The sequence below is a fragment of the Zobellia sp. 1_MG-2023 genome, assembly GCF_030549125.1.
Taxonomy (GTDB): Bacteria; Bacteroidota; Bacteroidia; order Flavobacteriales; family Flavobacteriaceae; genus Zobellia; species Zobellia russellii.
In genome coordinates, this window is record NZ_JAUOSY010000001.1 from 749728 (window position 1) to 807398 (window position 57671).

Annotated in this window: 36 protein-coding genes and 1 tRNA gene (2 of these 37 only partly in view); 24 read left to right on the forward strand and 13 right to left on the reverse strand. The window is 38.7% G+C overall.

Annotated features, from left to right (window positions below):
• The 3 genes from rnr to Q4597_RS03075 all read left to right on the forward strand — a co-directional run.
• On the forward strand, nt 1–2150 hold the 3' portion of the coding sequence (gene rnr / locus Q4597_RS03065) for a ribonuclease R (protein ID WP_303404691.1). The gene continues 43 nt to the left of window position 1, outside the view; 2150 of the gene's 2193 nt are visible here — the last part of the coding sequence; its start codon lies off the left edge, out of view; its stop codon occupies nt 2148–2150.
• Nucleotides 2151–2210: 60 nt separating this feature from the next.
• The gene (locus tag Q4597_RS03070; protein ID WP_303404692.1) at nt 2211–2891 is read left to right on the forward strand and encodes a head GIN domain-containing protein; all 681 of its coding nucleotides are present in this window, start codon (nt 2211–2213) and stop codon (nt 2889–2891) included.
• A 123-nt stretch (nt 2892–3014) separates the two neighbouring features.
• A complete protein-coding gene (locus tag Q4597_RS03075; protein ID WP_215436787.1) occupies nt 3015–3683 on the forward strand; it encodes a LysE family translocator in 669 nt (222 codons plus the stop codon).
• Nucleotides 3684–3777: 94 nt separating this feature from the next.
• On the opposite strand, the gene Q4597_RS03080 is transcribed toward Q4597_RS03075, so the two are convergent.
• The 6 genes from Q4597_RS03080 to Q4597_RS03105 all read right to left on the reverse strand — a co-directional run bounded on the left by Q4597_RS03080 (nt 3778) and on the right by Q4597_RS03105 (nt 24430).
• A tRNA-Cys gene (locus Q4597_RS03080) sits at nt 3778–3848 on the reverse strand.
• 147 nt (nt 3849–3995) lie between these two features.
• Entirely contained in the window at nt 3996–4358 is a 363-nt protein-coding gene (folB, locus tag Q4597_RS03085) for a dihydroneopterin aldolase (protein WP_289037784.1), read from the reverse strand.
• A gap of 104 nt (nt 4359–4462) precedes the next feature.
• The gene (locus Q4597_RS03090) at nt 4463–5416 is read right to left on the reverse strand and encodes a type IX secretion system membrane protein PorP/SprF (RefSeq protein WP_215913434.1); all 954 of its coding nucleotides are present in this window, start codon (nt 5414–5416) and stop codon (nt 4463–4465) included.
• A gap of 32 nt (nt 5417–5448) precedes the next feature.
• Nucleotides 5449–20025, reverse strand: a complete 14577-nt coding sequence (locus tag Q4597_RS03095) for a T9SS type B sorting domain-containing protein (RefSeq protein WP_303404693.1) — start codon at nt 20023–20025, stop codon at nt 5449–5451.
• On the reverse strand, nt 20026–22164 hold the full coding sequence (locus Q4597_RS03100; RefSeq protein WP_303404694.1) for a PorP/SprF family type IX secretion system membrane protein: 2139 nt from the start codon (nt 22162–22164) through the stop codon (nt 20026–20028).
• 10 nt (nt 22165–22174) lie between these two features.
• The gene (locus Q4597_RS03105) at nt 22175–24430 is read right to left on the reverse strand and encodes a gliding motility-associated C-terminal domain-containing protein (RefSeq protein ID WP_303404695.1); all 2256 of its coding nucleotides are present in this window, start codon (nt 24428–24430) and stop codon (nt 22175–22177) included.
• A gap of 221 nt (nt 24431–24651) precedes the next feature.
• Here Q4597_RS03105 and Q4597_RS03110 point away from each other — a divergent pair, with 221 nt between their 5' ends.
• From Q4597_RS03110 to Q4597_RS03125, 4 genes are all read left to right on the forward strand, one after another.
• Nucleotides 24652–26334: a glutamine--tRNA ligase/YqeY domain fusion protein gene (locus Q4597_RS03110; protein ID WP_303404696.1), complete on the forward strand. Its 1683-nt coding sequence runs from the start codon at nt 24652–24654 to the stop codon at nt 26332–26334.
• Between the two features lie 406 nt (nt 26335–26740).
• A complete protein-coding gene (locus Q4597_RS03115; protein WP_215913429.1) occupies nt 26741–27070 on the forward strand; it encodes a YtxH domain-containing protein in 330 nt (109 codons plus the stop codon).
• A 3-nt stretch (nt 27071–27073) separates the two neighbouring features.
• Nucleotides 27074–27424: a hypothetical protein gene (locus tag Q4597_RS03120; RefSeq protein WP_215436764.1), complete on the forward strand. Its 351-nt coding sequence runs from the start codon at nt 27074–27076 to the stop codon at nt 27422–27424.
• Nucleotides 27421–27636, forward strand: coding sequence for a DUF6327 family protein (locus Q4597_RS03125; protein ID WP_215436761.1), 216 nt, complete (start codon nt 27421–27423; stop codon nt 27634–27636). Before Q4597_RS03120 ends, Q4597_RS03125 begins: the two co-directional genes overlap by 4 nt.
• A 74-nt stretch (nt 27637–27710) precedes the next feature.
• On the opposite strand, the gene Q4597_RS03130 is transcribed toward Q4597_RS03125, so the two are convergent.
• Nucleotides 27711–28640, reverse strand: a complete 930-nt coding sequence (locus Q4597_RS03130; RefSeq protein WP_215436759.1) for an SPFH domain-containing protein — start codon at nt 28638–28640, stop codon at nt 27711–27713.
• A gap of 147 nt (nt 28641–28787) precedes the next feature.
• Nucleotides 28788–30296, reverse strand: coding sequence for a glutamate--tRNA ligase (gene gltX / locus Q4597_RS03135; protein WP_303404697.1), 1509 nt, complete (start codon nt 30294–30296; stop codon nt 28788–28790).
• 132 nt (nt 30297–30428) lie between these two features.
• Between gltX and Q4597_RS03140 the strand changes: the two genes are divergently transcribed.
• The 6 genes from Q4597_RS03140 (at nt 30429) to Q4597_RS03165 (ending at nt 38747) form a co-directional block, all read left to right on the forward strand.
• Nucleotides 30429–33875 (forward strand): DUF4175 family protein, encoded by a 3447-nt coding sequence (locus Q4597_RS03140; protein ID WP_303404698.1) that lies wholly within the window; start codon nt 30429–30431, stop codon nt 33873–33875.
• Nucleotides 33868–34287 carry an rRNA maturation RNase YbeY gene (gene ybeY / locus Q4597_RS03145; RefSeq protein ID WP_289037799.1) on the forward strand — a complete coding sequence of 140 codons (420 nt, stop codon included), beginning with the start codon at nt 33868–33870 and terminating at the stop codon, nt 34285–34287. The genes Q4597_RS03140 and ybeY overlap by 8 nt, the downstream gene beginning before the upstream one ends.
• 72 nt (nt 34288–34359) lie before the next feature.
• Entirely contained in the window at nt 34360–36228 is a 1869-nt protein-coding gene (gene mnmG / locus Q4597_RS03150) for a tRNA uridine-5-carboxymethylaminomethyl(34) synthesis enzyme MnmG (protein ID WP_303404699.1), read from the forward strand.
• Between the two features lie 271 nt (nt 36229–36499).
• Nucleotides 36500–37054, forward strand: coding sequence for a hypothetical protein (locus Q4597_RS03155; protein WP_303404700.1), 555 nt, complete (start codon nt 36500–36502; stop codon nt 37052–37054).
• Nucleotides 37032–37862 carry a class I SAM-dependent methyltransferase gene (locus tag Q4597_RS03160; protein WP_303404701.1) on the forward strand — a complete coding sequence of 277 codons (831 nt, stop codon included), beginning with the start codon at nt 37032–37034 and terminating at the stop codon, nt 37860–37862. The genes Q4597_RS03155 and Q4597_RS03160 overlap by 23 nt, the downstream gene beginning before the upstream one ends.
• 378 nt (nt 37863–38240) lie before the next feature.
• Nucleotides 38241–38747, forward strand: a complete 507-nt coding sequence (locus Q4597_RS03165; protein WP_215436739.1) for an OmpH family outer membrane protein — start codon at nt 38241–38243, stop codon at nt 38745–38747.
• Between the two features lie 57 nt (nt 38748–38804).
• Here the strand turns inward: Q4597_RS03165 and Q4597_RS03170 are convergent, their stop codons facing one another.
• Together Q4597_RS03170 and Q4597_RS03175 are read right to left on the reverse strand one after the other, a co-directional pair.
• Entirely contained in the window at nt 38805–39203 is a 399-nt protein-coding gene (locus tag Q4597_RS03170) for a DoxX family protein (RefSeq protein WP_289037806.1), read from the reverse strand.
• A gap of 61 nt (nt 39204–39264) precedes the next feature.
• Nucleotides 39265–40416 (reverse strand): DNA polymerase III subunit delta', encoded by a 1152-nt coding sequence (locus Q4597_RS03175; protein ID WP_303404702.1) that lies wholly within the window; start codon nt 40414–40416, stop codon nt 39265–39267.
• A 142-nt stretch (nt 40417–40558) separates the two neighbouring features.
• Here Q4597_RS03175 and Q4597_RS03180 point away from each other — a divergent pair, with 142 nt between their 5' ends.
• From Q4597_RS03180 to Q4597_RS03190, 3 genes are all read left to right on the forward strand, one after another.
• Nucleotides 40559–41749: a phosphoglycerate kinase gene (locus Q4597_RS03180; RefSeq protein WP_303404703.1), complete on the forward strand. Its 1191-nt coding sequence runs from the start codon at nt 40559–40561 to the stop codon at nt 41747–41749.
• 147 nt (nt 41750–41896) lie between these two features.
• The gene (locus Q4597_RS03185) at nt 41897–43540 is read left to right on the forward strand and encodes a LysM peptidoglycan-binding domain-containing protein (protein WP_246560208.1); all 1644 of its coding nucleotides are present in this window, start codon (nt 41897–41899) and stop codon (nt 43538–43540) included.
• Between the two features lie 12 nt (nt 43541–43552).
• Nucleotides 43553–44554, forward strand: a complete 1002-nt coding sequence (locus tag Q4597_RS03190; RefSeq protein WP_303404704.1) for a DUF4837 family protein — start codon at nt 43553–43555, stop codon at nt 44552–44554.
• A gap of 37 nt (nt 44555–44591) precedes the next feature.
• On the opposite strand, the gene Q4597_RS19730 is transcribed toward Q4597_RS03190, so the two are convergent.
• From Q4597_RS19730 to tatA, 3 genes are all read right to left on the reverse strand, one after another.
• Entirely contained in the window at nt 44592–44858 is a 267-nt protein-coding gene (locus tag Q4597_RS19730; protein ID WP_368506671.1) for a DUF6747 family protein, read from the reverse strand.
• 269 nt (nt 44859–45127) lie between these two features.
• Entirely contained in the window at nt 45128–47725 is a 2598-nt protein-coding gene (locus tag Q4597_RS03195; protein WP_303404705.1) for an OmpA family protein, read from the reverse strand.
• Nucleotides 47726–48088: 363 nt separating this feature from the next.
• A complete protein-coding gene (gene tatA / locus Q4597_RS03200; RefSeq protein WP_303404706.1) occupies nt 48089–48271 on the reverse strand; it encodes a twin-arginine translocase TatA/TatE family subunit in 183 nt (60 codons plus the stop codon).
• 196 nt (nt 48272–48467) lie between these two features.
• Here tatA and Q4597_RS03205 point away from each other — a divergent pair, with 196 nt between their 5' ends.
• From Q4597_RS03205 to rfbB, 8 genes are all read left to right on the forward strand, one after another.
• Entirely contained in the window at nt 48468–49334 is an 867-nt protein-coding gene (locus tag Q4597_RS03205) for a M23 family metallopeptidase (RefSeq protein WP_303404707.1), read from the forward strand.
• A 43-nt stretch (nt 49335–49377) separates the two neighbouring features.
• Nucleotides 49378–50874 carry a GH3 auxin-responsive promoter family protein gene (locus Q4597_RS03210; protein ID WP_303404708.1) on the forward strand — a complete coding sequence of 499 codons (1497 nt, stop codon included), beginning with the start codon at nt 49378–49380 and terminating at the stop codon, nt 50872–50874.
• 95 nt (nt 50875–50969) lie between these two features.
• Complete coding sequence (locus Q4597_RS03215) at nt 50970–51551, forward strand: acyltransferase (RefSeq protein ID WP_303404709.1); 582 nt, start codon at nt 50970–50972, stop codon at nt 51549–51551.
• Between the two features lie 206 nt (nt 51552–51757).
• A complete protein-coding gene (locus Q4597_RS03220; protein ID WP_303404710.1) occupies nt 51758–52696 on the forward strand; it encodes a Gfo/Idh/MocA family protein in 939 nt (312 codons plus the stop codon).
• 14 nt (nt 52697–52710) lie between these two features.
• A complete protein-coding gene (gene wecB, locus Q4597_RS03225) occupies nt 52711–53760 on the forward strand; it encodes a non-hydrolyzing UDP-N-acetylglucosamine 2-epimerase (RefSeq protein WP_303404711.1) in 1050 nt (349 codons plus the stop codon).
• Between the two features lie 244 nt (nt 53761–54004).
• Nucleotides 54005–55690 carry a DUF6909 family protein gene (locus Q4597_RS03230; protein ID WP_303404712.1) on the forward strand — a complete coding sequence of 562 codons (1686 nt, stop codon included), beginning with the start codon at nt 54005–54007 and terminating at the stop codon, nt 55688–55690.
• Nucleotides 55691–55694: 4 nt separating this feature from the next.
• A complete protein-coding gene (locus tag Q4597_RS03235) occupies nt 55695–56699 on the forward strand; it encodes a hypothetical protein (protein WP_303404713.1) in 1005 nt (334 codons plus the stop codon).
• Between the two features lie 11 nt (nt 56700–56710).
• Nucleotides 56711–57671: the 5' portion of a dTDP-glucose 4,6-dehydratase gene (gene rfbB / locus Q4597_RS03240; protein ID WP_303404714.1), read on the forward strand. It continues 62 nt past the right edge of the window; 961 of the gene's 1023 nt are visible here — the first part of the coding sequence; its start codon is at nt 56711–56713; its stop codon lies beyond the right edge, outside the window.

Genomic DNA, 57671 nt, shown 5'->3' on the forward strand with positions numbered 1-57671 from the left:
AGATAACAAAAGGAATCTTTACCGTATTGGAGAAAGAACCTAAAAAGAGTTTCAATTATAAACAAATAGCGGCCAAACTAGGCCTTAACAATACTCAGGACCGTAACAAATTAGTAAAAAGGTTAGGCCAACTCAAAGAAAAGAAAAGAATACAAGAAGAAGGCAGAGGTAATTATATGGCCTTGGCTTCTTCCAAAAAATACCACACAGGTACCGTTGATCTTACCGGCAGGGGCAATGCTTATATTGTCATAGAAGATATGGAGGATGATGTTTTCATTCCTGCCAATAAAGTTAAAAAGGCCTTTCATGGAGATACTGTAGAGGTGTATATCTTTCCAAGGAGAAATGGCAAGAAATTAGAAGGTGAGATTACCAATATCCTGGAACGTAAGAAAACGGAGTTTGTAGGTATTGTAGATTTACAAAAGACGTTTGCTTTTGTACGTCCCACGGATTTTAGAATGTACACGGATTTCTTTGTTCCAAAAGATAGTATAAAAGGAGCTAATGATGGCGATAAGGTTATTGTTAGATTGGATGGTTGGGAAGACAAAGACGATTCACCCACCGGGACAATTATTGAGGTCTTGGGAAAACCAGGAGAGCATAACACAGAAATACATGCCATTTTAGCAGAATACGGACTCCCGTATGAATTTCCTACTGAGGTTGAGCGTTTTGCAGATACACTTGATACTTCTATAAAAGAAGAGGAAATTGCCAAAAGAAGGGATATGAGAGAGGTTTTAACCTTCACCATAGATCCTAAGGATGCCAAAGATTTTGATGATGCACTTTCTTTTGAAGTACTGGAAAATGGTAATTATGAAATAGGTATTCACATTGCAGATGTTTCTCATTACTTGGTACCGGATACCATTTTGGATGATGAGGCTTATGAAAGAGCTACTTCCGTTTATCTTGTGGATCGTGTGGTTCCCATGCTTCCAGAAGTATTGTCCAATAACGCTTGTTCGTTACGGCCCAATGAAGAAAAATATACCTTCTCCGCAATTTTTGAAATGGATAAGGATGCCAATATCAAGAACCAGTGGTTTGGTAGAACGGCTATAAATTCCAATGAGCGTTTTGCTTATGAAGAGGCCCAACATATTATAGAAACCAAGGAAGGTAGTATTCCAAAAGAAATTTCTATTCGTGAAGATACCTATACCGTTCCTGAAGATGTAGTAAACGCTACTTTGGAAATGGATAGGATGGCCAAAATTATGAGGGGCAGACGTATGCAAGAAGGTGCTCTTTCTTTTGATAAGGTAGAAGTACGTTTTAACCTGAACGAAGAAAGTGAGCCCGTTGGAGTATTCTTTAAGGAATCTAAGGATGCCAATAAGTTAGTTGAGGAATTTATGCTGCTGGCCAATAGAAAAGTGGCCGAGTTCATAGGTAAACAAAAACCTAAAAAGACGTTTGTATATCGTATTCACGATGATCCCAATGAAGATAAATTAATAGCGCTTAACGGTATTGTTTCCAGGTTTGGGCACAAGTTAGACTTTAAGGATAAAAAATCCATTAGCGCGTCTCTAAATCAGCTTTTGAGCGATGTTAAAGGCAAGAAAGAACAAAATTTGGTAGATACACTTGCTATACGTAGTATGAGCAAGGCTATTTATACAACGGATAATATTGGGCATTACGGTTTAGCGTTCGATTACTATACGCATTTTACCTCGCCAATTAGAAGATACCCGGATGTAATGGTACATCGTTTATTGCAACATTATTTAGATGGTGGTGCATCTGTAAAAGAGGAGGTTTATGAACAGAAATGTAAACATTCTTCAGATATGGAGTACTTAGCTTCCAGTGCAGAAAGAGATTCCATTAAATACATGCAGATCAAGTTTATGCAAGACCACCAAGACCAAGAGTTTGTTGGTGTTATTAGTGGAGTTACCGAATGGGGTATTTATGTTGAAATTATAGAGAACAAGTGCGAAGGCATGGTGAGAATCAGCGATATAAAAGATGATTATTATACCTTTGACGAAAAGGAGTACGCAATTGTAGGAGAAAGGACAAAGAAAACTTACCAATTGGGTGATGAAGTAGTAGTCATGGTCAAAAACTCAGATTTGGTAAAACGTCATTTAGATTTCTCTCTTTTGGGAAAGCATGAGTCGTAATCGGTTCTTTTGGAACGGATTTTGTCTTTGAACTATCAAAATAACCTAAAAAGGTACATTATGAAAAAGTTCGTTTTGCTTGTCATTTGTATTCTTGGGCTTCAAGTTACTTTTGCCCAAGATGCTACTATGACTCAAGACTTAACTAAATTCTCAGAGGTTAAGGCTTTTGATGGTCTTTCCATTAAGCTTATCAAGGCAAATGAGAATAAGGCCGTTATATCCGGTGAGAATATGGATAAGGTAGCTATTGTTAATAATGATGGTGTTCTTAAAATAAGAATGCAAATAGGTAAAATTTTTAGTGGGTACAGAACTTTTGTTGATCTGTACTATACCGAAAAACTTATTGTTATAGACGTTAACGAAGATGCTAGAATAGTTTCGGATGAATCTATAAAACAAGAAGTTATTGAGCTTAAGGCCCAAGAAGGTGGCGAACTGGAAATTAATGCCGAAGTTGAACAGATGTTGGTAAAGACAGTTACCGGTGGAATGATATCAACCAGTGGCTCCTCTAATTTACAGGATATTGTCATAAATACCGGTGGTGTTTATGAGGGTAAAGAATTCATAACTAAGTTTTCTACTATAAATGTGAATGCCGGATCTCGTGCAGAGATTTACGCATCGGATTATGTAAAGGCCACTGTAAAGGCCGGCGGAGAGGTTTTGGTGTACGGCAATCCTAAAAAAATGGATGAAAAAACTGTGTTTGGTGGTACGGTAACACGAATGTAATCGGTTTTTATTCCAGTTTTTAATCCCTTAGCTTTGTGGTGTAGCCTTTCCAATTTCTTATCAGGAAAGGATAAAACTACATTTTGCTTTAAAATTAATAGTAAAGAATACCAAGAATAACGCATGTGGGAAGACATTCAGGCAGCAGTTCCATTAGGCTTTTTTTTAAGCTTTATGATTGGGCCTGTTTTCTTTGTTCTTTTGGAAACAAGTGCCATTAAAGGATTTAGGGCGGCCCTTATTTTTGATTTTGGGGTTATTCTTGCAGATGGTGTTTTTCTTGTTCTTGCTTATTTTAGTAGTTTTCAACTTCTTGAAAATTTAAGCAACCAGCCCGGTCTGTATGTTTTTGGAGGTGCAATACTTCTGGTGTATGGTATTGTTACCATATTTAAAAAACCTCCCAAACAGGTAGAAACTAATATAAAAGTTAAGAAAAGCGATTATTTAGGTCTGTTCGTAAAAGGTTTTCTGCTGAATTTTATAAATATTGGGGTTTTGGTATTTTGGTTGGGTATTATCATTGTGGTAGGACCTAGTTTGGATAATGACCCTAACCGTATTGTAGTGTTCTTTTCTGCAATGGTGGGGGCTTATTTTGTAACGGATATATTTAAGATTCTTCTGGCGAAACAGTTAAAGAAGAAACTAACGGTAAACAGAATATTTTTCATTAAAAAAGGACTTGGTATTATTTTGATTATATGTGGTATAGTGCTAATAATCAAAGGTTTTTTACCAAAAGACCAGTTTAATATAGAAAACGGTATTGAACGTATAGAAAAGCTTTAGCTAAATAATAGGGAGTATTGTAATGATATACTTGCTCTGGATGTTTCGTATTTAAAACAAAAAAACCTTCGTTGTACACGAAGGTTTTTTATTGAGGCATCGAGCAGATTCGAACTGCTGTACAAGCTTTTGCAGAGCTCTGCCTAGCCACTCGGCCACGATGCCATTTGCAGGTGCAAAGATAGTTTTTTTGATGGAAATGTTATTTTTACTTTACTTTTTTTTCACAATGGCTATTTACATCGTACATGAAAAGAGCTAAGTATAAAGATTTGCAGTTATTTAGAATGATGATTTAGTGTATTGGGTACGTTATTTTTTTCGCTTTTCCTTTAAAACTATGGTCACTTTTTCAACATCACCGCCTATAGGAGGGTTTATTTTTGAAACCTCAACTTCTGCTTTTTGAACAATTTGAATTTCGTCAAAAATACGATCTATGATTCGTTTACCAATATGTTCCAAAAGTTTAGAAGGCACTTTCATTTCCTCTTTCACGATATGGTTAATATGAACATAATCAACCGTATCGGATAATCTATCGGAAATTGATGCTTTGGTTAAATTGGCATCTACAGACACATTCACCAAATATTCGCTACCTATGGCAGTTTCTTCCTCTAAACAACCGTGGTGGGCATAGACCCTTATATTATTAACTTTAACCTTGTCCAAAATCAAATTTATTTTTGCAAACTTAATTGAAACGGCCGAGATTAGAATAGAAAGCTAGGCTGTAATTTTCATAATCGGACAGGTATTTTGAACAACTTTGCCGCTTAATACGTACAACGACAATTACTAAGTCCTTGAAACAAGTCTACACCAATAGTTACTACATGGGTACCTGTACTATAAGTAAGTAATTCATTTAGAATTATTTGATAGGAATACCCAAAGTAGAAATTGTTCTTTTTTAGACCTGCAAAAGGTGCTATAAAAAGTGGACTACCTATTTGATCGTTCAAAAAACGGTAGTTAACACCGGCATAGAAATAGTCTTCAAAATTGTACCATCTAAATTTTAGGTTTAAATCGGTTTCTGAACGTCCATCACTTTCAAACATTTTAAAGAGTAAAGATGGCTCTATTTCTAAATCACTGTTTTTATTTTTTCTGTATCGGTATCCGGTATATACGTAATAGTTTCTTAGTTCATTAGGTTCATCTGCATCAAAGGTAAAACTGCTAGGATCCTTGCCTAAAAGGTTGGATGCATTACCACTTATGTAGAATTTACCATATCTGTACAGTACCCCAACATCAAAGTTATGATTGCTAGTTTGGCGGTTGTTAATAACTCCCGGATCAAGATTGGCATCCACAAATTTATCAATGTCTATTCTAAACTGGTTAAAGTTGTAAGAAAGACCAAAGGATAAGAATTCATCATCATATCTGTCTAGAGTTAAGTGATGAGCAAATGATACCCTGGCACCCTGTTGTTTGGTATATCCGTTTTTATCATTATATAAAAATAGACCTATACCGGATTTTTCACCTAAACGCATATCTGCTGCCAGAGACTGTGTTTGTGGCGCGTCTTTGATTCCTACCCATTGTGTAAGACCGTTAAGCCTAATTTTTACATGGTCTCCTATACCCGCATAAACCGGTGATAGAACAAACGGGTTATCTGCCAAGTATTGAGTAAGCTGGGGCGAATTAAGCTCCTGCCCTCTTGCGGTTATGATGCCCGATAAGAGCAGCATGGTCCATATGAATTTGCGCATGGTACTGTAGGTTGTAGGTTAAGTATTTTTATTTAGCGATATAGGGTAAAGTGTCCAACGAATTCCCTGTCATCATTCTCTCCGTTGAGTTTAATAACGTACCAGTAATCTCCGGTAGGAAGCTCTTTGCTTAAGTAAAGACCGTCCCATCCTGGATCACCAACACCCATTCGGTACACCTCTCTACCATAACGATCAAATATGATGGTTAGTATCTCTGGGAAGCCTTCATCATTTTTAGGTTTCCATGTCTGATTTTCCGCATCTCCATTTGGGGTAAAGAAGTTTGGAATATCAAGATCTATAAACTCCATATATATGCTTGCTACAGCTTCACAACCGTTTTCATCGGTTACGGTAACTACATAAGTATCAGTACGGTTAATGTAGAACGTATTGTCCGTACCATTATCCTTATCACCAAAAGTAATATTGTATTCACCTCTTCCACCAGTAACGTTTGCTGTTATCTGGTTGATGTTGGTTTGCTCTAGAACAAGAGTTAAAGGTTGGAAATCTTCAATCTCTATATCGTATGTTACGATACAACCGTTGGCATGGGATATAGCTATGTAATGCGTACCCGGTGTAAGGTCTCTAAAGAATGGGTTCAACTGCATTTCTGTTGGATTCATGGTATCTACACCATAAAGAACCTGATCTGCAATAGTTTCGTCTTCTAGGGTAATATTTATATAGTTGTTAGGAATATTTCCATTACAACCATATACGGGTTCTACAGTAGCATTTAAATTTACGCCTGGTTCTACGGCAACGGTTATATTTTCTTCACAACCTTGGGCATCACGTACAAATATGATGTAGTTTCCTTCTGCCAGACCGGTAAAAGTTGTTCTGTCCTGAACAAAATCGGTTTCTGTATGCATTCGGGTGCTATAACCTGCAGTTCCTCCGGTAATGGTCAATTCAATTGTACCATTTTCTTCACCTATACATATTTCTGGTGTTGAGATGGCCGATATTTCAACAATGGCAGGCTCGTTAATGGTATATTCCAACTCTATAAAGCAGCCATTTTGATCCTGTGCAATTACCCTGTAATCTCCAGGGGCAAGGTCTTCAAATGTATTTTCATCATCAAACTGATTAAGGTTTGGAGATATAGCATATTGATAGCCTCCTGAACCACCGGACAAGGTAACGGTTATACTTCCATCTTCTTCACCGTTACAAGAAACATCTATAATTTCATCTGTGTATTCCAAAGCTGAAGGCTCAGAGATAACTACTTGTTCAGGAGTAGTTAATCTACAATCCTGACTGATTACATCTACGTAATAGGTTCCGGCTGGCAAAGTACTGAAGGTACCATTGCTTTGTGGACCCGCTATACGAGAAGCCGCACTTAATGAAGCATCTGTGTAAAGCGAATATTGATAGTTTCCTAAACCACCATCTGCCGTAGCATAGATAGTAGCGGTATTATCTCCATTACAGTTAATTACTGCAGCAGTATCATCTACTGTTAATATTAATGGATCAATAGGGTCTTCTTCAATAGAATTAGATTGAACAGCTGTACATAAATTTGCAGCATCCCTAACATAGTAGCGGTAAACACCTGCACTCAACATGCCGCTTAAAGGCAAATTAACGCTGTTTCCTGGCATTGCTGTCCATGTTATATTGTCTGCACTAAATTCGTACGTTCCGCTTCCTCCAGTGGCACTTAATTCAAATTCTACACCGGTGGTACAAGTCAACGGACTTGTCCTGATCAATGAAGCTTCTACTTCCGTAGGATTTACTATTTCAAGAATAGCGGTCTCTTCTGAACATCCAACCTCATCACTTACCGTTACACTATAGAATCCAGCAGCCAAATTATTGAAGTCGCCTGTACTCTGACCAACAGAAGTAGTTAATAAGTTACTTCCGGAAATATCATCATAAACATTCAACTGATATTGGTACGTTGGTGTAATATTTCTTGCACCTACGGTTGTTGATATGCTTGCCGTATTTGCATTAAAACACGATAAGGTAGTTGCCGTAATATTAGCTACAATATCATCCGGTCTGATCAATGTGATGTTATCCGATAATACACAAGAGAATGCATCTGTAACAGTCACATGGAAATCACCGGCCGCTAAGTTTCTGAAAATAAACGCCTCTACATTTGTTTCGGTATATACCGTAGATGTAGTAGTGTTTTCCAAACGGATGGTATATGGTCCTTCACCACCAATTGGATCTACAAATATTTCACCTTGATCATTGCTACATGATACATTGGCTTCTTCTCTAACAATAGCGGTAATTGGAGCACTTGGAGCCAATACGGTTATCACATTAGAATCATCATCACACAAAGGTGCTGTAGTTTCTGTAATGCGTATGTAATAACTTCCTCCAACAAGATTTGAAATCGTCAAAGGTGTACTGGTATCTCCAGTTCCACTGAATCCGGCTACAGGATTATCGTTTATATCATATACTTGATAGCTGTAAGGCCCTGTGTAGTTATCAATAGTTACACTAAAACTACCATCATCTACACCATCGTTCAAACATTGTTCGTCGGAAAGTTTCGTGGCTGTAACCTCTATAACATCCGGGTCTTCAATTCTATGAACAGTTTCTATTACACAACCTGTATCTAGATTGGTAATTCTTACACTGTAATTTCCAACTTCCAAACCTGTAAATGTTTCAGGATTATTGGTAGAAGTAATGGTCTGTGCGTAGGTAACGTTTATTCCCGTTACAACATATTCCAAGTTAGGAGTTGCGGTAGTTGGGCTAACCGTTACCCCAACTTCTATTTGGCCATTGTTTAATGGAGAACAAGCAGCTTCTTGGGTAGTTGTAACCGTTGCATCACTAATTTCTACAAAAGGTAAAACAGTGTCTGTGACTGATAGAGCAGAACATCCTGCATTATCATATACTCTAATTTCATAGATACCACCCAGACCATCAGTTTCAAAATATGTGGTGTTCGAACCATCTTGAACTACACTTCCATCTCGGATAAATACATATCTATTGAAAGTACCCGTTCCACCTGATGCATTTGTAAATGACACACTAGCGTTATTTCCATTGTTTCCAACAGTACAACCATACTGAACAATGTTAATAGGATCTACGGTAATAACATCTAATTCCGTAATAGTAACATCTGTTGTTATAGCACAGTTGTTAGCCCCTCTTGCTTCAATAGTATAAGTTATTCCGGCAATAGAACCTTCAAGTCCATCAAAGAAAGCAGATGTTGTAGTAGATGATGTTGCCGCTATTGGGAAAGTAGCCGAACTACCTGGACCCGTGATAATACGGAAGGTATATGGTCCTACTCCATTATCGGTAACACTTACGGAAATTGTTCCATCATCTAAGCCATTACAAGTTACGTTGGTAGAAGAATCTACGTTCAGCACAGGAATTACCGCTGTTTCCAAACGTTGTGTTATAGTTGTACTACAACCGTGGTTCGGGTCTAAATCGGTAATGGTAAATACATAATCTCCTACTTGTGTAAGATTTGTAAAAATACCCGTATTGTTAGTATCATCTACCGTAGCTGGAGCAGACAGTGGATATTGTACATCATATCTGAAGCTTCCAGAACCACCTGTTTGTGAAATGGTAATCTGTCCACCAGGATCTGTAGTAGAACAATCAATCGTTTTAACTACGGATGCCAATGGTGAAATAGGTTCGTGTAAGTCAATGCTTGTACTTGTGGTACCTACACAGCCCCATTGGTCACTAACGACTACTTGATATTCGCCTGCACCTAAGCCACTAAATATAGCTGAGGTTTGTATAGGTCTCATATCTTCAAAAGCAGAAGTACCAGTGTTGAATAGCTGTAATTGGTAACTGTAGTTGCTACCCTGACCGTTCATTACGTTAATAACTTCAATTTCACCTTCTAAGTTGGTACAGTTAGGCTGATTGATCCTCAAATCTGCAGTAATCGGTGTTGGATCAACAAGAATAACATCTGCCAATTGCTCAGCACATCCTCTAGAATCCATAACCCAAACTTCATAGGTAGCCGCAGTAAGGTTTTCTTCTTTCTGGTTTGAAGTATAGTTCGCAGAATCGTTAGTGTCAATAACAGGACCTGCCGCATCAAAAATCAGATACGAATAACCGCCCCATCCACCGGTAACATCGGTAATGGTAATGGTACCGTTGTTACCTGGTACGCAAGTGATATCGGTAAATATCCTGTTTGCGCTAATTGGGTCACTAGGACCAGCAATGGTAAATAACTCAGAAGCAACACAAGAAGGATTACTATCTTGGGTAACCTCAACGCGGTACTCGCCCGCGCCAATGTTAAATGGTGTTGTGGGACCTACATTGGCCGAAGCTCCGGTAGCACCTGCAATGATAGTATCATCACCTGTGGTAGTCGTACCTTGCGAATTATATATTTGCCATGTGAAACCTCCAGTATATGGATTGGTACTATCGCTTATGGTAAAGCTAACAGAACCATCGTCTCCATTACATACTACATCAACAGTGGTAGCATCGATTTCAAATGTATTTGGGTCTTCAATTTCAAAAGTAGTTTGTACAAAACATCCGGTATCTGTATTGGTAACGGTCACTTCATAGTTTCCTACCCCTATTCCGGTAAATGAATCATTAGTTTGATTTAATACACTATACGCATTGTCCGTTCCAACAACTGAATATTCGAGAGTTGGAGTTCCCGATGGAGGCGTTAGGGTTACACCTATAGTAACTTCGGCATCATTACCAGGGTTACAGCTTACATCCGTATCAGTGGTAACCGTAGGATTACTGATTTCAACAAAAGGAGCAATTGTGGCGTTGGTCGTGCCCACACAACCCTTATCGTCATAGACATTAATCGTATAAGCTCCACCTAATAGATCGGTTTCAATATAGGTATCGTTAGAACCATTTTGAACCACAATATCAGCTTCTACAGGAACTGTATTAGGATTATCATTTTTAATGAATTCATAACGTACGAATGCGTTAGAACCTCCTGTTACACTTGCCACGGAGATACTTGCGTCATTCTGATTATTGGCCGTAGTACAGCCAAACTCAACTACTGCATCCATAGTTACAGCAATAGTAGCTGGTTCTGCAATAAGTATAGAAGCACTATCCGTTGTACAATTGTTGGTAGTAGGATTACTTCTAACCGTTACGATATAACCTGCGGCCGTAGTTGTAGGTGCAAGACCTGTGAACGTAGCAGAAGTATTGGTAAAGCTTGTTGGAGCAATGCTTACGGCACCACTATCCAAAGAAGTAATCTCAAAGGTAAACGGACCGATACCGTTATCTACAGCTGATATTGTAATTGTTCCATCGCTATCTCCATTACATGTTACATCCGTAGAAGTAACTGTATCGATTATCGGCTCTGGCCGGTCTGGAACACGAATTGTGAATTCTCTGTTACAACCTGCATTGTTAGGCGTGTTAGTATCATAAATGGTAATGGTATAGTTACCCGCTAAAGGCGCTCTATAATCAAAAGGATTTCCTGGGAGCGCTGTTTGAGCTACCGCAGGGGCACCAGCATCGTTGGTAATGGAATATTCATAACTTCCCGACCCTGATGTAGCTTCAATATTAATTGTTGCCTCAGGTGATGCCGTACAATCTATAAGCTTAGTAAGCCTAGCTTGAACGGAAAGTACTGGATGAACCACAAACGCTGTCTGTGAGGCCATACAACCATTTCCATCAATAATATAAACATCATAGGAACCTGCAGCAATATCGTTGAATACGCCACCATTATCTAGGTAAGTGCTTGGTGCTGGGTCACCGGCCGGTGCAATAGCATAACGGATATTTCCTGCCGCTGAGTTTCCAACAACGGTAAGGTCTATTGGAGCGCTACAATTATCCTGTGTGATAGAATCAATAGTAGGGTTTGGCGATAAAGTCAATGCAACAGGGGCCATGGTAAATGAACAACCATATTGATCATTTATAGTTACTGTATAATTACCCGCTGGGGAATTCACAGGAATCTGTACAGGGTTGTCCGTTGTACCGGTCAATGCTGTAAAACCAGCAGGTCCTGTTACATCAAAAGTGTATGGTGCTCCGCCGCCACCGATAATTCCATCAATTGAAATTAGTCCCGGTAGGTTACACGAAATATCCCTGGTAACGTTTGGTGTTGCACTTAAAGCACGTAACTCTTGTAAATAGGTATTTTCGCTACCACCTCTACAGGCATCTGTAGTTCCATCAGATTGAACAATATCAATATAATATTCGCCTTCAGGCAAACCGCTAACGGTTATAGTATTGTTATAAAGAATGTCTCCACCACTAGTCTGAAGAGCAATAGGATTTCCTACTTCAAAAAATTCCCAACGCATGTGTGAACTTGGTGTACTAGGATTCAAAGTATATTCTATTTCACCCGTTGATGAACCAAAACACGTAGGAGTAATATCCGTAGTTATTTCAATAGGTTCGTTAATTAGATCATTAACATTGATTAAACTCTGGCGTACACAACCCGTATTATCCCTAACATAGAAAATGTAGGTTCTACCCGGTGTAAGTCCGGTCCAAGTATAGGAACCTTCACCCGCTGGAACCGTAGCACCGCTGGAATTTACTGTTCCACCTGGTTGCCAGGTTGTGGTAGCTGGGTCAAAATTAGCAGGGTCTTCCGAAAATGCATATTCATAAGGAGCTACACCTGCGGTTCCTTGAACACGTACTTGCAAATCAAAACAGTCTACAACTATCGCGCTTATACTAATGTCCAAATTATCCAAAGGATAAGGAATAATGTATCTATCAAAGTCTCTCTGACAAATAGTGCCGCTAGGTAATGTTACTCTAATAGAAGGGAATACCTCCGTACCTGAAACAGTACCTCTTAGTTCATTTGAAAGTTGCCATGTAGTACCACCGTCATTACTATATTCTATGGTACCACCGGAAGGAGCGGTTACATTATCAAAACGGAAGCCGTATTCATTGGGATCAGGGTCATTACATGCCGCTGGTAAAATAGGATCAATATCCGCAGTTATTTCTGTAGCATTGTTGATGGTAATGGTTGATGAAGTAACGGTACAACTGTTCGTATCGGTAACCGTAATTTCATAATCACCTACTCCAATACCATTGAAAGTCAATGTTGTGGTAGAAATATTAGTATTTGTTATTCCGTAATCTATACCGTCGGCAGGAGTCAAATCTACTAATTGATACGTAAACGGACCTGTTCCTCCACCTAGCGTAGCATCAATTGAACCTAGTCCATCAAAACACTCAGGGTCGGTTGCTGTTCCGCTTGCGGTTAACGTGGCAACAGGAGTCAGGATAATATCTTCTTGAACGAATGAACATGATGGTGAAGCACCATTATTATCTAAAACATACACATCATAACCAGCCGGGTTGGCAGTAGCCATAGCGCTAGTAACGTTTAAGAAGTTAGTTGTTGAATAAAGACCAGAAGGGTCGGTATTTGCCGGTACAATGGCGTAAACCAGGGTTCCGTTTCCACCTGTGGCATTAACGGTAATGGAACCGTCATTACACGCACTGATATCAACAACCTCTACGGATACTACTAACTGTGGGTCTATTGTAATGGTTTGTTGAACAGCCGTACATCCATAAGCATCTCTAACATCTATGGTATACGTACCATTGGCTAAATTATCAAAAGTGTGTGTCGTTCCCGTAACTGGAGTTGCCGCTACGAACGGACCTCCATCAATACTAAAGCTGTAACCTCCATTACCAGCAGTAACATTTACAGCTATGGAACCATCATTGGTACCGGAATAACAAGCTGTAGGTATGGCGTCAAAAGTTGGTACAACAGGAGCAATTACGGTAATTGCCGTATTTATAGGGTCTGTACATAAGTTTGTATCCCTTACCCTTACGATATAATCACCTGCAGGCACACCGGTAAATTCCGTGTTGGTTTGATAACCTGTCAGTATTCCACCTACATTGTCTTCTAATTGATACTCGTAAGTTGGAGTTCCACCTGTAGCACTGGCTGTAATGGTAGCACCTGTATTATTACACGTAAATTCTGAAGTAATACTTGCTGAAGCGACAAGAGCATTAGGTTCGGTCAATGTTTGAGTCAATGTTACAGTACAATCAGGCAAACTTGCAGCAGCATTATCAACATCACGCACTTCTATAGAATGTGCTTGTGCGGCAAGGCCTGTAATTTGTTCTGCAGCTGTAAACGGACCAACAAATGCAGCTCCGTTCAAGCTATATTCATATCCGCCTGTACCATAGTTATCGGCATCAATGGTAATAGTTCCTGAATTATCGCCATTACAATCAAGGTTTTCAAAGACAGTAATCGAAGCTTCAAAGGCATGTCCGTCCTCAACGATTACTGTTCTATCAACTGTACAATCGCTACCATAGTTTACGGTAATGGTATGGCTTCCTAAAGCTATATCGTTAAAAACATTTGTTGGTTGAGCCGTTCCTCCATCTATGCTATACGTATACGAAGCATCGTTAGGTAGAACGGTTATGTTTCCTGTTCCATCACAGTTGTAGGTTACTGAGGTAGAAAGTGTTGGTTCTGTTGGTAATGGAGCAATTATAACATCGGCCAAAGTAAGCTCACATGAAGTAGCATTGGTATCCCTAACCCTAATGCTGTAGGTACCATCGGTTAAACCAGAGAAAGCATGCACTCCTGTTGAAGAAGCAGCTGTCCAAGCTCCACCATTTATGCTATACTGATAATCTCCAGACCCACCTGTTGTTGGCGTAACGTCTCCAACAGTAATTTCACCATCAACAAGGCAGGTATAATTTTGTGTAATACTCGCTTCTGCTACCAATTGAGATGGTTCCGTAACAACTACATCCTGAGGCGTAGTTTCACAATTATTGGAATCTCTAACGCGCACAGGATAGGTTCCCGCGCTAAGGTTAGGGAAACTATTTTCGGTTACATAGGTAACCCCGTTATCAATACTGTACATGAACGGTGCGTTTCCACCAGAATCTACAACTATTGAGATTGCACCGTTTGATTCGCCAAAACAAGTTACAGCGGTTGGTGTTGGGGTAATTCCTATAGGAGCGTCTTGGTTTACGGTAATCGTATACATGGCCGAACAGTAATCTGCTCCCCCACTATTATCACGTACATACACATCATAATCTCCTGCAGCCGAAACTGTAACTGGATTATCAGTGCTGAAATCACTATTCGTTACTGCAGTTCCATTAGTTACAACAGCGAATACATAGTTATTGTCCCCACCAGAAGCAGAAATAGTTATATCTGTATCGGTCGCGCAGGCCGTAATAGTAGGTGCTGATGCGCTAACCGTTAATTGAGGGTCAATGGTAATATTCTGTAATACACCGGTACACCCTAGTCCGTCTTGAACATTAATGGTATACGTACCGTTTGAAAGACCGCTAAAAGTGTGTGTTGTACTGTTTGCTGGAGTTGGGCTTACCCAAGGGTTTCCGTTTATGCTGAAGGTATAATCTCCATTCCCATCAGTAACATCAACCTGAATGGTAGCTGTATTTCCTCCAGGATAACAAGCCGTTGGCGTAACGTTAAAAGTAATAGGATTTGCCGCGGTCACCGTCAAAGCAGCATCAATGGCATCTTCACATGAATTGGCATCCCGTACGCGAACAATATAATCACCTGCAGCTAAACCGGAAAAGACGGTGTTAGAACCATTAGTAGCAAAGTCATTAGTCCCAACTATCGCACCCAGATTATCTTCCAATTGGTATTCGTAAGCAGCAGTACCTCCGGTAACACCAGCTGTTATGGTAGCTCCACCATTGGTACAGCTTAATTCGGTTGTAATTGAAGCAAATGCTTCCAGTGCATCTGGTGCGTTAATAGTCTGTGTAAGCGTTCTTGAACATGTTGTTTCATCTGCTTTTCTAACCACCAAGGTATGAGAACCAGCACCAAGGGTTGAGGCAGAAGTAACCGGTGAAGTTGTTGAGGCTATAAAAGCACCACCGTCTATAGAATATTCAAATCCGGCTACGTTAAAGTTTTCAACTTCAAATGTTATTGATCCATCGCTTAGTCCGTTACAACTTGCGTCTGTAGAGCCAGTAATATTTGCGGTAAATACATTGCCAGCAACAACGGTAACCGCAGTTTCAACAGTTTGTTCACAAACCTCGGGTACTTGAAAAACGGTAATATCATCTATGGCAACATCGTTACCACTTGTTCTAATTTCGTTTGTTATTATAACAAAATCAAGACTAGAGTGTGTGCCGGGGTTAAGGGAAATAGAATATTCGTTCCAATTACCATCCTCCGGCATTGGGCCTGTGTCGGCCTGGGCGATTATGGTTTCAGTACCAGGTAGTCGTAATTGAATGGTTAAGTCTGGTGGTATTCTTCCCCCAGAAGTAATTAAATTTATTCCATATAGAGAAACCGTAAGAGGTTGATTTGGATAAATGTCATTTATTGCTTTCTTATATATAGCAGACCCTAAAGGTGGATCACCAATATTGACGACTAAATACCTGCCTTCAGGATTTGTGCCGTTGGTTGTATGGTCGTCAGGGCTGATCCATGAACTGAATTTTGGTGAAATACGGTTTGTAACAGCATATTCAAGATCGTTTATTTGTGGTCCATTATCATGTACAGAGCCACTTGCTATACCATCATCTATTTGAGGCTCAAATGCGTATCCATTGGTATTGGGGCTTCTTATGGCACCGTTGCCAATTCCAAAATCTTCTTGTAATAACAAACTTGGCGTTGGCGGCGTCTGTGAGCTATAGTTTGTACTTACTGTATAGGTTCCTGGTCCTACATTAAGGAACACATTGCTCGTAGGGTCCGGTGAATTTGGAACACCATCTAAGGCATAGGTATAGTTGTACGTTGTAATGTTTGGTGTTGCCGTTACAGTTGCCAAACCGTCACAATCATAACTTACTTCTGGAGTAAGGGTTACTTCTGGCTCATCAGGAACGTCCTCAACGGTAACGTTCATAGGAAATTCACATGAAGCATCTCTAACAATAACCGTATAATCTCCCGGAGGAAGTGTGGCCGTACTTGATGCACCGTAGCTTGCACCACCATCAAAACTGTATTCATATGGAGCTGTACCTCCCGTAACATTAGTTACTCTTACTTCTGCGCCGTTGGGATCACAGGTTGCATCTCTGGAAACACCCGCAGAAGCACTAAGAGGAAAAGGTTCGGTTAGGTTTACAGTTTGAGAAAAACTACAACCTGATGAATCCGTTACAAATACTTCATAAGTACCTGCAATAAGGTTAACAAAGTTTGGTGTTCCTTGAGTAGTAGTTCCGCCATCTATACTGAACTCGTATGGGGCTACACCACCTGTTGTATTTATAGTTATCGCTCCGTCCGAATCTCCACTACATGAAGGCGAAGTTTCGGTAATGGAATCTAGGGTCATTGCCCCATTATCGTTTATAGTTACTTCATTGGAAAAGGCGAAACAGTTGTTAGAATCTACGATTACAAAAACATAATCACCGTCTTCTCCGGGGAAATATTCATCAATATCATCGGCATCGGTATCTCTCCATCCGAAAGAAAATATAGGATTGGTATCATACGCATCACCCGGAATTGAAGCTACATCGGCATATAAATTCGTTCCGTTTTTGCTCCAAATAGCATAGGAATAATCAGGATTGGGAAGTCCTCCGCTTCCTGTAAGTTGAATGGTACCGGCTGTACAACCAATATCTCTTGTGGTAACCGCTGTAACTGTTGGGTCTGGTGTACGGGTTACCGTTACATCTTCGGAATACGTACACCCGTCTTGAGTAGAAACTTCAATGGTATAATCCCCTGGGTTTACATTAAAAGAATGCGTATTGTCCGGCTGAGCGGTTTCATCGTCAATTAGGGTTCCATCGCTTCTTCTTAGAACGTAGTTATAATTGGGCTCAACATTAAGTACATCAATTTTGATAATACCCTGAGCATTACAATTAGATGGGGTTGTAGTTACGTCTACTTGAAAATCCCTATCAAGGATTCCAATGTCCGGAGTGCTAAAAATACAAGCATCTGGAATAGGATTTCCTGAAGTGTCCAATTGGGTAACGTCTACTCTATAGGCTCCATTAGTAGAAATATCAAAGCTAGGACCGTTGTTGGCACTAAAAGGAACTACAATAGCATTATTGGCTACGTCTACTAACTGGTAACCATAATTGCTTCCTAAATTGGTTATAGTGATGTTACCATCCGTAGAACAAATAATGTCTCTATCATTGTAAAGAATGTTCAGATTATTCTGGAAAACATCAAAATAAAATCTGCTAAAACACCCATTGGTATAATTTATAACCAAACGGTATTTTCCTGCTGTGTCCGCATTGTAATCGCTTCCTGTTTCTACTTGATTCCATGTACAGGTAAGGTTTTTGTTGGCACAATCGTCAGGAGCTGCAAGACAACTACCTTCATCCAATCTTTCCCAAGAAATACTTTGAGCATCTAGTATATTCAATTGAATAGGCTGAACATCCGCGGAGCCACAAAGGAAGAATTTGGGCAATAAATCACCATCAATACTACATTCAACAATTTCGCCTTGAATATCGTTAGTAGGGTCTGCATCACTGTTTATATCATTGAAATATTCAACTAACGGATTGGTTTGCGTTGTACCATATCGTTCAACAACAATAATTTCTTTAAAACCTTTACAAGGGTCGGCAACAATTTTGTCTACAATGTAAGTGCCTACCTGGGTTACTTCTAATGTACTTTGGTCGCTATCTGGATCTCCATCGTTTAAAACAGGATCGGATGCATCAATTTCTCCATTTCCGTTTTCATCGCGAACCCAGATATAACTATCAAAATTATCACCAGCATCTAACAGGGCGTTTAAACCACAAAGTTGCACCGTTCTTGTAAAATTACAGTCCGAAAGGTCATCTAACAAGAAGTTGGTAGCACCTGGAGTTACAAATCCACAGTTATCAAAATCAGATACACTAGGGTCATCAGTAATTTGGTTATCATTTATTCTCCCCTGATAGGTAGAATAGGCTAAATTTTGAATTAAATCTGTACAGGCATCTATAAAATCGAAACAATTTTCTGCAACCTGAACACGCATACGTATTTGTCCGGGAGTATCTCCTACTTCAACAAATCTGTTGGGGATAAAGAAATCCACTTCCCGTGTTACTGGGTCATAGGTATACGTTGTTCCCGTTGGCATGTCTAGGTTTGCCTCGTCCAACGTAACATTTATGGGTAAAATATCACGAATGGTATAATTTATAGCATCATCATTTCCGGTATTTTGAAAGGTTAGAACGTAATCTAAGATTTGACCTAAGTTTACACCTTGCCCGGTAATATCATTACCTGCAATATCCTCTACTTTTTTCTCGAGAATAATATCCGGTTCAATGATTTCAATGTTGAAAGAGTTGAAAAATGGATAGTATTGGTCACCATTGGTTTGAAATCTGAATGTGGCGGCCGTTTCGTTATTGGGGATAACCGAATTTGTAGGATTGTTTAGGTTGAATAGATCACTGTCATAGCCTAGTGTATTGCGACTAAAAGGATTTCTATTGGCCGCATGAACACCGTTAAGGGTAATATTACTATTAAAAAAGTTATTTGATGGATTGGTTCCATTGCTTAGTGTGGTAAACCCACCGTTGCTAGCCGCTCTTATTCTTAGATAATCTCTTACTATTCCATAATCACCTTCAAGTGCTCCAGCTCCAATGTTCGCTGTTACTGGGCCAACAGGAATGGTATTAAATCCAGAATAGTTAATATTTACACTTGAACTTCCCGTTACACGTGCGAAACCATCAAAAGTGGTAATGAGTTTACCAGTAAGGTTGGGGTTTTCATAAACAATAACTAAAGTCCAACCACCAGCTGCTCCACCGGTCATTCTGCCTCTCCCACTTGGTGTAATCCCATAGCCCTGTGCACTTGGTATGTTGGCAATGGTATAATCTCCCTCAGGATTTGTCAAGGGAGTTATTAAGCCGGTTACATCTGCGTAACAGGCGTATGGTGCGTTTGCGCTTAACTGTGTGTTGGTTAAACCGTCATACAGTATTTCGTCTGCGGTAATATCTACATAGGTACCTCCTGGTACTTTAAATTTGATTTCATCAATTTCATGATCTCTTGGTGTGCCAACCGGGTCTGCAGTATCATCCCTAGGATAGGTAGCCGACCAGTAAAGACCAGCATATCTAATAAGATTACAGTCGGCATTCGGAAAAGTAAATGTTGCCGTACTAGAACTAAATGTAGTAGCATCAGAATCTACATCTATATACTGCATATTTTTGTAATCGTTCGAATTGTAGTATCCTCCTGTTTCAGGGTCTCGATTACTGGATGGCCAATAGTTACCATTGTTGTTAAGGTTGTTATAGGGGTCTTCAGGTTCTGTGGCAGATGTGCCCCCATCTCTATTAACAATACTGTTTGAAATAAAGGTCAAGTCTCCTTTAATGTTGTTCTGATAACGAACTTCAAAGGAGTTGTATTCTTGGGAAAATCCTGCTAATGCATATAAAAACAGAGCGCCCGCAAGTATTTTTTTTAAGGATTTTGGTATCATTTATGCCAGTAGATTTGGTCTGACGCGCATAATCCACATTTTGTCGTTGTACGCATCATTTAGGTTGGTATAGTAGGATAGGAGGGCATTGTTCCAAGATTGGTGTCTTTTTAGGTATACATACCTCCAGTTGTTTTCGGGGTTTATAAAATAACTGGCACTAAGCCCGTAAGAATTTAATAGCTTCACAAAACGATTTGCATTCTTAGGGTTTGCAAATACATTGGCTATGATATAATAACCGGAACCAATACCGTCTATTTTGTGAGTTTTAGAAGTTAATTCGTTAGATACCACTTGGTCTTTTACTACGGTATTTGTTTGTAGAACGTCAGTATCGTACTTGGCAGATTTTTCTTTTAATTTGTTTACGTTAGAAGCATAGGCTTCGTTCGTGTAACGGTTATCAACATCCATAATCCAAAGGGCACCGTCATAAGTACCGTTCATACTACTATTATGGGCGGCTACAGCTTCGTCCCATGTATCGTAACGTTGTAAATACACGTATTTTAGACCGTTATCCGGATTTGCTATATAATCCGAAGAAAACCCTTCACCATTAAGTTTGTTCATGAATTTATCCATGTACTGGCCACCTTTGTAAACGTTGGCTACTACATAATATCCGTCCTTAACGCCCTCGAGGTTTTTGAATTTTCTACTCTTTACGTTGCTTCTGTCCGCAACTGTTGAAGTTGTTTCAGATGTAGATGTATTAGATGTGGTTTGTTGTACCTTATCTCTGGCAACGGTTGGTCTTGATTGCTTAGAAGTATTGTTTGCCAAGGCCGTAGTTTTACTAGTTTTAGATGATGTACTGTTTGGTATAATACCGTTATTAGAATCTTGGTTGCTAACAGTATTTGTTACTGACGGACGATCATTGGTTCCCATGAATAGTCTCTCGGCACGGTCTTCTAAATCTGGTCTTTTGCCGTTGGTTTCATTACGTACCATGCTCATTACCATGTTAAACCGACGCTCCAAATCTTTTTGGCGATCGTTTTCCAATGAATCTTGACGGAACATTAATTCTTGAATAATGGCATCGTTCTCCGCAAGCTTACGTTTTAGTTCCTCTATTTCCTCATTATCTACAAGGTCATTTTTGTCAACTTCTTCGTTTTCAACTAAAGAATCTTCATAATCATCCTCTAGCATAACACGGTCTTCCGTTAAGTTTGGTGTAAAGGAATAGGCGAACGAGATTTCATGGGTAACCCCAAAATTGTTGAAATCGGTACCAAAACCTTTTTCCATGGTATACCCTAGGGATAGTCTTTTGTTAATGTTGAAACCGGCACCTGCAGAGGCACCATAAAAACTATCATAACCAGCTTGTAACCATCCTAATTTTGGCAGATCAAGAATTGCACCACCACCATAGGATAAGTCTTGGGTCTCATTTTCTGAAGCAGACAAACGGTTTTGACCGTTGATGCGTACTCTTGCTATCGGCATTAAACGGCTGCCTTCCATTATGCCATCATCTTTTTTAAACCGATGAGTATATTGAAGGTGGCTAGAGTAGGTCTTATCACTAAAGGCTGTTAAAGACTCGCTGGTTTTTAGATTATAATCAAATAGGTTTTCGGCAAAAACACCAAAATCTATATTCCCATAGGATAAGTTAAAACCAGGCTGAAAGGAAAGCACATTACTGTCTTCCGTTCCATTAAGTCGGTAATCGTTCGTATCTATAACGTCAATATTGTTCTGATCAAGACCTGTACTATAATAGGCCAAGTTTCCACCAAAGGTAAAATTGCTCTTGTCGCTTAACTTTATACCGTAGGCATAGTTGGCCAGTACTCCAATATTGGAAACAGGCCCTACACTCTGGGTATAAAGACTTAGACCCAAACCACTTCTATCACCTATTCTACCACTGTAACTCAAAAAGTAAGTCTGGTCATTATCCTTAAACTGTACCGATTGGTTTCTGTGTAAAAGGTTAATATAAGACTTGTCTTCCTGTACGGTAGAGAAGGTAGGATTGATTAAAAATCTATTGAATTTCAATAAATTCTGTGGCGCCGGACTATACAAAAGTACGGGGTCATCCTCCTGTGCCTGAACGTTTGCAAACGTCAGTGCAGCCATTAGAGTAAGCGCTAAGTATTTTACAAATTTCATGGTAGGTTGGTTATCTGATAACAGTTACGGTACCTTGTTTCAATGTCTCACTAGCATTTTTAATTACATAGTAGAATACCATGTTTTGCTTGGCGAAACTCATTGAAGACTCGGGCCAGTTGTTTTGGTAATTAGTTGAATTGAGGACTTCTACACCTTTTGCGTTATATATAATGACACGTACATCAGACTTGTTTGAGTACGAGTTAGGGATGATCCACTGATCATTGGCCCCATCACCATTAGGCGTTATAACGTTAGGTATATTAAATAGATCTAAATAGGTTACTGTTATAGGTTTACTAATTTCACAATTGTCAATATTTGCTATTAACAAGTAGTTACCCTCTGTGGTAAAAGTGGCGGATGAAGAGCCGCTTATTTCAATATTGTTGGCATCTAACCATCTGTAGGCGGTACCTCCACTTGCGTTTACCGTTTTAGAGCTTCCTTCTGGAAATATCACATCGCCATCTATATCCAAAGTGATTAGGTCCGGATCTAATGGTGTAATGTTAATCTCATTAGATATTTGTGAACAGCTGCCTTTTCTAACTACCAATCGGTAAGTTCCTTCTTGAGTAATGGACAATGACGCATCTGATGAGTTTATGGCTTCACCGTTGCGTTCCCAATCAAAAGTTTCAGAAGATAAATCTGTTGTAGTAGATAGGGTAATAACATCTGAAGAACTACAATATACGGTGCTCGTACTACTAATAGTTAAGGCTTCACTGGCAAGTTGAACCCCTAAGGTATTTGATGTCGCGTTCATACCTCCCAAGTCAGTTTCTACAGTGTAGTTTCCGTTTTCGTTACTGTCCGTTAAGCTTATGGATTGTGATGTTTCAGATGCTATATCAATACCATCTTTTTGCCATTGATAGGTAAATGATGAAGCTACGTCTGCGGTTACATCTACTTCTGAACCATCAGCTAGGACGGCATAAATTTTATCCGTTGTCAAAGCTATGCTAGTACTGCTACATGACTCATAGGATGTGGCATAGGCTATTTCGGTTCTAAAAGCCGTAGGAGCAACAACTTCTGTGTTTTCTGAATTTATGGTTGTTGACGAGCATGTGCCTCCCGTTTGGGTAATGGCTGCATGGTAAGTTCCTGCTTGGCTAACGGTTAAGGAAGCGTTATTGGAACTTGGTATTGGCGTACCATTTCTGAACCATTCATAAGTTGGAGCATTGGCATCTGTTGTAACATTCAAGGTTTGGGTTTGCGATGGAAGCACTACAAGATTGGCATTGTTATTTCTTGTAACCGTAAATGCACCGGCGTTATTCATAGCAACAGCTGCAGAAGTTTCTGTACAAATACCTGTTCCTCTAACTTCAACAGTATAGTCTCCCGTAAACGAAGGGTCATTGGTATCTATAGTATAGGTAAAACCACCTGCTTGAGATGCCTGTACTTCGGTACCATCTTTATACCATGTATATATGTAACTACCATCTTGAACATTTGCTTCTAATGGAGCAACGGTATCTCCGGCACATACAGATGTAGTTGCCGGTGGGTTAATAGCAATACCGGTACTGGTACCGGAGTTAACAATAATATGGTTAGATTCTGTATTGGCAGAACCTGTACAATCTCCGTAATCTATAAATACAAAATATTCTCCGGCTCCATCTGTTAGGATAGTGGGTCCGGTTTCGGAAAGTAATGTCCCACTTCTATACCAAGAATACTGATAGGTATTTAATTCTCCAGCCGGCACGTTGTCTACGCTAAGCGTAATTTGCGTGCCACCACAAGCCTGTACACTTCCTGGGGTTGTTCCATCTCCATTGGGACTCATGTGCAAGTTGGTATCAAACCCTAAATAGTACATGGAATACCCAGCTGATTCTGGACTTGTTGATGCTGGGCTTGTACTCCGTATACGCATCTTGTAGTTAGCTCCCCTAGTATCTGTAGGAAGGCTAAAGCTGGTTGTAAATTCTGTATTGCTATTTTGATCGGTTACAGTAGATAGTTCTAACGGAGTAGCGAAAGAACCGCTTGCATTAGATAATTCAAGAATGAACTGATTATCAGAATTTGCTGCACCGGCCCATTCTATGGTAACAAAAAACTCGTTAAAACCACTATCGGCACAAGCTCTTGGCCATGTGTTGGTCCCTGATAAATTTGGGTTATCTGCGGGAACCGGGGCTTCCAATGCAATTTGTGCAGAAATCTGTGTGGTGAGCAGCATTAGAAATGCGGCCAAAATTGTTTGCGGAATGTTAATTCTTTTCTGTCTCATAAGTAGGCGTAGTTTTGGGTTTACTACAGGTTTCAATGTCAGATTTGGGTTTTGACATAGAGAATACAATAACAAATATGGCATATAATACACGCGTGGGGAATTTAATGTTGTAGCAAGGGATATAATTGTTGTGAAACGCAGGTATTTGTATGAATGGAAATAGAAAGATGCCTGATTACGGCATTTTATGTACCTTTGTGGCTCTAAAAAAGAACTCTATGAGCGAGGCAGTAGAAGCGTTGAATTTCATTGAACATATTGTTGAAGAAGACCTGAAAAACGGCTATTCAACGCAAGATTTGCGTTTTCGTTTTCCACCGGAGCCAAACGGCTATTTGCATATTGGCCATGCAAGTTCTATTTGCTTGAATTTTGGGTTGGGATTACGGTACAATGCGCCTGTAAATTTGAGGTTTGATGATACCAATCCGGCCAAGGAAGAACAGGAGTATGTAGATGCTATTAAACGAGATGTGGAATGGTTAGGATTTAAATGGGATACCGAAAGGTATGCTTCTGATTATTTCCAGCAATTGTATGATTGGGCCGTTAAATTGATAAAACAGGGGAAAGCGTATGTAGACGAGCAGTCTTCTGAGGCTATGGCGGAACAAAAAGGTACGCCAACACAGCCAGGAACCAATAGTCCGTTTAGAGATCGGAGCATAGAAGAGAATCTAGCTATTTTTCAGAAAATGAAAGATGGTGAATTTGAAGAGGGTACACATGTACTTAGGGCTAAGATTGATATGTCTTCTTCTAATATGTTAATGAGGGACCCAATAATGTACCGAGTGTTACATAAAGCGCATCATAGAACAAATACCGATTGGTGTATTTATCCGATGTACGACTGGACCCATGGTGAAAGTGATTATATAGAACAAGTATCGCATTCTTTCTGTACATTGGAATTTGCTATGCACAGGGAATTGTATGACTGGTTTCTGGACCAAGTGATAGACCCTAAAAAATTACGGCCTAAGCAACGTGAGTTCGCCCGTCGTAATTTGAGCCATACGGTTGTTAGTAAGCGTAAGCTGTTGCAGTTGGTTGAGCAGAATGTAGTAACTGGGTGGGATGACCCTAGGATGAGTACCTTATCAGGGTTGCGAAGACGCGGTTATACCCCAGAATCTATTCGAAACTTTGCCGATACAATTGGTATTGCAAAAAGGGATAACCTTATTGATGTTTCTCTTCTTGAGTTTCATGTTCGGGAACATCTTAATAAGATCGCCCCACGTGTTATGGGAGTGCTTGACCCGGTTAAAGTAGTGATAACAAATTATCCTGAAGGAGAAGTAGAGTGGTTGGAGACAGAGAATAATCCCGAGGATGCATCGGCGGGTACACGTCAGATTCCATTTTCTAGGGAAATATATATAGAAAGAGATGACTTTAAGGAGGAAGCCAATCGTAAATTTTTCCGTTTAAAATTAGGAGGAGAGGTCAGGCTGAAATCCGGTTATATCATTAAAGCAGAGAGCTGCACAAAAGATACTGATGGGAATATTACTGAGATTCAGTGCACCTATGATCCTAAGAGTAAGAGTGGTAGTGGCACCGAGGAAAGCTTGCGTAAGGTAAAGGGAACCTTGCACTGGGTATCTGTAAACCATGCGCTAAAGGCAGAAGTGCGGTTGTATGACCGTTTGTTTACGGACGAAAGTCCGGATACACATAAGGATAAGGATTTTATGGAATTCATTAATCCAGATTCGTTAAAAGTGATCACAGGATTTTTGGAGCCTAGTTTAGTGGACGCTAAATCTGGAGACCGTGTTCAGTTTCAACGTTTGGGTTATTTCTGTGTGGACCCAGATTCAACTTCCGATAAATTAGTTTTTAATAAAACGGTTGGCTTAAGAGATACTTGGGCAAAACTTCAGAGTAAATAGATTTTACTTTTCTTATAATTCAGAGCTCCTTTATAGCATCAAGTTATAGAGGAGTTTTTTTATTGTTTTTTCTCAGATTATTAGGTATAAATTTTATTTATCGAAATTATTTGTAGTATAGATTTGATATATTAAAATCGACTTTCTTAGGTCGTTTTTCCTGTTAAATTAGTTTTCCGCCGATAAACATATCCACTCTGGCCGACTTCATCCCTCAAACGCTCTTAAAATCGCTAAATGGCTCATAAATTGATTTAAACGTCAATTTTTGATTTTATTGAGGTAATGTCACTTAAAGACTTGGCCTAACTTGCATGATATAGACAGAAGAGTTGTTTTTAACTTAAAATAAGTAATGACTTCTCATTATAATTTTAGTCAAGTATTAATTTAAAAAATAGAGATTATGTCAAATGATAGTGGAAATGTTTTGTTGGCCGTTCTTACCGGAGCAATTATTGGAGTAGGGGCTGGCATATTGTACGCACCTGATAAAGGTGAAAAAACAAGAAAGAAGATTAAGAAAAATGCGTTGAAGACCAAAGATGATATAACGCATAGAATTTCCCAAGCTACAGAAGAGCTAACCAAAACGGCCGAGGAGAAAAAAGTAGACTTTGAGCAGAAGCTTGAAGATACCATTTCCAATATGAGCTATAAAGCCGATGATATTATCATGAGCTTGGAGAACAAATTGGCCGAATTGAAAAAGAAAAATGCCCAATTACAAAAATAGCATATGGCTTTTGACGAACTAAAAGAAAGCATTTCAGAGGCCGAAGCTAGCGCTAAGTCCTATATAGAGAGTAGTAGGGAGTTTTATAAGCTAAAGGCTTTTAAAATGCTTATGAAAGGTATTACAGGCTTTGCTCAGGCAGCGTTTATAGCTATTGCAGTTGTACTTGCGCTTTTGTTTTTGTCTGTTTCTGCTGGCTTTTTTATAGGAGCGGAACTTGAAAATACAGCCTTAGGATTTTTAATCGTAGGGGGCTTTTATATCCTGGTGGGTATTTTAGTGTTTGTTTTCCGCCGTTCGTTGGTCAAGCCTTTAATGGCGCGTTTTTCCGAACTTTATTTTGAAGAGATATGATACCGAAAAAATATACATCGTTCGAACAGATAGACCAAGACCTAAAGATTTTGAAGCTACAACAGGATATAGAGCGAGAGAATCTTAAAATGCAGGTTCAGATTACCAAGAATAGTCTGTACCCAACACATTTATTGGGTGGCTTTAGTGGTATTTTACAGAAATTGACGCTTTCTATGGTTGCCAAGAAGCTGCTTAAAAAGTTTAATTAGAGCATAAAATATATGAAATGAGCCTCCGGAACACGGTTCCGGAGGCTCATTTTGTGTAAATATGTTTTTGGTATTTACTCGTTCTTTTTTTCTTTCTGCGTCTTCTTCATAGATTCCCCGATCATATTGCTTGCGGTAAAGGATGCTACCATATTGTTCAGCATATCACTACCTGCCTGTGGGGAATTTGGTAAGAGAATAAGGTTGGTATTGGTTTCTTCGCCAATAGACTGTAGCGTATCATAATGCTGTGTAACCACGATAAGGGCAGAGGCCTCTTGGGAATTGATGCCTACTTTGTTCAGCACTTCAACGGATTCTTCCAATCCACGAGCTATTTCCCTTCTTTGGTCTGCAATACCTTGTCCTTGTAAACGCTTGCTCTCTGCTTCGGCCTTGGCCTTTTCTACAATAAGAATACGTGCTGCATCACCCTCAAACTGGGCAGCTATTTTTTCTCTTTCTGAAGCATTAATACGGTTCATGGCCTCTTTTACCTGGGCATCCGGGTCAATATCCGTTACCAAAGTTTTTATAATATCATAACCATAGTCCAACATGGCATCTTGCAATTCGGACTTAACTGCAATAGCAATATCATCTTTCTTAACAAAGACATCATCTAATTTCATTTTTGGAACTTCTGCACGTACAACATCAAATACATAGGAAGTGATCTGCTCATGAGGATACTCAAGTTTATAAAAAGCATCGTACACTTTTTCCCTAATCACCACGTATTGCACGGATACTTTTAGCTTTACGAATACATCGTCTAAGGTTTTGGTTTCGATAATTACATCTAATTGCTGAATTTTAAGGCTAATTCTTGCCGCAATACGCTGTACATAGGGGATTTTGAACTGAATTCCCGATTGTCGTACACTGGTGAACTTCCCAAAAGTTTCGATAAGAACAGCGGTTTGTTGCTTTACGATAAAAACGCCCGATAGAATAGTGGCGATGACAAAGAATAGAATTGGTATCCAAATAAAACTGCCCATGATTTTGATTTTTTAATTAATGGAATGAATTTACAAAACACTTTATAGATATGTAGTAATTTTCTTGTGTTTGTTACATACCAAAAAAAGGAGCAGAGATTGGGGTTACCCAATTACTGCTCCTTTTACTATGTTAATGAATAGCTTTTAAGCTAAACTGGAAATTGCTTTTTGAATACGGTGAATACTATCTTCTTTACCGATCATAGCCATAATATCAAATAAATGTGGTCCTTTCATATCTCCAACAATGACCAAACGTAATGGGGGCATTACCTTTCCAAAAGATAATTCCTGTTCGTCAATCCACGATTTTACAGTAGTTTCCACAGCTTCCGAGGAAAAGTTAGATATACCTTCTAGCACGGATACCAATCTGTTTAAAATTTCCGGTGTATCTTCTTTCCATTGTTTTTTAACAGCCTTTTCAGCATAGGTAGTAGGGGCTTGGAAGAAATAGTCTGACAAATCCCAAAAATCGGAAACGAATACGGCTCTTTCCTTGATTAAACCAACGACCTTTTCCAGATAGTCTTCGGATTTATCACCTACGGATACCGATTTCGATTCTAGTATTTCGGCATATAGTCCTGCCAATTCTTTATTAGTCTTAGTCTGTAAATACTGCTGATTGTACCATTTGGTCTTATCTGGGTCAAAGCGTGCTCCGGACTTGTTTACACGCTCTAAACTAAAGGTGTCAACAAGTTCTTCAAGACTAAAAATTTCTTGTTCCGTACCAGGGTTCCATCCTAATAAAGCTAAAAAGTTAACTACGGCATCAGAGAAGTAGCCAGCTTGTTTATATCCTACGGATTCGTTCCAAGTAAGTGGAAATACAGGAAAGCCCATTTTTTCACCATCCCGCTTGCTGAGTTTACCTTTTCCTACTGGTTTCATAATCAGCGGTAAGTGAGCAAATTCAGGAGCTTGCCATTCAAAAGCATCGTACAATTGTTGGTGCAAGGCCAATGAAGGCAACCATTCCTCACCACGTATAACATGGGTAATTTCCATTAAATGGTCATCTACAATATTTGCAAGGTGGTAGGTAGGCATACCATCACTTTTATACAGAACTTTGTCATCCAGTACATTAGTATCTATTTCAATAGTACCACGAACCCTGTCTTTTAGCTGCAATTTTTCATCAGGTGGGGTTAAAAACCGGACTACATAATCTTCACCGGCGTCCAAGCGCTTTTGAACTTCTTCGGGCATTAACGAGAGTGAATTGTCCAGTTTTAGGCGATTATGCCAATTATAAATGAATGTTTTTCCTTTTGCTTCATGGTCTTTACGGTGAGCATCAAGCTTTTCTGCTGTGTCAAAAGCGTAATAAGCCTTTCCTTTAGTTATAAGCTCTTCAGCATATTGCTTGTATAAATGCTTGCGCTCGCTTTGTCTGTATGGGCCAAAATCTCCTTTTATACCTGGACCTTCGTCAAAAGTAAGTCCGCACCAGTTAAGTGCATCAATAATATACTGTTCAGCGCCTTCTACATAACGGTTTTGATCAGTATCTTCTATCCTTAAAATAAAATCACCGCCGTGTTTTTTGGCGAATAGATAGTTGAATAGGGCAGTGCGAACACCACCAATGTGCAATGGCCCTGTAGGGCTAGGTGCAAAACGTACGCGTACTCTTTGGCTCATGGCTAAAATATTTATCCGGCAAAGGTATAAAAAGCACCCTAGCTCCCCAAGGTATACTGACCAAACCGCTCATATCTTCCTGAGGATCGGCATCTGAGTGCTCGGGTCGTTTTTTCCTTATCTTTACATTCTATGGAAGGTTACCAGATCATACTCCGGAAGCTTAATAGTTTCGTTAAAAAGTACTACACCAAAATGCTCATTAAAGGTATTATGCTTTTTTTGGCGTTTGGGTTGCTGTTCTTTTTTGCAGTACTTGGTGTGGAATACCTCCTGTGGCTCAATTCTACGGGCCGTTTAGTACTTTTGTTAAGTTTCGTATGTATTGAGCTGTGGTTGTTGTTCAAATACATTCTCACGCCCTTATTTTATCTTTTTAGGTTGAAACAGGGCATGAACAATAGGCAAGCCTCTTTATTGATCGGCAAGCATTTTCCTGAAGTAGGAGATAAGTTGTACAATTTGATAGACCTTGGTGAGGATAAAGACCAATCGGAATTATTATTAGCGAGTATTGAACAACGTAGCAGGAATATGAGCGTTGTTCCGTTTACGAATGCGGTTGATTTTCGGGAAAACCTGAAATATGTAAATTATTTGGCAATTCCTGCTGTGATTGTTTTGGTTATTTGGGTTTCGGGAAACCTTAAGCCTTTCTTTGGCTCTGCTGATCGTGTAGTTAATTATAGGCTTGCATATGAACCACCGGCTCCGTTCTCATTTCTTTTAAACACTACTAATTTAGAGGTTTTAGATTCAGAAGAATTTACCATCGAAGTCCGTACGGAAGGTGAGGTAAAACCAGAATCCGTTTCAATTGTTATTGATGGAAAACAATCTATTTTACAGGAAGATAACGGTCGGTACCGTTATACGTTTACACCTCCTTTAGCTAGTGTTGATTTTCACTTTCTGGCAAATGAGGTGCGTTCAAGGACGTATACGTTAAATGTGCTCAGGACACCCGTTATTCAGGATTTTGAGATGAAATTGGATTATCCCAATTATACGGGCAGAGCGTCGGAAACGTTAAAAAGTACCGGAAATGCGGTATTTCCTGAAGGAACTAAGGTAACTTGGTCCATAGATGGGGAGAATACGGAGGTTATACGTTTAATCACCAAGGATACCGTTCAGAATTTTTCTAGTAGCAAAGGTTTGTTTTCTCTAAATAGACGTGTTTATAGGGATTTGGAGTATGAAGTTTCGACTTCTAATAAAAACGTAACCGATTATGAAAAATTAAGTTATGAGTTTAAGGTTATAAGAGATGCTTTTCCAGCGATTAAAGTAAAGCAGGTCCTTGATTCGTTAAATCCTAACGTTGCCTATTATGCCGGAGAAGCTTCGGATGACTATAAACTGAGTAGTATAAAATTGATTTGTTATGCGGATGATAACCCTGAAAACAAACAAATTATACCGTTAAGTACACCTCAGAGCAATTTTGACCAGTTCTATTATACTTTTCCTTCCGGCCTAGATATACAGGCCGATAAAAAATATAGCTTCTACTTTGAAGCGGTTGATAATGATGCTATTCACAACGGTAAAGCTACGAAGAGTCAGGTCTATTCATTGGCTTTGTTGGATGAAAACCAATTGCGAAATAAGGAGTTGGAATCCCAGCAATCTTTAATCAATAATCTGGATAGGTCTTTGGAGAAGTTCAAGGAACAAAAGGAAGATTTAAAGGAAATCAATGAAGGTCAAAAGGAAAAAAATCAATTGAGCTTTACGGACCAGAACCAAGTCAAGGATTTTTTGAAACGTCAGCAAGAGCAGGAAAGCCAGATGGAGAAGTTCAGTAAGCAACTTAAGGAAAACTTGAATAAGTTGGATAGTGATGATAAGTTGAATAAACTGCTTCAAGAACGGCTAGAGCGTCAGGAGTTAGAGGCAAAAAAGAACGAGAAACTGCTTGAGGAACTTAATAAAGTTGCGGATAAAATCAATAAGGAGGAGCTTTCAAAGCGTTTGGAGGAGTTAGGAAAGAAGCAAAAGAATAGTGAACGTAACCTTGAGCAGTTATTGGAACTTACCAAGAGATACTATGTTACGGAGAAGGTTGACCAACTTGCGAGGGATTTGGAAAAACTGGCCGAAGAACAGGAAAAGGCTTCGGAAAAGTTGGATGCGTTGAACAAGGAAGAGGAGCAAAAGGAACTTAATAAAGCTTTTGACGAGCTTCAAAAGGAGCTGGATGAATTGCAAAAGGACAACCAAAAGCTTAAAAAGCCGCTTGATTTGGACCGCAACAAGGAAAAGGAGGGTGAGGTTAAAAAAGACCAAGAGGAGGCGTTAGAAGAGCTTAAAGAGGAGAAATCGGAAGGTTCTGACGCGAAGGATAAGCAAGAATCTTCAGAAAAGGCGTCTAAAAAACAAAAGTCAGCAGCTCAGAAAATGAAAGAAATGAGTGAGCAATTGAGTTCATCATCCGCCAGTGGTGGCGGAGAATCAACCATAACTGAGGATGCTGAAATGCTCCGGCAAATACTTGATAATTTGATTACTTTCTCGTTCAAACAAGAAGTATTGTATGATAATTTGGAAGATGTGGATGCGGATAGCCCGCAGTTCTCAAGTGCAATTCATAAGCAGCAAGAGTTGCGCGAACTTTTTGAGCATGTAGACGATAGTCTTTTTGCGCTTTCCTTACGACGTGCTGAGCTTTCGGAATTTGTTAATGAGCAAATTACTGAGGTATATTACAATGTTGATAAAACCTTGGAAAGCATTGCTGAGAATCAAATATACCAAGGTGTATCTTATCAGAAGTATGTGCTAAATGCCTCTAACAGTTTAGCAGATTTCTTGGCGAATATTTTGGACAATATGGAGCAAAGTATGATGTCTGGTAAAGGTGAGGGTGAAGGCGAAGGATTTCAACTTCCGGACATTATCAAAGGACAGCAAGAGTTGAAGGAGAAAATGGATGGTATGGGGAAACCTGGTGAGGGCAAACCTAGTGAAGTAGATGGCCAAGGGAAGGAAGGTAAAGGTTCCGAACAAGGAAAAGAACAGGGTGAGGATGGTCAGGGCAAAAAACCTGGTCAAGGCGAGTCAGGTAAAGGTGAAAAGGGTGATGGTAAAGATGGGCAAGGAGAAGGTGGTAAGCAAGGCTCAGAATCTGGTCAGGGTAACGGTAAACCTTCGGAATCTGAATTGCAGGAAATATATGAGATATATAAAGAGCAGCAAAGATTACGTGGAGAGTTGGAACAGCAGCTTAAGGATATGATGAATGCTGGCGATAAAAAGCTTGCTCAAAAGCTAATCAAGCAAATGGAAGATTTTGAGAATGACCTTTTGGAAAATGGTATTACGCAGCGTAGCAAGTCTAGAATGAATAACATTCAGTATGAAATGCTCAAGCTTGAGAATGCCGCTTTAAAGCAGGGTAAAAAACCTGAACGTGAGAGTAATACAAATACCAATCAGTTTCGGAATCCAATTACTACTAAACCCTCATTATTAGAGAATTATCGTAATGAAATTGAGATTTTAAATCGACAAAGCTTACCTTTGCGCCAAAATTTCCAAAACAGGGTTAAAGAATACTTTAAAAGCAATGATTGAATTTCATTATAAAACCGATTTTTCTTTGGATAATGAACAGAAATATGCCGATTGGTTGAAAGCTGTGATTTCATCTGAAGATGGCATTTTGAGCCAAGTGGATTATGTTTTTTGCTCTGATGATGAGGTTTTGGAAATGAACGAAAAATATCTAAATCACGATACGTATACGGATATTTTGACGTTTGATTATACAGAGGGAAAGGTTATTGCCGGGGATATTTTTATCTCTGTAGATAGAGTTAAAGATAATGCTGAGCAATTATCCATTTCGTTTGAGGAAGAGATGCTACGGGTTATGGCGCATGGTGTGCTGCATTTGTTCGGATATAAGGACAAGTCCAAGGAGGAGGTGCTCTTAATGCGCAGTAAAGAGAATGAAAAAATTGAATTGTTCCACGTGGAACAATAAAAGTTTCAAATTGCTGTTGCGCAATTTGGGCGGTTAGAATTATCAAATAATCACATTTATTTAAGAGAAGAGATGTTTGCAGAGGAATATGATGTTATAGTTGTAGGTGGTGGTCACGCGGGTGCGGAAGCGGCTGCAGCTGCTGGAAATATGGGTTCCAAAACACTTTTGGTGACCATGAATTTACAAACTATAGGGCAAATGTCCTGCAATCCTGCTATGGGCGGTATTGCAAAAGGACAAATTGTGCGTGAGATTGATGCGCTTGGTGGAATGAGCGGAATAATCACGGATAAGTCTGCCATTCAATTTAAAATGTTGAATAAGTCAAAAGGTCCTGCAATGTGGAGTCCGCGTGCGCAGAACGATCGTATGCGTTTTGCAGAGGAATGGCGCTTGGCTTTGGAGAATATACTGAATGTAGATTTTTATCAAGAAATGGTTAGCGGTCTCCTCGTGGAGAATGGAAAAGCTGTGGGTGTAAAGAGTTCTTTGGGGGTAGATATTCGTTCTAAATCCGTAATTCTAACGAACGGTACTTTTCTAAATGGACTTATTCATATTGGAGAAAAGCAGTTTGGAGGAGGTAGGGCAGGAGAGAAAGCGGCAACAGGAATTACCGAGCAATTGTTTGATTTTGGCTTTGATAGCGGTCGTATGAAAACGGGAACACCACCAAGAGTTGATGGTCGTTCTTTAGATTATTCTGTTATGATTCCTCAACCCGGTGATGCAATTCCTGAGAAGTTTTCTTATTTACAGACGCCAATTTTAAAAACTCAACGGGACTGTTTTATGACGCACACCAGCGAAATGGTTCACGATGTATTGCGTGAAGGTTTTGATCGTTCTCCTATGTTTAATGGTAGGATAAAGAGTGTTGGTCCGCGTTATTGTCCTTCTATAGAAGATAAGATTAATCGATTTGCGGATAAGAATAGCCACCAGATTTTTGTAGAACCAGAAGGTTGGAATACGGTAGAAGTTTACGTAAATGGATTCTCAACATCGCTTCCGGAGGATGTCCAGTTTAAAGGACTACGGTCCGTAAAGGGGTTTGAAAATGTAAAGTTCTTTAGACCTGGGTACGCCATAGAGTATGATTATTTTCCGCCTACACAATTGAAGCATACACTAGAAACCAAGCTTGTGGAGAACCTGTATTTTGCAGGTCAAATTAATGGTACAACCGGCTATGAAGAAGCGGCATCTCAAGGTTTAATGGCGGGTATAAATGCACACCTAAAGATTAAGGAAAAGGAAGAATTTATACTTCAAAGAGACGAAGCATACATTGGTGTATTGATAGATGATTTGATTACAAAGGGTACGGAAGAGCCGTATAGAATGTTTACCTCCAGAGCGGAATATAGAACTTTATTGCGTCAGGATAATGCGGATTTAAGACTTACGCCGAAAGGTTTTGACATAGGTTTGGCTAAAAGAGAGCGCTTGATTAGGATGGAAGAGAAGGAGTTAAAATCTGATTCTTTTGTCAATTTCTTTAGGGAAACTAGTGTAAAGCCGGAAGAGATAAATCCAATTTTGGCTAGTGTAAATTCATCCTTGGTGAAGCAATCCGATAAGATGTTTAAGGTGTTTTCCCGCCCAAAAGTAACCATGGACCACATGCTTCAATTGGAGACGGTTTCTGGTTTTGTGGAGGAAAACAATTTGGATAGAGAGGTGTTGGAACAGACCGAAATCCAGGTTAAATATTCGGGGTATATTGAAAAGGAAAAGAACAATGCGGATAAGTTATTGCGGCTTGAGAATGTGAAAATCCCAGCTAATTTTGACTATTCAAAGCTGAAGTCTTTATCCTTTGAAGCTCGTGAAAAATTGAACAATATACAGCCAGTAACCATTGCTCAGGCCGCTAGGGTTAGTGGCGTGAATCCTTCGGATATTAGTGTGTTGTTGGTGTATTTAGGAAGGTAATTTAGGCAAGGTTCCACGTGGAACATATAGAATTTCCACGCCATTTGTGTTGTAAAAATAACGTGGTTCCCGTGCCTACACTAGTGCGTAAGGCACTAGATTGTAAAGCGATATTGAAAAAACAAGGGTTTCTTGCTCGGTCACGAGAATAGGGGTTTGCAAGAAATCCTTTTTCTTTTTAATGTCAATATAGAACGGTATGCATCTCATGATATTGTTTTTGGGCTCAGTTTTTGTTGAGGTATTTTTTCAATCTAAACGGACTTTGAAAATGAGACATATTCTTTCAATTTTGTGCTTGGTCTTAATCATACAATCTTGTGTTCCCATCCGAGTTGCACCTGCTATTCGTGACTATAAATTAAAGAAAGGAAAGAAGTTTAAAAGAAGTCTTTCTAAACGCACCATGTTTATTTTTGAAGACCCCAAAGATGCCAACCATTTTTACAATTATGTAAATACAAAGTTTCAGTTGGGCGATGAAAATGTATATGACGATGTACCTTTTTTAATTGATGACGAATATTACTTTTTTGCTTTTTACGAGGTTGATATACCTACCAAAATTTTGAATCTAGCACCTGCTATTTTTAGTGCAACTTTGAATGCCGCATTAGATAGTGAAGATGATTTAGACGATGTTGGAGGAGAGGATATTTTAAGAACGGATAATTGGTATATTGCCATTGAGGTGTATAGTGATAAAGAAAAAGATTGTCTTCATGAAGATTCGTTTTCTAGAGATGCAGTTTTAAATTATCTTCGAACTCTCAAAAAAGAATACCTGACCACGCACAACTATAATGAAACCATTTTTAAAAACTAAAGACTTCTCGATTTCCGGCGAAGACTTTGAATTACTTTTGGATGAAGAGTTGGAAATGTTGGTGACCAAACCGCAACCCAAAGATCTTCAAAAATACTACGAAAGTGATGCATACATTTCACATACGGATTCCTCTAAATCTGCCATTGATAAAATGTATCAATTGGTCAAAAGGTTTAGTTTAGTCCAGAAAGTTCTTTTGATAAATAGATATGCAAAGGGCAAAAAAACCTTATTGGATTTTGGGGCCGGAACAGGAGATTTTTTGCTGGAAGCGGAAAAATGGAAATGGTCTGTTAAAGGGGTAGAGCCAAACCATGATGCCCGGATGCGATCCCGAGAAAAGAAAATGGAGCTGCATTCTAATATTGAAGCATTGCCCCAAAAAAAATTCCAGGTAATTACGCTTTGGCACGTTTTGGAACATTTACCAAATCTAGATGAACAGATAAAAATTATATTGGATCATTTAGAAGGGGAGGGCACCTTGATTATAGCGGTACCCAATTATAAATCTTACGACGCGGAACATTACAAAGAGTTTTGGGCAGCTTATGATGTGCCAAGACACCTTTGGCATTTTTCAAAAGGAGCTATTGAAAAGGTGTTTTCCAAACAAGGCATGACGCTCGTAAAAACAAAACCTATGTGGTTTGATGCTTTTTATGTTTCCATGCTTTCCGAAAAATATAAAACAGGTACGCAAAATTTTATAAAAGCGTTCTGTGTTGGTTTGTGGTCCAATTTTCGTGCAGTTTTTAATGGACGCCCCTCTTCAGTATTATATATTCTAAAAAGGGAGTCATAGTAGACCATTTTTGCTCTAAAATCAATTTTTAGCCGTTTTAAGGCTTTTTCTGAGCTAATGCCTTATCTGTGTATTCTTTCTCAAAAATCTATCAATTGCCGCCTTTTGTGGAGGCTATTTTTAATAACTATCACTTATTGTATTAGATTCTTTGCATAAGTATTTTCTATGTGACATATTTTACTAAAATACATGGAATCCTTAACATTATTTTTTTGAATCCCTACCACTTCGTTCAGATTTAGAAATTAGTTAACAACAATTAGAAAAGCTTTTCTATTTTTGCGCAGCTTGAAAAATAGATTGCGATAATTTTCGCAGTCAAAGTTTTCAACATAGGATAACGAAAATAAAAAGCAGATTAAAATAAACTGAATTATGAAAAATGTAGTAGTGGTATTTTTAATGTTGGTAGCAGTTTCTTGTCAACAGGAAAAAATTGGGTTTGTAGACAACGTAAAGTTGATGGAGGAGTACCAAGAAAAAATAGATGTGGAGGCAAGCTTTAAAGTAAAGGCAGACGCACTTACCAAAAAAAGGGATAGTATTTCGCAAGCATTTCAAATGGAAGCTCAAGCTTTTCAGGCAAAGGCTCAAAAAATGTCTCAAGCAAAAGCTCAGGAAGAATATGGTGCTATGCAACAAAAAGGACAAATGATAGGTCAGCAATTGCAACAAGAAGACCAGCAGCTTCAGTTATTGGGCCAGACAGAAATGGATAGTATCATTAGCAAAGTTAAAAAAGAGGTTAAGGCTTATGGTAAAGCAAATGGTTATTCTTACATCCTTGGCGGAGGAGATGGCGGTAGTGTATTATACGGATCGGATGCCAATGATTTAACTGACGAAATCGTAAAACTATTGAACGATAAGTACAAGAAGTAATTGCTCAACGTTCTTATGTCAAAAGGCGTCCACAGATAAAGTCTGTGGACGCCTTTTTTATTTTTGTAAAATATAGACTAGAAAGATGGCTGGCATGAAGTAAACGGCTATGGTTTTAGCTCCTTCATAGTCTTTGGCCATGCGCTGGCCAAACATGAGCATGAGCAAGGAGGCGCAGGAAACGATACTGCCATAGAGTGCAATAGTGCTTTCTCCTACAATCAAAATTTGATAAAGCCCTACGGCACATAAAATACCGGCGGCCATTTCCACTAACACTAATGTAAGTAAAAGAGCGGGCACTAAACTTGCCAAGGGCGTACCGGTAAAATGCTCCGTTAACCAAGTAAGATTTCCTTTCCAATCAAACACTTTATCAATGCTACTCTGAACAAAAACAATGATTAAAAAAATTAGAATTAGGATTTCGGTTGCCGAGTTGAGAAAGGTGTCCATGTCTTGCGGATTTAGGGTTGGTTGCTATTAAGTTAGCAAAAAAACCCCATTATGACACAGATCACGCCGCTTTTCTATGCAACAAGCGTGTTAGTTTTATGGATAGATCCGTAAGAACAATCTTTGAATTTCCGTTTCTTTCAATATGATATATGGCATCCTCCAACTCCTCAACAATAGTTAGAATATTGTTCTCGTGAACGAAAGGGGCAAACTTATCCAAGCTAAAACCATCTGCATGTATGCGCATAAAAGCAAGGTCCTTGGTATTAAAATTAATAAGCATGGCCTGGCGCATTACCGCAATGCAATAATGTAGAAATTTCTTTTGGGTTTCGCGGCCGGTCTTTGCCACTTCATCACTCCACATAATCAAGTCCTGAATAGCACTTTTGTTGCCCTTGGCCTTAAAAGCGCTCCGTACCCATTGTACGAACCATTTTTCAAAGATCAGATCTTCCGAATCTTCGTTCATTAAATCCAAGGCCTTGTTGAAATTGCCATTGGCCTCGTGGGCAATTCTCAATGCTTCCTCGCGTACCGCTTCTTTTTGTACAAGGGCATTGGCTATAACCTCTTCTGCAAGTGGAGGAAAATGTAATACTTGACACCTAGAACGAATAGTCTGTATGATCTGTTCCTCGTCTTCGGTAATAAGAATAAAGACGGTTTTATTTGGCGGCTCTTCAATGAGTTTTAAAAGCTTGTTGGCGGCGGCCGTGTTCATTTTTTCGGCCATCCAGATTAGCATCACTTTATATCCACCTTCGTATGATTTTAACACCAGTTTTTTAACCACGTCCTGCGCCTCATCCACACCGATTTGACCTTGTTTTTTTTCAATACCGATCAAACGGTACCAATCAAACAAATTGCCGTAAGGTTGTTCTTTAACAAACTGACGCCATTCTTTCATGTAGTGATCGCTCACAGCATGGCTTTTTACTTTATCCGAATTGGAAACGGGAAAGGCAAAGTGCATATCCGGATGTGAGAGTCCTTCAAACTTAAGGTTGCAACTTTGGTTGGTTCCGGTATTTTCTCCATCACTATTACCACAAATAATATATTGCGCATAAGCAATGGCCATGGGAAGTGTTCCTGAACCTTCCGGACCAACAAATAGTTGTGCGTGCGGAATTCTACCTGCATTGGCACTGGTGGCCAAATGGTTCTTAATGTGCGATAGCCCTAAAATATCTTTGAACAACATGGGGCCAAAGATAACTTATTTAATAGATACGATCCAACCGTACCAACATCATAAATATGGTTAATATCTACAGTCTATTGGTTTTGGACTACCAGTCTAACTTCCTTTTTATTACATTTGCGGCTCTCTAAAACCGCATAACATGAAAACTGTAAACGACTTTAATTTTGAAAATAAGAAAGCTCTCATTCGCGTTGATTTCAACGTTCCTTTGGACGAGAACTTTAACGTAACGGACGCCAACCGTATAGAAGCGGCCAAACCAACTATTATAAAAGTACTTGAAGATGGTGGTAGTGCTGTTCTAATGAGCCATTTGGGAAGACCAAAAGGACAAAAGAATCCGGATTTATCTTTGCAACATATTGCCAACAAGGTTTCTGATGTTATTGGTGTAACCGTAAAGTTTGTTACTGATTGTGTTGGGGATGTTGCCGAAAAAGCGGTTGCGGAACTTCAACCCGGTGAAATCTTGTTGTTAGAAAACCTTAGGTTCCATGCCGAAGAAGAAAAAGGGGATGAAGGCTTTGCCGAAAAACTATCAAAGTTAGGTGATATTTATATTAACGATGCCTTTGGTACAGCGCACAGAGCTCATGCATCAACTACAATAGTGGCAAAGTTCTTTAAGGATACCAAGTGTTTTGGATTTTTATTGGCCAAAGAAATTGAAGCTATTGACAAGGTAATGCAAACTGGAGAGAAACCGGTTTTGGCAATTTTAGGAGGAGCAAAAGTATCTTCAAAGATTACTATTATTGAAAATATTTTAGACAAGGTAGACCACTTGATCATTGGTGGAGGTATGACCTATACCTTTGTGAAAGCAAAGGGCGGTCAAGTAGGTGATTCTATTTGTGAGGATGACAAGATGGACTTGGCCATGGAAATCTTGAAACAAGCTAAAGAAAAGAATGTTAAGGTACATATTCCTGTAGATGTTGTTGCTGCAGATGATTTTTCTAATGACGCCAACACACAAATAGTAGACGTAACCAAAATTCCTGACGGATGGCAAGGTTTGGATGCCGGACCAAAAACACTTGAAATCTTTAAAGAAGTTATTCTAGAATCAAAGACTATTCTATGGAACGGACCAATAGGTGTTTTTGAAATGGAAAGCTTTGCAAAAGGAACCATTGCTTTGGGTAACTATATAGATGAGGCTACTAGAGGAGGTGCTTTTTCACTTGTTGGAGGTGGTGATTCCGTTGCGGCTGTTAAACAGTTTGGTTTTGATGATAAGGTAAGTTATGTTTCTACCGGTGGTGGGGCAATGTTGGAAAGCCTTGAGGGTAAAAGCCTGCCAGGTATCGCTGCAATAATCGGTTAATAAAGGCGTTATCGATAAACGGTGTACAACGTTAAATTGTATAAAAATTTTATTTTTTCAGAAAAAAGTACGATTTTAGGAGGGTTACAGTGCGCTGTAACCCTTTTAATAACTAAAGCAATTGGCACCGCTATATATGCAGTTTAAATGATAAAAAACAAAAGACGTTTTTTCATAGTTCTATCAAGCCTTGTTTTGGCATTGCCACTTATGGCGCAAGAACAAGAGCAGGATTCCGTTGCCCAGTCGCCAAACCCAATAAATGAAGTTGCTGGCGATACGTTGGCTATGGATATGAAAGGTATTGAGCAAATGGAAGAAATGGCCCTTGATAGTACAACTATTAACGATAGCCCCATTAGTCTCAAAAAAGATAGTCTAGACCTATCTTTTCGGCTTCAAGATTTGCCCGAAGCCGCTAAATATGATAGTCTTTGGATGAAAGAGCTTTATGCAAACGCAGCGCTTTCCGATGAGATGTTTCGTGAGGTAGAAAATTTGGATTATGATAAGACCTACCCTACTTCACTTCCTACGGATACACTTAAGGCCCGTTTGGAAAAACTAAATCAAAAAACACCTTTTAACATCGCTTACAACCCTTCTTTGGAGAACGTAATCAAATCGTTTCTTTTTAGAAAAAGGGATTTAATGGAGCGCATGTTAACGGTAAGTCAGTTCTATTTTCCGCTGTTCGAGCAAGAATTGGACAACCATAACATTCCCCTAGAAATGAAATATCTTTCTATTGTGGAGTCTGCGTTAAACCCTAGAGCACGTTCGCGTGTGGGTGCTACGGGTCTATGGCAGTTCATGTACGGCACTGGTAAGCAGTACAAATTGGATGTTTCAAGTTATGTAGATGACCGTAGCGATCCTATAAAGGCAACTACTGCAGCTTGTCAATTTCTTTCAAAACTGTATGATATTTATGGTGATTGGGATTTGGCCTTGGCGGCCTATAATTCCGGTCCGGGTAATGTAAACAAAGCCATTAGAAGATCTGGTGGGCAAAAGAACTATTGGAATCTTCGTCGTTATTTGCCTAGGGAAACTGCAGGTTATGTTCCTGCATTTTTTGCTACGATGTACCTTTTTGAATATGCAGAGGAACACGGATTAAAAGGTCAGAAAATAGAAAGGGCCTATTTTGAGACCGATACCATTCATGTAAAAAGTATAATTACGTTTGATCAAATTTCTGAATTGACCGGCGTGGGAAAAGATGAATTAAAGGTCTTGAATCCATCTTATAAATTAGATGTAATTCCATTTGTTGAAGGAAAAAACCATGCTTTACGATTGCCAAAGTACGCTATGGGCGGTTTTGTGCATAATGAGGAAGCTATCTATGCCCACATTAAAAAGGAAATGGAAAGCAAAGAAAGCCCGTTGCCACAAATGGTGAAGGAGGCAGAGCAGAACAGAATTCGTTATAAAGTGCGTAGTGGAGATTTTCTAGGTAAAATTGCAGAACGTTACGGAGTTGGTGTAAGCCAAATAAAGCAGTGGAACGGGTTACGTAGTAATAACCTTAGAATAGGACAAAGACTTACCATTTTTCCTAGAAGAATGCCGAGTGCGGCAGTGGCTTCTACAAAAACAACTGCTGCTCCAAAAAGTTTTCCTCCTGGGACAAAGACCCACACCGTGCGAAGTGGAGACTCACTTTGGACCATCTCAAAAAAATATCCAGGAATTTCTGTTGAAAATTTACGACAATGGAACGGTATTAGTGGTAAGAATCTAAAACCGGGCACAAAATTAAAATTGTGCGAATGTTCATCGTAAACCTATACCAAAATGAAACAAGCTGGAACACTATTTTTACTCTTTTCCCTAGCACTTTTATCCTGTAAAGACTCTAAGAACCAAAATTACCTTCCTAGTTCCGTAGGAGCCATAAACTCTATGGTGGTGGTTATTGACAACGAACTATGGAAAGGCAGTGTGGGCGATAGTATAAGGAGCCATTTTGCCGCTCCCGTTGTTGGAATGCCCATGGATGAGCCATTATTTACCATAGACCAAATTGCACCCAAGTTCTTTACGGGTTCCATTAGGAATACGCGGTCTATTCTTTATGTGGCCGAAGATTCTTTGAACCTGGCACATATTAAAAAGGATATGTATGCTACACCGCAGCGTGTGGGTGTCATTAAAGGAACTACCAAGCAGGAGGTTCTTGAAAACATAGATGCAAAGGCAGATGAAATTATTACGGCTTTTAAGGACATGGAAATCGAGGCTGCCCAAGACCGTTTTGAGCGGTCATTGAACAAAGAAACCGTATTACAGGATAAGTTTGGTATTACACTAAAAATACCGTCTATCTATAAAGTAGGGAAACAAGAGGATAACTTTGTGTGGATTGACCGTGAAATACAGAAGGGTACGGCCAATATTATCGTTTATGAGATGCCTGAGAGCAGCTTTAGTACCGATTCTACTCTGGTTAAGGATATAGTGGCTATGCGCGATTCTATGGGCGCCAAGTACATTCCCGGACCGGATGTTACCGGAAAAATTACCCACATGCGTACAGAACCTGCTTTTGCGCCTTATATATACCCCACAGAAATTGGCGGTTTAAAGGGAGTGGAAGTAAGAGGCCTTTGGGATATAAAAAACTACCCTATGGCCGGACCGTTCTTGACCTACATTTTGAACGATAAACAGAACAATAGAAAGTTGGTCTTAGAAGGCTTTGTATTTGCCCCTGCAACCGAAAAACGAAACGATCTTTTTGAGTTAGAGGCAATTTTAAAAACGTTAGAGTTACAACCGGCCGGAACTGAGAAATAGAGTTCTTTGGCAAAAATCCATATAAAAAATGCCCATCTCAACCGAGATGGGCATTTTTAATTCTTAATTGTATTATTTGGTCAGGCGAATACAAAGCCCGTAGACACGCTGTAAATAAATGCGTATACACGAGTATCAATAAAGCAAAACAAAACCACGAATAAGCCTTAAAATACTTTGTGAGCATTCTAAAAGTCAAGTCTCTAAAAGCCTCTACGTAAATTTCCTTAAAAAGTGACAATTTCCTCATACCATCAATTTTGAGATTGGGTACAATGTTGGGGCATAAGAAGAGGCTAACCATATAAAATAAGTGAACTGGTGATAAACAAAGGTGGCTTGTGGCCTTGTTTTAAATCATAGATAAATGGCCTGTCTAATGGATATACGACGCTTTTTGCCTTTCAAGTTGTTTTTATACCTAAAATGGAAATTGATTTTTCTTAGACTCATATTAGGTGTATTGGTAGTATTATGGAAGATTGTTAACGTTGGAACGGGTTAGGGTAGATTGTTAGGTACAAAAAAACCGCTGCCTTTTAAGGCAGCGGTTTGGTTTAGGATTTATGGTTTTTACATGTTTAGTATTATAAATTCCGATCTTCTGTTTAGCAGGTGGTCCGCTTCAGAACATGGTGATGATCCGTCACAATCATTAAGCAATCTGTTTTCGCCGTAACCAATTGCGCTTTCTATACGGCTGGCATCAATACCTTGAGATATAATATAGTCTCTTGTAGATTTAGCCCTCTTATCAGATAGGTATTCGTTATATACTTTGCTACCGCGTGAATCGGTATGTGATTCAATTTTAATGACCATAGTTGGGAATTCTTTCATTACACTAACCAATTTATCAAGTTCCTTGGCCGCATCCGGTCTTATGTAAGATTTGTCAAAGTTGAAGTAAATCATTTCCGTTTTGATCTTCTTAATACCATCTTCAACAGCGATCATTTCTTCTAGTCGCTTCATGGCGATATCAACTTTTACCGTATCGTTTACTGTAGTTTCTACTAACCTTTCATTATCAACAAACTTGTCTTGAGTAGTTTTAAGAGTGTATTTTGTAGTGTCGTTCAAGTCTTCAAAAATAAAGCTCCCGTCATCTTCCGTTTCCATTTCCTTAAGCTTTATTCCATTCTCATCTAAAAGTTGTACTAAGGCCTGTGGCATTACCTCGCCTGTTACCATTTCAGTTACAAATCCGGCAATGACATTATTGTTTTCAGGAACTTCTTCTATGATTAATCGTTTAAACGAATAAATATCATCGTCTCCTTTTCCACCTTCCCTGTTGGAAGCGAAGTATCCTTGTTGATTCTCTTCGTTTACGATATAAGAGAAATCATCTTTATTACTGTTTACTGGCTGACCAAGGTTTTTGACTTCTGCAAAACCTTCTTCGGCATCAAAAGCACTTTCATAAACATCTAGACCGCCAAGACCTGTAAACCCGTCGGAAGAAAAATATAGTTTAGTTCCGTTAAAGAACGGGAACATTTCGCGTTGCTCCGTATTAATAGTAGGACCCAAGTTTCTAGGCTCGGAGAAACTACCGTCTTCTTGGACATCTACAACAAAAATATCTGTCTTACCTAAACTTCCGGGCATATCTGAAACAAAGTAAAGCTGTTTTCCATCAGGGCTTAAAGCTGGGTGTCCTGTAGAATAATTATCGCTGTTAAAAGAAACCTCTACGGCTTCGGTCCATTCCGTACCTACTTTTGTAGACTTGTAAATTTTTAGGTGGTTTACACCGTTATTATCTCGCTTAAGTTTTTTTCCGTAGTTGTTACGTGTAAAGTACATGGTACTGTTATCCGGAGAAAAGGTTACCGAAGCTTCATGATATTTGGTGTTTATTTTCTTAGAAAATTTTAGAGCGTTTTTGAGGTCATTGGACTCTTCGTTTATTTTGGCTACATATAAATCCAGATAAGGTTGATCATTCCATTTATACCTTCTGGTATTAAAAAAGGAAGAGTCTTTTGCGGAAGAGAAAACCACTTGGTTAGAATCTAAGAACATTGGAGAAAAATCTGAATATTCTGTATTTACCGCAAGATTCTTTATTTCAAAATCCTTTTTAGTATTGAGGATATTGTCCAACTCACTTTCGTTAGCTTTAAGATTTCCGGACAATTCTGTAGTAGGTTCATCCTTTATCTTTTTACTGTACAAACGCATAAGACGTTTTGATCGTGCATACTTGCCCGTACCTTTTAAGGAGTGTGCATATTTGAAAATATTTTCCGATGACATTTCTTTACCGTAGTTTTCGTACAGTACATTATACCACTGGTATGCTTTCTCCATATTGGTGTTAAAATAGTAGGCGTCCGCTGTTTTTTGAATTACTTCCCTAGACCGATTCTTGTCTCCTTTTTCTAAGGCTTGCTCATAGAGTTCTGCTGCTTCGGCATACCACATTTTGTCAAAATAGTGGTCTGCACGTTGTAGAAGTTTGGTCTTGCTTGTTGTTTCGGAAAGTGTAGAGGCCGGAGTTTCTACTTCAGAAATGTCCGTTGCTACGTCAGAGGAAAAAGCAGGAACAGTAATTTCACTTTCTTGAGCTTCTTGAACTAGTTCTGTTTTTTCTAGTTCTGAAAAATCGGATGTTGCTGCTATGGTTTCAACTGGAGCAATGCTGTTTTCAATAGACTCCGCTTCTTCGTTTAAATCAACCTCGTCTCCTCCTATGGCAACACTATTCTCTATTTCTAATATCCACTTATCATTAGTATACGTATCATCTAGATTTGAAGCGCAAGCATCTACGGCTTCAAGGCCAAATGGGTAATACGCCAAGTAAACATAGTTAAGCTCGTTTTCTGGATTAAGAATGTATCCGGCAGAATCAAATCCCTTTTTATGAAGTTTTTTTAACGTCTTGTTCAATGTTTTACCATTGCTAAAAACGCCTGAAATAATATAATAGCCATTTTCAACACCGGTTAAACCACTGAATGTCCGGTGTGGAATTTCATTTCGATCGGCGGCTTCCTCAAAAGTTTCGGTTATTGAAAAGGTTTCTGAATCAACTGGGGAAAAGTTGATGTTTTCCGTTTCATTGGAAGTTACGATTTCTTCGGAATCAATATTTTCAAAGTCTTGGGCGTAAGAGCCATAAGACAATAGAAAAATAAAGGCAGCTATTAGTTTTTTCATGATTTGGGATGTTTGAAAAAAATCCGGAGATTTTAAAATTTGGCTAGTATTTTTAATAGAATTCTATTGTTATCAAGGCAGAACACAAAGGTGTTTTACCTTAATAGTATTCTTTTGATAACGCAAATTTCGGTTGAAGGTTTTGTGTACAACGTTTTTTGTTGTGAAATGCCCGTTTCATAAGGTGTAAGCCTTGTATAATGATGTTAGCAAGAAAAAGAAGGATGAGTGTAAGAAAATTAAAATCAAGGAGGTGTAGAATATCCTCGACCAACTAAAAATACCAATTGGTATTAGTTTAAATAACAAAAAACCCTTGATGCAAATCAAAGGTTTAGTATATATTAAAAATTGCGGGTGACGCTATTCTTTTTTCTCTTCTAGGGATTCATCTTCTTTAGAAGCATCTTTAAATTCTTTTATGCCACTACCAAGTCCACGCATTAGTTCTGGAATCTTTTTTCCTCCAAACAATAAAAGAACTACTAAAACGACAATCCCTATTTGCCATGGCCCTATCGCTAAAAATATCTGTAAAGTTGTCATATTTTCGTTTTTAAAACAGATTCAAAGATACTAAAAAAGTAACTTGATTGCGCTTAAATGTAGAAGTAAGGAGATTATTTTAACAGATTTTGGCAGGTTTTCTTAAATGTGGCATTACCAATGCGCTGGTATATGCAAGAATCATTAATTTAGAACAACCGTATAAGAATCCGATTCCATCCTTTATATTTGCTCTATGGCCAAAAAAGTCAAAAAGAGAAAAGAGATTAAACGCAAACTACTGCATAAGTACCGTTTGGTTATTCTCAATGAATCTACATTTGAAGAGAAAATCTCGTTTAAATTAAGCCGTCTAAACGTTTTCGTTACCGGCTCTTTATGTATTATAGGCTTAATTGCCCTTACTACGCTATTAATTGCTTTTACGCCTTTACGTGAATATATACCGGGATATTCTAGCACCAAGCTTAAAAAACAGGCAACGGATCTTACCTATAAAACCGATTCACTAGTTGCATCGTTAAATAATACCAATAAGTATTTAGAAAGTATTCGCATGGTGCTCCGGGGAGACGTAGCTTCTCAAGAAATTAATTTGGATTCGCTGCGTGAGCAATTCAAGATAGATCCATCCAGTATAGATTTGACACCTATAAAAGAAGATTCACTTCTTAGGGCCGAAGTTGCTTTAGAAGACAAATACAATCTTTTTGAACGTAGCGCAACTGCTGCGGAAATAGAGCTCTTTCCTCCGTTGAGCGGTGAAATATCAAACGATTATGATCCTGAGAAACGTCATTATGCGGTAGATGTTACTGCGCCCAAGGATACTCCTATAAAAGCCGTGGCCAATGGTACGGTTATTTTTGCTGAGTGGACGGCAGATACAGGTTATGTTATAATCCTTGAGCATAAAGACGGGTTGATAAGTGTGTATAAACACAATGGCTCGTTGAACAAAAAACAAGGAGAAGTGGTTAGGGCCGGCGAAGTAATTGCCTCGGTCGGGAATACTGGGGAATTTACGACAGGGCCACATCTTCATTTTGAACTCTGGAGCAATGGTAACGCTGTTAACCCCTTAGACTACATTGACTTTTAAGGACAATACTTACCGTTCTCTATAACTGATATTTTATTTTTATATGTCCATAAAATCACTTGGAGCCAAGATATTTGCAAAACGCATTGCCAAGCAAACGGCAAAATGGCGGGACAATCCCATTGCTGCCCAGGAGAAAGTGTTTCGTCAATTAATAGAAAAGGCCAGTACTACCAAATTTGGTGTGGATCATGGGTTCGGAAAAATAGAATCGCATGAAGATTTTGTAAAGAATGTTCCTATTAGGGATTATGAAGCCCTTAAGCCTTATGTTGAAGAAGTAGTTGCCGGAAAACCGAATATTCTTTGGCCCGGTAAGCCGGTATATTTTGCGAAAACTTCTGGAACAACTTCTGGGGCAAAGTACATACCTATTACGGACACATCTATAAAGCATCAAGTAAACGCCTCTAGAAATGCGATTTTAAATTATATTGATGAAACCGGTAATGCAGATTTTGTAACCGGAAGAATGATTTTTTTACAGGGAAGCCCTGAGCTGACCGAGAAAAACGGAATTAAACTAGGTCGTCTTTCAGGTATATCTGCTCATTATGTTCCTAATTACTTGCAAAAAAACCGCCTGCCCAGTTGGGAAACTAATTGTATTGAAGATTGGGAAACCAAGGTAAATACGATAGTGGATGAGACCATGAACGAGGACATGACCGTTATAGCCGGCATACCTTCTTGGGTACAAATGTATTTTGAAAAACTGGAAAGCAAGTCGGGAAAAAAGGTAGGTGACTTGTTCAAAAATTTTCAGTTGTTTATCTATGGGGGAGTCAATTATGAACCCTACAGAGCAAAATTTGAAGGTTTAATAGGTAGAAAAGTTGATAGTATTGAACTGTTTCCCGCTAGTGAAGGTTTCTTTGCCTATCAGGATTCCCAGAAGGACAAGGGAATGCTTTTGTTGTTGAACTCGGGAATATTCTATGAATTTGTTAAGGCCGATGAGTTTTTTGAAGAGAACCCTAAACGTATTACAATCAAAGACGTTGAAATAGGGGTAAACTATGTAATGATCATTTCCACAGACGCGGGACTTTGGGCATACAATTTGGGAGATACCGTTCAGTTTATTTCGCTGAAGCCTTATAAAGTAATCGTTTCGGGACGCATCAAACATTTTATCTCTGCCTTTGGGGAACATGTAATTGCCAAAGAAGTGGAAGAAGCTATGCAGTTGGCTGTTCGTGAGACCGGCGCTAGCATAAATGAGTTTACCGTGGCGCCACAGATTACACCAAAGGATAATGAACTGCCTTATCATGAATGGCTGATCGAGTTCGAAAAGGAACCTGCGGATATGAAAAAATTTATAGAAATTCTGGATACTTCTTTACAAAAGCAGAATAGTTATTATTTTGATTTGATTATTGGCAAGGTGCTTCAGACCCTGAAAATCACGAGTATAAAAGAAGGGGGCTTTAATGCCTATATGAAATCTATTGGCAAACTTGGTGGTCAAAACAAGGTACAGCGCTTAGCGAACGACCGTAAAGTTGCAGATGGGTTGTCCTCTTTTAAGAAGTAATATTCATTTTGATTTTTTAGTCTTAACTCGCTATGAAACAATTGAATAATTTATATTTTACTTGATTTTAAAATCAACATATTTAAAAACTCATTATGTCTTCTGAATTTTTTTTTGCTCATAGTACGGCCGTAATAGATGATGGATGTAAAATTGGCGAAGGCACTAAAATATGGCACTTTAGTCATGTGATGCCGGAATCTATAATTGGAGAAAAATGTAATATTGGACAAAATGTAGTCATATCACCTAAAGTGAAATTAGGCAATAATGTAAAAGTTCAAAATAATGTTTCAATCTACACTGGTGTCATTTGTGAAGACGATGTGTTTCTAGGGCCCTCTATGGTCTTTACTAATATCATCAATCCCCGAAGTGCAATTGTTCGTCGCGATAATTATCAAAAAACACTAGTGAAAAAAGGAGCCTCCGTTGGGGCGAATGCTACCATTATCTGCGGAAATACACTCGGGGAATACTGTTTAATTGGTGCAGGTACCGTTGTAACAAGAGAGGTCCCTAACTACGCCTTGATTGTGGGAAACCCTGGCAAACAAATAGGCTGGGTAAGTGAATATGGTCACAGACTGTTGTTTGATAAAAATAACGAAGCCGTCTGCCTAGAAAGTGGTCAAATTTATAGTTTGGATAATAATAAAGTGTTGCGCTTAAAATAGAATTTTTAAGTTTAGGTTTATTCAAGAAATTATCCTCTTAGCATATATTGGTTTGAATAGTGAGTTAAGCTATATACGAACTCTACCAACACCACAGTCCACATGTTGTCGTTAAACACGGGTTATCTATTTATCCCGTAGGTAGACGATATACCCGGCTTTCAAAGTAAAATAATATATACTTTCGAACTCATAACTATTTACAGATGAAAAATTTTGCGCTAATAGGTGCAGCCGGCTACATAGCCCCAAGACATATGAAGGCTATAAAAGCCACTAATAACAATCTAATTACAGCCTTTGATAAAGGAGATAGTGTTGGGGTTATAGACTCTTATTTTCCTGAGGCAGACTTTTTTGTTGAATTTGAGCGTTTTGATCGTCATATAGAAAAACTAAAATACGAGAAGAATACCTACTTGGATTATGTAAGTATTTGCTCTCCAAACTATTTGCATGATGCGCATATTAGGTTCGCACTTCGTAGTGGAGCCAATGCCATTTGCGAAAAACCTTTGGTTCTTAACCCTTGGAACGTAGATAAGCTACAGTACGTTGAAGAAAAAACCGGCAAAAATATATACTGTATTCTTCAGCTAAGAGTTCACCCAAGTATCATAGCTCTGCGTGAAAAAGTTAAGAACGCAAAAAAAGATACAAAGTTTGAAGTAGATCTTACGTACCTTACTTCAAGAGGTCACTGGTACCAAACTTCTTGGAAGGGTGATATAGAAAAATCAGGAGGAATTGCCACAAATATCGGGGTTCATTTTTACGATATGCTTTCTTGGATTTTTGGTGACATTCAAGAAAATATTGTACATGTTCATGAAAACGATCATGCTGCGGGTTATCTAGAGTTTGAAAATGCCCGTGTAAAATGGTTCCTTTCCATAAACTCACAATATTTACCAAAAGAACTTAAGGATAAAGGACAGACAACATACAGGTCTATAACTGTAAACGGCGAAGAATTGGAGTTTAGTGGCGGCTTTACAGACTTACACACTATGGTCTATGAAGATATCTTAGCTGGTAAGGGATATGGAGTTGGTGCTGCAAGAACAGCTATTGAAATTGTTCATGACATTCGAAATTCAAAACCAATCGGTTTAAAAGGAGAGTATCACTCTTTACTAAAATAAGTACACACTACCGTATGAAAATAGTAGCAATAATTGGTGCTAGACCACAGTTCATTAAGCATTTTCCCTTTGAATTGGCATGTAGGGGAAAGGTTGAGCTAATGACGATTCATACAGGTCAGCATTATGATACTAATATGAGTGATGTTTTTTTCAATCAATTGAAAATGACCCAGCCCAGTTATACGTTGCATATAGGTAGTGGTGCCCATGGAGCACAAACGGGAAAGATGATGATTGAAATAGAAAAAATCGTGAACGATATAACTCCCGATGGAGTTGTGGTTTATGGTGATACAAATTCAACATTGGCCGGAGCATTAGTGGCGTCTAAATTACATATACCCCTGTTTCATATTGAGGCTGGCCTAAGAAGTTTTAACAAAAAAATGCCAGAAGAGGTAAATAGAATTCTTACAGACCACATTTCAGACTTACTTTTCGTGCCTAGTGCTATTGGTGTACAGAACCTTAAAAATGAAGGGGTTGAACTTGGTGTTAGTGAAGTTGGAGATATTATGAAAGATCTTGTTCAATATGTTATTGCCAACGATTTATTGAAAAGTCATAGACCAAATGAAAACGATTTTTTCTACACAACTATCCATAGACCTTATAATACTGATGGTAAAGAGAGGTTAAAGTATATCTTGGAAGCTCTTAATCAGCTTCGCAAAAAAGTAGTTTTTTCGTTGCACCCAAGAACTAGGAATTTAGCCCATAACTATGACCTGAATCTTGAAGACTATACCAACATTAAGTTTATCGAACCACAATCTTATTTTTCGAATTTAGCTTATTTACAATGTTCTGCCGGACTTATTACTGATAGCGGAGGTATGCAAAAAGAGGCTTATTGGCTCAAAAAGAAGTGTGTAACTATTCGAAAAGAAACAGAATGGAAAGAGACGCTAAATAACAGTGCCAACATTCTTCTATTTGACGATTTATCTGGATTAGGTAAAGAACTTCAAAATGTGCCAGTAGGTTGGGATAAAACCTTATACGGACATGGTAAAAGTGCTTCTGAAATGGTCGATAAAATTATACATTTTTTAAAATAGCCCCCAGCTATTTTTCACTTACCTTCGGATTTGTAAAATTTCTATTTCCTAATTTGATCAAAGAAACTTAGTTATTTGTTTCTTGGCTGCTAAACATATAGTTTTAATGTGTACTTGGACTTATATGCAACCTTTAGTGGCTTGCTCATGCTTTTTTATGAACAGAATAAATTCTATTTAAGTGTAGAGAAATCATATTCGTTACTACCAAAAAAATTATCGTAATTTTGATTGAAATTTGTTTATGGGAAATAATATGACCACAACACGGGCTCAAGAGTCTACAAATGCTATTGAGCGCTTATATATTACAATGAGGCACCTTTTTAACCGCGGGTTTTATAAACCTACCGGTGTATCAGGAGAAGCTTTAAAAAATGCATTACTTCAACTAAGGCCTGAAATTTATGGCTCTATTGCAGAGGAAAAGGCAGAACTGAGCGGGCTCATATATGTTTTGGAACGTTTGCCAAAAGGTATAGAACAGTGCCGTTTCATTAATTTAACCTCGGATGAGGGGTATGGAAAATCACATTTTGACCCCATTGTTCCTCCAAAACGTCGTAGAAACTGCTATCGGATAGACGATGAGCAAATGAATATTGAAATTACGCGGGGGCGTTCCGATATCTATGATATTCTTACACATTTAACGTTCTTGTTTATTGAGTCCGAAAAAATTTGTAAGAGGGTTTTAATAGAGGACTCCAATAGAACTATTCGAGACTGGGTAAAATTAGAAGAAGCGGTCAAAAAAGAAGAGTTGACCCTTGCGGAAAGAGAGGTTGCCGTTATTCATACCGCCAATATTTTAGGACGTTCCTTTATTGAGATAATAGCTGTACATCAGCAATTTTCTACTGATGACCAACCGGACCGATTTTTAGAAATCGTTTATTGGTTAGGTAAACTAGCTATTGAAGAAGAGATTACGGGAGATAAAAGGGCCATTACCTTTAGTGCTTTGTTACGGGAGCGTTTGGGGCACCATATACATGGAGAGCGTTGGGCAGATACCATAAAAGAAGTGTTGAAGAAAAACGGACTTTTGAACCGCCCAATCCATATCATTAGTGCCAATATGCATAGTGTTATGAATTCTCTTTTTGCCAAGAATGCATTAACTAAAGAATTTTCCGGTAAGGAATCATTAAAGATATACGAGGCGTTAAGCTCTTCATTGAACGAGGAATTGCGTTCAAAAGTAACAAAGGTTGCGGCTAAAAACGGAATGATTGCCATTGATGATCTTTCGGGAACAAACATTGACGTACAATTATTTGATACGGCTAAAATGAGTTCTGATGCTTGTTGTTATGATTTGCCAAAAGATTTGGCAGATGAAGAAAAGCCGGTCATTTTTGTAATGGATTATGCATTTGGCGAACAGGCCTATGAAACCATAGATGAATTGTTAAAACCTTATAAAGGTACCGGAGAAGAACTTGTGTTTTTAGATGTTGCATCAATTTCTATAATGGGAAAAGCAGGCATTTTAGAAGGTGGCAAAGGTGATTTAATGATTCCGTCCGCACATATTTTTGAAGGCACTGCAGATAACTATCCGTTTAAGAACGAGTTATGTGCAGAGGACTTTAAAGGACATGGGCTGAAAGTATTTGAGGGAACTATGGTCACTGTATTGGGAACATCGTTACAAAACAAGGATATACTAAAATTTTTCCACCAATCTACCTGGAATGTTGTTGGTCTTGAGATGGAAGGTGTACATTACCAGAAAGCGGTACAGTCGGCTTCCAAGATACGAAAGAGTGTACGAGAGGATATAAAGGTCAGATACGCGTATTATGCTTCTGATAACCCTTTGGAAACTGGTAGTACTTTGGCATCCGGAGGTTTGGGTACAACCGGGGTCAAACCTACGTATCTTATTACTGAAAAAATATTGGAACAAATTTTTAATTCATAAATTAATGTCAGACAAACCAAATAGCGCTTCTACCTCAGATGAGATTGACTTGGGGCAGTTGTTTAAAATGATTGCCAATGGGTTTAACCGAATAGGCATCGCTTTTTTACGCGTGTTCTTATATCTAAAGAAAAATGCACTTATATTGATAGGTCTCATTGCGCTAGGTATAATCATTAGCTTTGTTTTAAGTTCTTTCATTAATAAAAAGTTGAAAACAGAGGCTATTGTAAGACCCAATTTTGAAAGTAAGGATTATGTATACGACGTTATCGTAGAAATTCAATCGAACATTTTTAGTCAGGATACAGCTTTTTTTCAAAAAATAGGAATTTCTGTAGAGGATTTAAAAGGGTTTAGGGTTGATATTCAACCTATTTCGGATATAGCGGAATCAAAGGATGAGGCTGAACAGGAATTGGAATATCTAAAGTTACTTCAAGACTTTAAAGAAGAAAGTTTTGTAGTTGATATTATCCGATCGGAGTTAACCAAGAAAAGTGTTATTGCACACCGCATTACATTTACGTATATAGAAGCAAAAAAAGGGAACGTAATAGCTGAAAAATTACTGAATTATATCAATGGCAATGCATATTTTAATAAGATAATAAAAACCTATAGGGAAAACGCTCAACTGCGAATTAACAAAAATACATTGCTAATTGCTCAAATTGATAACTTAATAGATAATTATACGAAGACTTTGTTAGGTGATACTGTGGTGAGACCCCAAGGTTCTATATATATGGAGAATGAAAGTGCGCTTAATATTTCTAGTTTGCTTTCTCTTAAGAACCGTTTTTTAAAAGAAATTGAGGAAAAGAAATCTGAGCTAACAGAACAGAACGAAATTCTAAGTGTAATTAACATGGGTAGTCCTCAAGTTTTTAAAAAGCCTTTTTTCAATAATAAATTCTTCTTAATTCCCACGGCTTTAGTAGTTATGTTTTTTGTGATATCCTTTATTCGGTTCTTGAATCATAAAGCACAACAATTGGAGCTTTAGAAAAATATAAAATGTCCAGTAGAACTATTCTTGTAACAGGTGGTGTAGGTTTTATAGGAAGCAATTTCATTCCGTTTTTTCTGGATGAGCATCAAGAAATTTCTGTGGTGAATCTAGATAAGCTCACCTATGCTGGAAATTTAAATCATCTAGCCGAAGTTGAAAATAACGAACGGTATACATTTATAAAGGGTGATATTTGTGATGTCAGTTTGGTAAGGTCGATTTTCAGTGAAAACCGAATTACGGATGTTATACATTTTGCGGCGGAATCTCACGTAGACAATTCTATAGCAGGCCCTGAAGCCTTTATACAGACTAATGTTAACGGAACTTTTACGTTACTAGAAGCGGCGCGAAAAAGTTGGTTAGATGAGGGTAATGCAGCAAAGACTGGCTTTGAAACATCTCGTTTTCACCATATTTCTACCGATGAGGTATATGGTAGTTTAGGGGAATCTGGTTTTTTTGATGAAAATACGCCATACGCTCCCAATAGTCCTTATAGCGCCTCAAAAGCTTCATCTGATTTTTTAGTAAGAAGTTATTATCATACGTATGGACTTAATGTGGTAACGAGTAACTGCTCCAATAATTTCGGGCCTAAGCAGCATGATGAAAAATTGATTCCTACCATTATACGAAAGGCATTAGCCGGAGAGGAAATCCCTATTTATGGAGATGGAAAGAATATTAGGGACTGGCTGTATGTACAGGACCATTGTTCAGGAATAAATGATGTATTTACTAATGGACGTGCAGGAGAAACCTATGTTATTGGGGGTAATAATGAGTATAATAATATTTCCATGGCTCAAAAAATATGTGGTATTTTAAATGACATTCTCCCTAAAAAGAACGGAAGTTTCATAAATCAAATAGCTTTTGTAAAAGATCGTTTGGGCCATGACTTCAGGTATGCCATTGATGCCACCAAAATCAAGACGGAACTTGGTTGGAAACCCCAATCGG

Coding starts and splice junctions, on each gene's coding strand:
- Q4597_RS03070 (WP_303404692.1), top strand. CDS start 2,211: ATGAAAAAGTTCGTTTTGCTTGTCATTTGTATTCTTGGGCTTCAAGTT.
- Q4597_RS03075 (WP_215436787.1), top strand. CDS start 3,015: ATGTGGGAAGACATTCAGGCAGCAGTTCCATTAGGCTTTTTTTTAAGC.
- Q4597_RS03090 (WP_215913434.1), bottom strand. CDS start 5,416: ATGCGCAAATTCATATGGACCATGCTGCTCTTATCGGGCATCATAACC.
- Q4597_RS03095 (WP_303404693.1), bottom strand. CDS start 20,025: ATGATACCAAAATCCTTAAAAAAAATACTTGCGGGCGCTCTGTTTTTA.
- Q4597_RS03100 (WP_303404694.1), bottom strand. CDS start 22,164: ATGAAATTTGTAAAATACTTAGCGCTTACTCTAATGGCTGCACTGACG.
- Q4597_RS03105 (WP_303404695.1), bottom strand. CDS start 24,430: ATGAGACAGAAAAGAATTAACATTCCGCAAACAATTTTGGCCGCATTT.
- Q4597_RS03110 (WP_303404696.1), top strand. CDS start 24,652: ATGAGCGAGGCAGTAGAAGCGTTGAATTTCATTGAACATATTGTTGAA.
- Q4597_RS03115 (WP_215913429.1), top strand. CDS start 26,741: ATGTCAAATGATAGTGGAAATGTTTTGTTGGCCGTTCTTACCGGAGCA.
- Q4597_RS03120 (WP_215436764.1), top strand. CDS start 27,074: ATGGCTTTTGACGAACTAAAAGAAAGCATTTCAGAGGCCGAAGCTAGC.
- Q4597_RS03125 (WP_215436761.1), top strand. CDS start 27,421: ATGATACCGAAAAAATATACATCGTTCGAACAGATAGACCAAGACCTA.
- Q4597_RS03130 (WP_215436759.1), bottom strand. CDS start 28,640: ATGGGCAGTTTTATTTGGATACCAATTCTATTCTTTGTCATCGCCACT.
- gltX (WP_303404697.1), bottom strand. CDS start 30,296: ATGAGCCAAAGAGTACGCGTACGTTTTGCACCTAGCCCTACAGGGCCA.
- Q4597_RS03140 (WP_303404698.1), top strand. CDS start 30,429: ATGGAAGGTTACCAGATCATACTCCGGAAGCTTAATAGTTTCGTTAAA.
- ybeY (WP_289037799.1), top strand. CDS start 33,868: ATGATTGAATTTCATTATAAAACCGATTTTTCTTTGGATAATGAACAG.
- mnmG (WP_303404699.1), top strand. CDS start 34,360: ATGTTTGCAGAGGAATATGATGTTATAGTTGTAGGTGGTGGTCACGCG.
- Q4597_RS03155 (WP_303404700.1), top strand. CDS start 36,500: ATGAGACATATTCTTTCAATTTTGTGCTTGGTCTTAATCATACAATCT.
- Q4597_RS03160 (WP_303404701.1), top strand. CDS start 37,032: ATGAAACCATTTTTAAAAACTAAAGACTTCTCGATTTCCGGCGAAGAC.
- Q4597_RS03165 (WP_215436739.1), top strand. CDS start 38,241: ATGAAAAATGTAGTAGTGGTATTTTTAATGTTGGTAGCAGTTTCTTGT.
- Q4597_RS03170 (WP_289037806.1), bottom strand. CDS start 39,203: ATGGACACCTTTCTCAACTCGGCAACCGAAATCCTAATTCTAATTTTT.
- Q4597_RS03175 (WP_303404702.1), bottom strand. CDS start 40,416: ATGTTGTTCAAAGATATTTTAGGGCTATCGCACATTAAGAACCATTTG.
- Q4597_RS03180 (WP_303404703.1), top strand. CDS start 40,559: ATGAAAACTGTAAACGACTTTAATTTTGAAAATAAGAAAGCTCTCATT.
- Q4597_RS03185 (WP_246560208.1), top strand. CDS start 41,897: ATGATAAAAAACAAAAGACGTTTTTTCATAGTTCTATCAAGCCTTGTT.
- Q4597_RS03190 (WP_303404704.1), top strand. CDS start 43,553: ATGAAACAAGCTGGAACACTATTTTTACTCTTTTCCCTAGCACTTTTA.
- Q4597_RS19730 (WP_368506671.1), bottom strand. CDS start 44,858: ATGGTTAGCCTCTTCTTATGCCCCAACATTGTACCCAATCTCAAAATT.
- Q4597_RS03195 (WP_303404705.1), bottom strand. CDS start 47,725: ATGAAAAAACTAATAGCTGCCTTTATTTTTCTATTGTCTTATGGCTCT.
- tatA (WP_303404706.1), bottom strand. CDS start 48,271: ATGACAACTTTACAGATATTTTTAGCGATAGGGCCATGGCAAATAGGG.
- Q4597_RS03205 (WP_303404707.1), top strand. CDS start 48,468: ATGGCCAAAAAAGTCAAAAAGAGAAAAGAGATTAAACGCAAACTACTG.
- Q4597_RS03210 (WP_303404708.1), top strand. CDS start 49,378: ATGTCCATAAAATCACTTGGAGCCAAGATATTTGCAAAACGCATTGCC.
- Q4597_RS03215 (WP_303404709.1), top strand. CDS start 50,970: ATGTCTTCTGAATTTTTTTTTGCTCATAGTACGGCCGTAATAGATGAT.
- Q4597_RS03220 (WP_303404710.1), top strand. CDS start 51,758: ATGAAAAATTTTGCGCTAATAGGTGCAGCCGGCTACATAGCCCCAAGA.
- wecB (WP_303404711.1), top strand. CDS start 52,711: ATGAAAATAGTAGCAATAATTGGTGCTAGACCACAGTTCATTAAGCAT.
- Q4597_RS03230 (WP_303404712.1), top strand. CDS start 54,005: ATGGGAAATAATATGACCACAACACGGGCTCAAGAGTCTACAAATGCT.
- Q4597_RS03235 (WP_303404713.1), top strand. CDS start 55,695: ATGTCAGACAAACCAAATAGCGCTTCTACCTCAGATGAGATTGACTTG.